General features: G+C 46.1%; 58 protein-coding genes, 3 tRNA genes and 2 pseudogenes (1 of these 63 cut by a window edge). 15 read left to right on the forward strand and 48 right to left on the reverse strand.

Translation table 11 applies throughout. From position 1 onward, the window contains the following. A protein-coding gene (locus PMI05_RS02540; protein ID WP_369751182.1) for an SDR family NAD(P)-dependent oxidoreductase crosses the window boundary here: on the reverse strand, nt 1–2,597 show its start. The gene continues 8,854 nt to the left of window position 1, outside the view; 2,597 of the gene's 11,451 nt are visible here — the first part of the coding sequence; the start codon lies at nt 2,595–2,597; its stop codon lies off the left edge, out of view. On the opposite strand from PMI05_RS02540, the pseudogene PMI05_RS31730 reads away from it, so the two are divergent. Next, nucleotides 2,544–2,726 (forward strand): annotated as a pseudogene (locus tag PMI05_RS31730) (hypothetical protein); the annotation flags it as partial. The gene PMI05_RS02540 and the pseudogene PMI05_RS31730 overlap by 54 nt on opposite strands. 332 nt (nt 2,727–3,058) lie before the next feature. On the opposite strand, the gene PMI05_RS02545 reads toward PMI05_RS31730, so the two are convergent. The 5 genes from PMI05_RS02545 to PMI05_RS02565 all read right to left on the reverse strand — a co-directional run bounded on the left by PMI05_RS02545 (nt 3,059) and on the right by PMI05_RS02565 (nt 17,226). Continuing rightward, nucleotides 3,059–11,314 (reverse strand): SDR family NAD(P)-dependent oxidoreductase, encoded by an 8,256-nt coding sequence (locus PMI05_RS02545; RefSeq protein WP_007716801.1) that lies wholly within the window; start codon nt 11,312–11,314, stop codon nt 3,059–3,061. A gap of 20 nt (nt 11,315–11,334) precedes the next feature. Next, nucleotides 11,335–12,150 carry a methyltransferase domain-containing protein gene (locus PMI05_RS02550; protein ID WP_007716802.1) on the reverse strand — a complete coding sequence of 272 codons (816 nt, stop codon included), beginning with the start codon at nt 12,148–12,150 and terminating at the stop codon, nt 11,335–11,337. A gap of 8 nt (nt 12,151–12,158) precedes the next feature. Then, nucleotides 12,159–12,953, reverse strand: a complete 795-nt coding sequence (locus PMI05_RS02555) for an alpha/beta hydrolase (RefSeq protein WP_007716803.1) — start codon at nt 12,951–12,953, stop codon at nt 12,159–12,161. Between the two features lie 38 nt (nt 12,954–12,991). Next, a complete protein-coding gene (fabD, locus tag PMI05_RS02560) occupies nt 12,992–16,294 on the reverse strand; it encodes an ACP S-malonyltransferase (RefSeq protein WP_007716804.1) in 3,303 nt (1,100 codons plus the stop codon). Between the two features lie 83 nt (nt 16,295–16,377). Then, nucleotides 16,378–17,226, reverse strand: a complete 849-nt coding sequence (locus PMI05_RS02565) for a 4'-phosphopantetheinyl transferase superfamily protein (protein ID WP_007716805.1) — start codon at nt 17,224–17,226, stop codon at nt 16,378–16,380. A 285-nt stretch (nt 17,227–17,511) separates the two neighbouring features. On the opposite strand from PMI05_RS02565, the gene loaP reads away from it, so the two are divergent. The 4 genes from loaP to PMI05_RS02585 all read left to right on the forward strand — a co-directional run bounded on the left by loaP (nt 17,512) and on the right by PMI05_RS02585 (nt 20,550). After that, a complete protein-coding gene (loaP, locus tag PMI05_RS02570; protein ID WP_007716807.1) occupies nt 17,512–18,045 on the forward strand; it encodes an antiterminator LoaP in 534 nt (177 codons plus the stop codon). Between the two features lie 234 nt (nt 18,046–18,279). Further along, a complete protein-coding gene (locus tag PMI05_RS02575) occupies nt 18,280–19,110 on the forward strand; it encodes a lipase family protein (RefSeq protein ID WP_007716815.1) in 831 nt (276 codons plus the stop codon). A gap of 38 nt (nt 19,111–19,148) precedes the next feature. Continuing rightward, on the forward strand, nt 19,149–19,967 hold the full coding sequence (locus PMI05_RS02580) for a lipase family protein (protein ID WP_007716817.1): 819 nt from the start codon (nt 19,149–19,151) through the stop codon (nt 19,965–19,967). A 172-nt stretch (nt 19,968–20,139) separates the two neighbouring features. Beyond that, nucleotides 20,140–20,550: a hypothetical protein gene (locus PMI05_RS02585; RefSeq protein WP_007716819.1), complete on the forward strand. Its 411-nt coding sequence runs from the start codon at nt 20,140–20,142 to the stop codon at nt 20,548–20,550. A gap of 326 nt (nt 20,551–20,876) precedes the next feature. Here PMI05_RS02585 and PMI05_RS29730 read toward each other — a convergent pair whose 3' ends face one another. From PMI05_RS29730 to PMI05_RS02750, 33 genes and pseudogenes are all read right to left on the reverse strand, one after another. Then, nucleotides 20,877–21,011 (reverse strand): cyclic lactone autoinducer peptide, encoded by a 135-nt coding sequence (locus PMI05_RS29730; protein WP_007716823.1) that lies wholly within the window; start codon nt 21,009–21,011, stop codon nt 20,877–20,879. Next, nucleotides 21,001–21,537, reverse strand: a complete 537-nt coding sequence (locus tag PMI05_RS02590; RefSeq protein ID WP_007716825.1) for an accessory gene regulator ArgB-like protein — start codon at nt 21,535–21,537, stop codon at nt 21,001–21,003. The genes PMI05_RS29730 and PMI05_RS02590 overlap by 11 nt, the downstream gene beginning before the upstream one ends. Continuing rightward, a complete protein-coding gene (locus tag PMI05_RS02595; RefSeq protein ID WP_007716832.1) occupies nt 21,530–22,186 on the reverse strand; it encodes a hypothetical protein in 657 nt (218 codons plus the stop codon). Before PMI05_RS02595 ends, PMI05_RS02590 begins: the two co-directional genes overlap by 8 nt. Nucleotides 22,187–22,519: 333 nt before the next feature. Beyond that, entirely contained in the window at nt 22,520–22,816 is a 297-nt protein-coding gene (locus tag PMI05_RS02600; RefSeq protein ID WP_157230831.1) for a hypothetical protein, read from the reverse strand. Between the two features lie 833 nt (nt 22,817–23,649). Continuing rightward, nucleotides 23,650–24,069, reverse strand: a pseudogene (locus tag PMI05_RS30945) (DUF4280 domain-containing protein); the annotation flags it as partial. A 561-nt stretch (nt 24,070–24,630) separates the two neighbouring features. After that, nucleotides 24,631–24,966, reverse strand: coding sequence for a hypothetical protein (locus tag PMI05_RS02610; protein WP_007716835.1), 336 nt, complete (start codon nt 24,964–24,966; stop codon nt 24,631–24,633). 295 nt (nt 24,967–25,261) lie between these two features. After that, complete coding sequence (locus PMI05_RS02615; protein ID WP_007716836.1) at nt 25,262–25,759, reverse strand: YfbM family protein; 498 nt, start codon at nt 25,757–25,759, stop codon at nt 25,262–25,264. Nucleotides 25,760–26,166: 407 nt separating this feature from the next. Continuing rightward, a complete protein-coding gene (locus tag PMI05_RS02625; RefSeq protein WP_157230833.1) occupies nt 26,167–26,394 on the reverse strand; it encodes a hypothetical protein in 228 nt (75 codons plus the stop codon). Nucleotides 26,395–26,752: 358 nt separating this feature from the next. After that, nucleotides 26,753–27,229 (reverse strand): hypothetical protein, encoded by a 477-nt coding sequence (locus PMI05_RS02630; RefSeq protein ID WP_007716840.1) that lies wholly within the window; start codon nt 27,227–27,229, stop codon nt 26,753–26,755. Nucleotides 27,230–28,021: 792 nt separating this feature from the next. Next, entirely contained in the window at nt 28,022–28,426 is a 405-nt protein-coding gene (locus tag PMI05_RS02640) for an ankyrin repeat domain-containing protein (RefSeq protein WP_007716842.1), read from the reverse strand. A 98-nt stretch (nt 28,427–28,524) separates the two neighbouring features. After that, on the reverse strand, nt 28,525–28,965 hold the full coding sequence (locus tag PMI05_RS29545; protein WP_007716844.1) for a hypothetical protein: 441 nt from the start codon (nt 28,963–28,965) through the stop codon (nt 28,525–28,527). A gap of 315 nt (nt 28,966–29,280) precedes the next feature. Then, nucleotides 29,281–29,356, reverse strand: a tRNA-OTHER gene (locus PMI05_RS30620). 144 nt (nt 29,357–29,500) lie between these two features. Beyond that, entirely contained in the window at nt 29,501–29,830 is a 330-nt protein-coding gene (locus tag PMI05_RS02650; protein ID WP_007716847.1) for a hypothetical protein, read from the reverse strand. A gap of 105 nt (nt 29,831–29,935) precedes the next feature. Continuing rightward, complete coding sequence (locus tag PMI05_RS02655) at nt 29,936–30,793, reverse strand: serine protease (RefSeq protein ID WP_007716848.1); 858 nt, start codon at nt 30,791–30,793, stop codon at nt 29,936–29,938. A gap of 67 nt (nt 30,794–30,860) precedes the next feature. Further along, nucleotides 30,861–31,148, reverse strand: coding sequence for a hypothetical protein (locus tag PMI05_RS02660; protein ID WP_007716851.1), 288 nt, complete (start codon nt 31,146–31,148; stop codon nt 30,861–30,863). A gap of 79 nt (nt 31,149–31,227) precedes the next feature. Further along, nucleotides 31,228–32,952, reverse strand: a complete 1,725-nt coding sequence (locus PMI05_RS02665; RefSeq protein ID WP_007716859.1) for a hypothetical protein — start codon at nt 32,950–32,952, stop codon at nt 31,228–31,230. Then, on the reverse strand, nt 32,942–33,292 hold the full coding sequence (locus tag PMI05_RS02670; protein WP_007716861.1) for a hypothetical protein: 351 nt from the start codon (nt 33,290–33,292) through the stop codon (nt 32,942–32,944). The genes PMI05_RS02665 and PMI05_RS02670 overlap by 11 nt, the downstream gene beginning before the upstream one ends. Before the next feature lies 1 nt (nt 33,293). Then, nucleotides 33,294–33,743 (reverse strand): phBC6A51 family helix-turn-helix protein, encoded by a 450-nt coding sequence (locus PMI05_RS02675; protein ID WP_007716863.1) that lies wholly within the window; start codon nt 33,741–33,743, stop codon nt 33,294–33,296. 11 nt (nt 33,744–33,754) lie between these two features. Beyond that, entirely contained in the window at nt 33,755–34,270 is a 516-nt protein-coding gene (locus PMI05_RS02680; protein ID WP_007716865.1) for a hypothetical protein, read from the reverse strand. A gap of 55 nt (nt 34,271–34,325) precedes the next feature. Beyond that, nucleotides 34,326–34,577, reverse strand: a complete 252-nt coding sequence (locus PMI05_RS02685) for a hypothetical protein (protein ID WP_007716866.1) — start codon at nt 34,575–34,577, stop codon at nt 34,326–34,328. 47 nt (nt 34,578–34,624) lie between these two features. Then, a complete protein-coding gene (locus tag PMI05_RS02690) occupies nt 34,625–35,086 on the reverse strand; it encodes a hypothetical protein (RefSeq protein WP_007716867.1) in 462 nt (153 codons plus the stop codon). A 15-nt stretch (nt 35,087–35,101) separates the two neighbouring features. After that, nucleotides 35,102–35,716: a hypothetical protein gene (locus PMI05_RS02695; protein WP_007716868.1), complete on the reverse strand. Its 615-nt coding sequence runs from the start codon at nt 35,714–35,716 to the stop codon at nt 35,102–35,104. Beyond that, entirely contained in the window at nt 35,703–36,137 is a 435-nt protein-coding gene (locus tag PMI05_RS02700; RefSeq protein ID WP_007716869.1) for a hypothetical protein, read from the reverse strand. The genes PMI05_RS02695 and PMI05_RS02700 overlap by 14 nt, the downstream gene beginning before the upstream one ends. Beyond that, entirely contained in the window at nt 36,134–36,475 is a 342-nt protein-coding gene (locus PMI05_RS29550; protein ID WP_007716871.1) for a cold-shock protein, read from the reverse strand. Before PMI05_RS29550 ends, PMI05_RS02700 begins: the two co-directional genes overlap by 4 nt. Beyond that, nucleotides 36,438–37,037, reverse strand: coding sequence for an HNH endonuclease (locus PMI05_RS31735; protein WP_007716874.1), 600 nt, complete (start codon nt 37,035–37,037; stop codon nt 36,438–36,440). Before PMI05_RS31735 ends, PMI05_RS29550 begins: the two co-directional genes overlap by 38 nt. Nucleotides 37,038–37,102: 65 nt before the next feature. Next, nucleotides 37,103–37,336: a helix-turn-helix transcriptional regulator gene (locus PMI05_RS02715; RefSeq protein WP_007716878.1), complete on the reverse strand. Its 234-nt coding sequence runs from the start codon at nt 37,334–37,336 to the stop codon at nt 37,103–37,105. 110 nt (nt 37,337–37,446) lie between these two features. Beyond that, nucleotides 37,447–37,989: a hypothetical protein gene (locus PMI05_RS02720; RefSeq protein ID WP_007716882.1), complete on the reverse strand. Its 543-nt coding sequence runs from the start codon at nt 37,987–37,989 to the stop codon at nt 37,447–37,449. A 19-nt stretch (nt 37,990–38,008) separates the two neighbouring features. After that, nucleotides 38,009–38,236 carry a DUF5659 domain-containing protein gene (locus PMI05_RS31740; protein WP_369751181.1) on the reverse strand — a complete coding sequence of 76 codons (228 nt, stop codon included), beginning with the start codon at nt 38,234–38,236 and terminating at the stop codon, nt 38,009–38,011. Beyond that, nucleotides 38,206–39,165 carry a hypothetical protein gene (locus PMI05_RS02730; RefSeq protein WP_007716887.1) on the reverse strand — a complete coding sequence of 320 codons (960 nt, stop codon included), beginning with the start codon at nt 39,163–39,165 and terminating at the stop codon, nt 38,206–38,208. Before PMI05_RS02730 ends, PMI05_RS31740 begins: the two co-directional genes overlap by 31 nt. Before the next feature lie 380 nt (nt 39,166–39,545). Then, nucleotides 39,546–40,805 carry a DUF3102 domain-containing protein gene (locus tag PMI05_RS29560; protein WP_007716889.1) on the reverse strand — a complete coding sequence of 420 codons (1,260 nt, stop codon included), beginning with the start codon at nt 40,803–40,805 and terminating at the stop codon, nt 39,546–39,548. Between the two features lie 909 nt (nt 40,806–41,714). Then, nucleotides 41,715–42,323, reverse strand: a complete 609-nt coding sequence (locus PMI05_RS02740) for a hypothetical protein (RefSeq protein ID WP_007716892.1) — start codon at nt 42,321–42,323, stop codon at nt 41,715–41,717. An 88-nt stretch (nt 42,324–42,411) separates the two neighbouring features. After that, complete coding sequence (locus PMI05_RS02745) at nt 42,412–42,711, reverse strand: hypothetical protein (protein ID WP_007716896.1); 300 nt, start codon at nt 42,709–42,711, stop codon at nt 42,412–42,414. 47 nt (nt 42,712–42,758) lie between these two features. After that, nucleotides 42,759–43,139 carry a hypothetical protein gene (locus PMI05_RS02750; protein WP_007716905.1) on the reverse strand — a complete coding sequence of 127 codons (381 nt, stop codon included), beginning with the start codon at nt 43,137–43,139 and terminating at the stop codon, nt 42,759–42,761. 352 nt (nt 43,140–43,491) lie between these two features. On the opposite strand from PMI05_RS02750, the gene PMI05_RS02755 reads away from it, so the two are divergent. Continuing rightward, nucleotides 43,492–43,704, forward strand: a complete 213-nt coding sequence (locus tag PMI05_RS02755) for a helix-turn-helix transcriptional regulator (RefSeq protein ID WP_007716906.1) — start codon at nt 43,492–43,494, stop codon at nt 43,702–43,704. Nucleotides 43,705–43,745: 41 nt separating this feature from the next. Here the strand turns inward: PMI05_RS02755 and PMI05_RS02760 are convergent, their stop codons facing one another. Then, the gene (locus tag PMI05_RS02760) at nt 43,746–44,339 is read right to left on the reverse strand and encodes a hypothetical protein (RefSeq protein ID WP_007716908.1); all 594 of its coding nucleotides are present in this window, start codon (nt 44,337–44,339) and stop codon (nt 43,746–43,748) included. 280 nt (nt 44,340–44,619) lie between these two features. Here PMI05_RS02760 and PMI05_RS30625 point away from each other — a divergent pair, with 280 nt between their 5' ends. After that, nucleotides 44,620–44,763: a hypothetical protein gene (locus PMI05_RS30625; protein WP_157230835.1), complete on the forward strand. Its 144-nt coding sequence runs from the start codon at nt 44,620–44,622 to the stop codon at nt 44,761–44,763. A gap of 160 nt (nt 44,764–44,923) precedes the next feature. Here PMI05_RS30625 and PMI05_RS02765 read toward each other — a convergent pair whose 3' ends face one another. From PMI05_RS02765 to PMI05_RS02780, 4 genes are all read right to left on the reverse strand, one after another. Continuing rightward, the gene (locus tag PMI05_RS02765) at nt 44,924–45,964 is read right to left on the reverse strand and encodes a tyrosine-type recombinase/integrase (RefSeq protein ID WP_007716910.1); all 1,041 of its coding nucleotides are present in this window, start codon (nt 45,962–45,964) and stop codon (nt 44,924–44,926) included. Nucleotides 45,965–46,143: 179 nt separating this feature from the next. After that, nucleotides 46,144–46,219 (reverse strand) — tRNA-Val (locus PMI05_RS02770). A 25-nt stretch (nt 46,220–46,244) separates the two neighbouring features. Next, nucleotides 46,245–46,321, reverse strand: a tRNA-Ile gene (locus tag PMI05_RS02775). Nucleotides 46,322–46,681: 360 nt separating this feature from the next. After that, nucleotides 46,682–47,275 carry a phosphatidylglycerophosphatase A gene (locus PMI05_RS02780; RefSeq protein WP_039960125.1) on the reverse strand — a complete coding sequence of 198 codons (594 nt, stop codon included), beginning with the start codon at nt 47,273–47,275 and terminating at the stop codon, nt 46,682–46,684. A gap of 176 nt (nt 47,276–47,451) precedes the next feature. On the opposite strand from PMI05_RS02780, the gene PMI05_RS02785 reads away from it, so the two are divergent. Then, nucleotides 47,452–48,156 carry an esterase family protein gene (locus tag PMI05_RS02785; RefSeq protein ID WP_007716915.1) on the forward strand — a complete coding sequence of 235 codons (705 nt, stop codon included), beginning with the start codon at nt 47,452–47,454 and terminating at the stop codon, nt 48,154–48,156. Between the two features lie 2 nt (nt 48,157–48,158). On the opposite strand, the gene PMI05_RS30950 is transcribed toward PMI05_RS02785, so the two are convergent. Continuing rightward, nucleotides 48,159–48,317, reverse strand: a complete 159-nt coding sequence (locus tag PMI05_RS30950) for a hypothetical protein (RefSeq protein WP_007716917.1) — start codon at nt 48,315–48,317, stop codon at nt 48,159–48,161. Between the two features lie 145 nt (nt 48,318–48,462). Here PMI05_RS30950 and PMI05_RS02790 point away from each other — a divergent pair, with 145 nt between their 5' ends. The 4 genes from PMI05_RS02790 to PMI05_RS02805 all read left to right on the forward strand — a co-directional run bounded on the left by PMI05_RS02790 (nt 48,463) and on the right by PMI05_RS02805 (nt 50,825). Then, nucleotides 48,463–48,972, forward strand: coding sequence for a YjcG family protein (locus PMI05_RS02790; protein ID WP_007716919.1), 510 nt, complete (start codon nt 48,463–48,465; stop codon nt 48,970–48,972). Between the two features lie 78 nt (nt 48,973–49,050). Then, nucleotides 49,051–49,506 carry a GNAT family N-acetyltransferase gene (locus PMI05_RS02795; RefSeq protein WP_007716920.1) on the forward strand — a complete coding sequence of 152 codons (456 nt, stop codon included), beginning with the start codon at nt 49,051–49,053 and terminating at the stop codon, nt 49,504–49,506. 271 nt (nt 49,507–49,777) lie between these two features. Beyond that, a complete protein-coding gene (locus PMI05_RS02800) occupies nt 49,778–50,293 on the forward strand; it encodes a TetR/AcrR family transcriptional regulator (protein ID WP_039960105.1) in 516 nt (171 codons plus the stop codon). A 109-nt stretch (nt 50,294–50,402) separates the two neighbouring features. After that, nucleotides 50,403–50,825, forward strand: coding sequence for a DUF3995 domain-containing protein (locus tag PMI05_RS02805; protein ID WP_007716922.1), 423 nt, complete (start codon nt 50,403–50,405; stop codon nt 50,823–50,825). Nucleotides 50,826–50,891: 66 nt separating this feature from the next. On the opposite strand, the gene PMI05_RS02810 is transcribed toward PMI05_RS02805, so the two are convergent. Continuing rightward, nucleotides 50,892–51,737 (reverse strand): PHP domain-containing protein, encoded by an 846-nt coding sequence (locus PMI05_RS02810; protein WP_007716923.1) that lies wholly within the window; start codon nt 51,735–51,737, stop codon nt 50,892–50,894. A 106-nt stretch (nt 51,738–51,843) separates the two neighbouring features. Between PMI05_RS02810 and PMI05_RS02815 the strand changes: the two genes are divergently transcribed. Continuing rightward, nucleotides 51,844–52,206 (forward strand): hypothetical protein, encoded by a 363-nt coding sequence (locus PMI05_RS02815; protein WP_007716925.1) that lies wholly within the window; start codon nt 51,844–51,846, stop codon nt 52,204–52,206. Here PMI05_RS02815 and PMI05_RS02820 read toward each other — a convergent pair. Next, nucleotides 52,176–53,105: an MBL fold metallo-hydrolase gene (locus PMI05_RS02820; protein ID WP_007716926.1), complete on the reverse strand. Its 930-nt coding sequence runs from the start codon at nt 53,103–53,105 to the stop codon at nt 52,176–52,178. The two genes, PMI05_RS02815 and PMI05_RS02820, sit on opposite strands and share 31 nt — an antisense overlap. Before the next feature lie 9 nt (nt 53,106–53,114). Then, nucleotides 53,115–53,837 carry a YitT family protein gene (locus tag PMI05_RS02825; protein ID WP_007716929.1) on the reverse strand — a complete coding sequence of 241 codons (723 nt, stop codon included), beginning with the start codon at nt 53,835–53,837 and terminating at the stop codon, nt 53,115–53,117. Between the two features lie 286 nt (nt 53,838–54,123). Here PMI05_RS02825 and PMI05_RS02830 point away from each other — a divergent pair, with 286 nt between their 5' ends. Then, nucleotides 54,124–55,488, forward strand: a complete 1,365-nt coding sequence (locus PMI05_RS02830) for a hemolysin family protein (protein WP_007716931.1) — start codon at nt 54,124–54,126, stop codon at nt 55,486–55,488. Nucleotides 55,489–55,556: 68 nt separating this feature from the next. Then, nucleotides 55,557–55,851: competence protein CoiA family protein (locus PMI05_RS02835; RefSeq protein WP_039960106.1), on the forward strand; the 295-nt coding region annotated here is incomplete at its 3' end.

Below are 55,851 nucleotides of genomic sequence, written 5' to 3' on the forward strand. Positions count from 1 at the left end.
GCCATGTCGGCTAAGCTCGCATCGGATAAGGAGTGATCTTGGATAAAGGCTAACAACTGCTGTGCTTTCTCATACAATCTCTCCGCATTCTTTGCTGACAAAACAAGAATAGCCGGGTTCTGAAGTGTGATCTTCCTACTGGATCGCTGTTGCTCTTCCTGAATATATTCTTCAATAATCACATGGGCATTGCTTCCCCCTGCACCAAACGAGGAAATCCCTGCAATTCGTGGATATTCATTGGTTGTGCCATTCATCTCAACGATCGGTCGTTTCCATTCCGCCAACTCTTGCTGAACCACAAACGGAGTCTTGGTGAAATCAATATTGGGATTGAGCGTGCGGGAATGTAAGGACGGCACTAATTGCGCGTGCTTCAGCTGCAATAATATTTTTGTTACGCCAGCAATCCCTGCCGCACTTTCACAATGTCCAATATTCGACTTCGCTGATCCCAATGCACAGAACTGCTTGTCCTGGGTGTCTTTTTCAAAGGCGCGAGTAAGTCCAGCAACCTCGATCGGGTCTCCCAGCTCCGTTCCTGTTCCGTGTGCTTCCAGATAACTGACCGTTCTTGCATGTACTTTGGCACGTTGTAAGGCATCTGCCACTAATTGCGCCTGCGCCTGCGGATTAGGGACGGTATAGCCATTCGTTTTCCCACCGGTATTCATCATGCTGCCTTTGATGACTCCGTAAATATGGTCACCATCGGCTATCGCCTTATCCAAAGGCTTCAAGACGATAGCGCCCACACCCTCTCCATCCACAAAGCCGTCCGCTTGATCGCCGAAGGACTTGCATTGATTCGAAGGAGAGAGCATCGTCAAAGCTGACAATTTCATATAGTGGACAGGATCGACAATGAGATTGACTCCCCCTGCGATTGCACACTCGCTAGTACCGTTGTACAAACTTTCCAAGGCGAAATGAATCGCTGTGAGAGAAGCGGAGCAAGCCGTATCCACCGCCACACTTGGACCTTGAAAGTTTAATAGATAAGAGAGTCGATTCGCGATCGACCAATAAGTGGCTCCCGTCGGATAATTGCCATTCATCACGCCGACAAAAACGCCTACTTTTCTGCTTTCACACAGAGTTGTAGGCGTATATCCAGCGTCCTCAATACTCGCATAGGCTTCTTGTAAAAATAACCGTTCTTGCGGGTCCATCTCCTCGGCTTCTTTTGGAGAGATTTGAAAAAATAAGGGATCGAATTTATCCATATCATCGATAAATCCGCCCCATTTTGTATACATAGATTCCTTTTTGCCTTTTTCTTCGTCAAAATAGTTCTTCCAATCCCAGCGATCCTTAGGGATTTCGGAAATGCAGTTTTTCCCCTCTTTTAAATGATTCCAGAATTCATCCACATTTTTCGCCTGCGGATAACGCCCGGAAAGACCGATGATCGCCACATCCCGCACCACAGATGAAGGCGAAATGGATTCCTTGCTCTCTTGTTCCCGAACGGATAAAAAGCGTCTCGTTTTTCTCACAGGAAGATTGGTGTACGCCGTTGAAGCAGAGACGGTTACTTCCTCATTCTCTATCTCGTTCTGGTATGTTTCGTCAATTGCTTCTTGTGCTTCTAATCCTATTACGTTGATCAACGCTTCCTTTTGCGTCTCTATGAGATACTCTACCAAGGCATCAATCGTTTGATACTCGAAAAATATCGTACTGCTCATATTCGCAAAATCTTTGCGAAGCGAATTGGTCAATTGCACAACCAGAATCGAATCAATCCCATATTGCTCTAATGGAGCTGATGATTTAATCTGTTGGGTTGGAATTCTAAGCGTTTCACCCATTAACTTTTTGATATAAGCTGTACTTTTTTCTCGAAGCAATTCCTCAGTGACTCTGCCTGACTTTTTTGCTGGTGTTGTGCGTACAGGCACTTGTTTTTTGAGTGGCTTCGCCTTCAGCTTTGAGGCTTGCTTTTTTGCAGGCGAATACGCAACTGTAACCGCCGACTGCCTCGGTTGACTGCTGCGACGAATAACCCCATCACTTTCTGCAACAATAATCTGTTGGCATAAATCCAATTGCTCTTCTGCTGGCAAGAAAACAGATCGGTATCCTACCTTCTTCAACACCTTTTGCCATGTTTGAACCGTTAACAAGGGGCAGCCGGGAATACGCCATTCTGGATCATCATAGCGCCACCAACCATCCAGCAAGCCAAACGTCAAGTGAGCAAACAAGGTATTGCTGGTCAACTCATTTAGAATCAGTAAGCCATTTTTCTGTAAAGTTGTTTTGGCGTGGTGTAAGGTTTGGCTAATATTTTTCGTAGCATGCAATACGTTTGTGGCAATCACCAGATCATAGGTGTCCGCAGCGATATCCTGTTCCTCCACAGGCTTTTCCACGTTAAAAATCCGATACGTGAGATATGGATTTTCGGCTCCGTACTCTTTTTCGGCGTGAAGTAAAAAGGCTTGCGAAAGATCGGTATAACAATATTCCTCGATATTCTCCTGAAAGGGTTTTAGCCTTGGCAGTACGATCGCACTAGTTCCACCTGTACCTGCCCCGATTTCCAAAATTCGAATCCGTGCAGAAGCATCTTGCTCCGTACGCTGCTTCATATAGGTAACAATTGTATTGGCGAGCACTTCGTTAAAGTAGTCTGCAACCTCGTTGTGTTTATAAATCCCTTCCACCAATTCCATCGAGGAATTAGGAAACATGATCTCTGTAGCGGGAATCTTTCCTAGTAAAATCTCTGGCAGTACACGCATGGTTGCCTCTACCAGAATCACCTGAGCTTTACTATTCGGGTCGTTGAGCCATGCTGTTTTTTCATTCTCCCATTTTTTCCATACTGTATCGAGATTGATAGGGGTGGCATCGTTTGCGATGAGTGACTCTCCATCGTAGGCAAGATATTGGTTTTGCACGAGAACGGCTATGCTTTCTTCCAGCCATTTGCCGTACTTGTCATGCAATTTGGCTTTGAGTTCTGCTATTGTCTGGTTTTTTACCGTGAACAACCCCATTGATTGTAATTGACCATAGAGTAGTTCACTGAGAAGCTTATCCATTGTATTCATTTATAAGCCTCCATTTCAGATCGTCTGCGTTGAGACGAAAACTCTAATTTGGGCATATCATTCTTTACACGTTCGATGTGCGATACCAGTTTTTCTGGATAGATGTGAATTGATTTATCCGGATTTATCGTAAGCATGGCCTGTGATTTCGTTGTCTTCACCAACGCGACCTGATTCATCGGTCCAGCAAGCAGGTTTTCCAAGGCCGCCATCGCTTCGCGAGGTTCAATGGAGCCTAATCCTGCCTGTGCCATCCTCTCTTGATAATCCTTGGTGGCAACAATGCCTACGTTCGCCCAGTATCCCCAATTCATCACCTTCACTGCACTGAGGCTATGCAACGAAATCTGGTGCGCGAATATATCTTTAAACGTACAACCTGACGCATAATTGCTTTGTCCAGGCGACTTAGTAAATGAGTTGATCGATGAGAAGAACATGACAAAATCCAATGGCTCCCGATCAAATACTTGAGCAATCCGCACGCTTACATCTACCTTTGCCGAAAGTCCGGCACGGAAGCGATCTTCGTCCATATTTGCAAGACTTTTATCTAGCAGGACAATCGCGGAATGAATGACTCCGTTTACTTGTTTATATCGCTTTTTGATCTCTTCATAGGCAAAATACAAGGACTTGCGATTCGTCGCATCCGCCGAAATATAGACAGGAGCAGGTCCGAGGGTAGCCAGTCGGTCCACTTTGGCTTGGATTTCTGCATTCTTTTCTCGGCGTCCAATCCAGATGATTTGCGCTTGATACGTGCTAATCATGTATTCGCTCCAGACTTCGCCAATACCGCCAGCACCTCCAATCACCACATAGACTCCACCCTGTCTGTAGGAAGCCTGTTCCCATTGTGGTTGACGCAATGGAATCAATTCCTGACGATACCATTTCCCTCCGCGGTAAACCGATGCATTCCCCTCAGCATCTGGCGGAAGTGTGAAAACCTCCTCCATTGGCCAAGCACGACCAGCTTCCAGATCAACAAGTCGGATACGCCAGTTTGTGTATTCTTTTGCCATCGAACCGACTAATCCGTAAAGGCTGGCATGAATAGGGTTGACCACATCGTTTTGATGAATCGGTTGGGTCTGGAAGGTTACGAGACTCCATCCTAGCTCCTTGGTATCGTAGCCCAATTTGAGCAGGGCTTTTAGCAAGCGAAACACATGAAATACACCGCGCTCCTGCTCGATGATAAGTGCCTCTTCTGCCAGGTATTTCAAATCAATCCATGGCGCAATCCAGATGATATGATCAATCAAACCAATCTGCTCCAGCTTCACCGCTATTTCATCCATACTATCTGCGGGCGTAATCTCCATAACAGCTGCACGAGGATAGCGTTGTTGAACAAGACTTCGGTTCTCGTCATCTGCACAAACAATCAGAATCTGATCGCTTGCAAGTGGCGTTTCCAAACCACGGTCCATCGCAACCTCTTCCCATACAGGACTGAGCAGCATGGTTCCAATCAGCGATTCGCTGGATGTCTCAACTGCCGCTTTTGTTGCTGTACGATCTGTTTGAATCTCTCTTTCCAGTACCCGAGATGTGAATCCCTTCATTCGTACACAAATCGTTCCAGTTTCATCACATAGATCCATATCGTATTTTTCTACCTTATCCCCTGCTTGGCTGCCGTCGCTGTAGCGCACATATGCCCACATCTCAGAGGTGCACGGGCTGATGATTTCAATCTCCTCCAGGGCAAAAGGCATCACGGGCTTGCGTTTTGCCATACTATCCGACGACATCACGCGACGGGAAGAAAGCGTCAACTCCACAGAGGCCTGCAAAGCGGAATCCATCAAGCTTGGATGCAAGACAAACTGATCCTCTGAGCCGGTGACCGATAACGGTAGAACCAGCTTTGCCAAGACTTGTCCAGGCCCGACATATACCTTGTCTATTCCTTTATGTCCGGGTCCATAATCAATGTGAATTGCTCTGAAGAACTCATAGAATTCCTCGGATGAAATCACCTGCTCGTTGCACTGCTCTTGCAAAACAGGCAAATCAAGCATTTGCAACTCCGAGTGCGGGGTAAGCACAGCATTTCCTTGACTGTGTACCACGATCTCGGCATCACTGCCCTCTGCCTCGCTATAGATTTGGTAGGATACCTCACCATCTTCTTCGAGAACGAGACCCGTATGTACCCGAACAGGCTGATCACCTACAACGATCGGACGAGCCCATACGACATTTTGTAGTTTAATTGCCGTATCCCCGTGGACGTTCTCTCCTACAGCGTGCTCCATAGCGGTTCTTGCCATCTCCAGATAGGCAACTCCCGGCAACACCCGCTGCCCTTTGACTACGTGATCCGCCAAGAAAAACTCTTCTCCCGTAAAGGTGGAGCTAAACCGTTGCTCGGAGAAAGTAGAAGTGTTCTGATGCAGCATGGGATGTATCACGGATGCTGTGGTGTTATTTGCCGTTCCCCTTACATTTGCTTTTGTTTCACTCTCCAGTACCCAATGGCGTTCCTTGGCAAAAGGATACGTGGGAAGTGAAATACGAGAATACTGATCGTTCGCAAACAGCTTGTCATAGTCTAATCCATATCCCTGCACAAACAATTCCGCGATCACAGACAACTGTTCCAAATATTCGCTCGCCTGACTCGTCACATGCAGATTCTCGATGCTTTGATTTCCGTAACGTTTCAATGCGGTTTGTTCCCGATGATCTTTTTCATGTAACTCGGAAACAAAAGTCTGGGATGCTTTTCCTGTTTCCAGCCACTTTTTCAAAAGCTGAACAAGCTCTGCTGTATGCTGAACAATGCAAGAGAAGCGGTGATGGAAATGCTTTCTGCCTACTAACAGCGTATAGCTGATATTTCCACAATCTGTCTCCGGTGCTTGTTCACAAAACGAAAGCAATTGGGCAACCTGCTGGCGTAGCTGTTCAAACGTGCGCGCCGTCAACACAATCAAATAGCCCGGCTTTTTCGCATGATTCCGCTCTATCAGAGGCGCCTCTTCGATTACCATGTGCGCATTTGTACCGCTGGCTCCAAAGGAACTGATCGCCGCACAACGTTTGGCTCGCGGCTCCACTGACCATTCCTTCAAGCTTGTATTGACATAAAAAGGGCTATCTGCAAACTTAATGTTGGCGTTCCCTGCTTCAAAATGTAGGGATGGCGCTATTTGTTTGTGTTTCAATGACAAAAGGATTTTGATGACCCCTGCAACGCCTGCTGCGATCTGGGTATGACCAATATTCGTCTTGATCGATCCAATCGCACAAAATTCTTTTTTATCCGTATAGGCCCGAAAAGCGCGAGTGAGCGCTTGATACTCAATCGGATCTCCCAACTTGGTCCCTGTTCCATGAGCCTCGACCATCGTAATTTGCTCAGGATTGATGTCGAATGTATCGTAGACATTGCGTTCCAAGCGCTCCTGAGATTTCGCACTCGGCGCTGTAATCCCATTTGTCGTCCCATCCTGATTGATTCCCGAGCCTCGAATGACACCATAAATATGGTCACCGCAAGCGATTGCTTCCGAGAGACGTTTCAGTACAACGACACCAGCGCCTTCCCCCGTCGCAAAGCCATCTGCACGCTCATCAAACGTATGGCAGCGTCCTGTCGGTGACAGCATACCTGCTCGCTTGGCAGACAAATAAAATCCTGGCGTAGATTGAATGAAGACACCACCTGCCAATGCCATGTCGACCTCACCTGTCCGCAAGGCTTGGCACGCCATATGAATCGCCACCAAGGAACTGGAGCAAGCCGTATCAATCGCGACGGCAGGTCCCTGTAAGTCCAGATGATAAGCAACCCGAGCAGGCACAATGGACTCCATATTTCCCCAGAAAGCTTGGGCAGGAGGATTCTCACCCACAAGACGATCGTAATCACCTTTGGCACACCCTGCGTAGACGCCGCATTGGATTCCTTGCACGCCTTGACCCGCATAGCCAGCATCCTCCAGCGCTTTCCAGGATTCCTCTAAAAAGAATCGTTGCTGCGGGTCCATATAATCAGCTTCCAGACCGGAGATGTTGAAAAAAAGCGGATCAAACAAGTCAATATTTTCTACAAGCCCGCCGTATTGATAACCCTCTGCCTCATCCAGGCCGTACGCTGATAAATCCCAGCGAGTCACTTTCGCAAGCAAATCCGAACCGTTCACCAAGTGATCCCACAAGTCATGAGCGTTGCCAGATGAGGCAAACGTACCGCTCATTCCAATAATCGCAATAGGTTCAGTCAGGAACGAAGCTTTTTCTGACACGCTCCCTTTTTCCTCTGAAAGCATAGGAGCTGTTTGAATGAATGGCTCGGTCTGAATAGTAGAGACGGAATCTTCCCTCTGCTCAGATAGACTGATCTTCTGCCCTAACGCTTGAGCAATGACCGCTTTGTACTCAGACAAAATATAGCTTGTAAGTTGATTTACTGTACTGTAATCAAAAAGAATCGTCGTCTCAATTTCAATCACCAGTGCTTGATTGATCTCTTGAACCAATCTAACGCCAAGAATGGAATCCAATCCATAATCTCTGAAAGGCTCGTCCACATCGATCGAATCGACATCGACTTCCAATGCAGTGACCAGCTTTTCAATAATCATATCCTTCACATAATCCGTCACCGTCTGCTCGGTCACCACAGACTGGCTTGGGATGTTTTGGGATGCTGGCTGCGAAGATACTTTCCCTTCTGCTTTTGCCTGCTGAACCGTCTCGCGTGCGATAGGCGAAACGCTCGCACCGACGCGAACATCAGGGTGAAGGACGCCATCGCTGTTTCCAAGGACAATCTGTTGTCCCAGATCATGCGCTTCCTGAGCTGGAAAAGAGATCGAGTGAAATCCTTCATTTTCCAGTACCGTTTGCCAGCATGTCGGTGTTAAGGCAGGAGAACCAGGAATACGTACATCCGTATCTTCAGACAGCCACCAGCCCTCCAAAAGACCAAAGGTCAGATGAAGGAACAAGGTATTACTGCTAATCTCATTTAAAAGAACCAAACCGTTTTCTCGCAAAACAGCTTTGGTATGGCGCAAGGTTTTGCGAATATCTTTGGTGGCATGCAACACATTAGCCGCAATCACCAGATCGTAATAGCCCTCTCGAATTCCTTGCTCAGCAAAAGACGCTTCCACATTAAAAATTTGATAGGTCAGATACGGAACGTGCGATCCATATTCCTTTTGTGCGAACATCAAAAATGCTTTGGAGATGTCGGTATAGCAATATTCTTCTATAAACTGCTGATAAGGCTTCAGCTTTTCAAAGACAAACGTGCTCGTTCCGCCCGTCCCCGCACCAATCTCTATGATGCGAATTTTTGCAGAAGGATCTTTTTTCAAGCGTTCTTCCACATAGCTTGCGACTGTTTCTGCGAGCACTTCATTGTAGTGATCTGCCACCGGATTATTTTTATAAATATGTTGCACCAATTCCATAGAAGAGCCTGGAAACATGACATCCGTAGCAAGTTTCTGACCTGTTACAATGTGCGGCAGAGATTTCATCGTAGCTTCCAGCAATCTTATCCGCACTTCCAGATTGGCATCCTCACGCCATGCCACCTTACGTCGATCCCATTCTTCCCATACAGCTTCTACCTCGATCAAAGTCGGATCAACCACCAGGCATTGCTCTCCATCATAGCCATCGAGATAGCCACGACGAGTTAACATCGCCATACTTTCTTCCATCCATTTTTCATAACGGTGCTGGAAACCTGTTTTCACCTTGAGGTCGGCGACATTCACACTCTTGTCAGTAAACCAACCGATGGACTGCATTTGCCCCCATAACAACTTGCAGAGAAGCTCATCCATCTCCTTCCACAATTCGGGGTGGGTATTGGGCAAGCGACCCTGTCTCTCGGTTTTGGGAAGCCAATAGCGTTCCCCTTTAAATGGATAGGCTGGCAGAGACACTCGGGTGTATCTGCCGTTTTTATATAAGGAACGCCAATCCAGCTTGTAACCTTTTACAAATAAATCAGCAAGCATGGACAGCTTCTCTTTCCTTGCGTGGGTGGATAGCGAACTGATCTCTGCTACTTCTTCCATTAATTTTTCTCCGAACTCTTTCATGCTCTTTTCTAGCCGCACGGAATCGATTTCATACTGGACAAAATAATCAGCAGATGTTCCCGTTTCTTTAACTTCCGCAATTTTTTGCCGCAATTCATTTACGTCTTTGGCAATAAACATGCAACGGTGCGAAAAATGACTTCTTCCTGTGAACAAGGTATAGGAAATATCTTGTTCGTGAAAACGTCCCGCTTCTTTTGCTAACCATTGGGACATTTCATCCAGTTTTTGCGTGAGAGCTGACTCGCTCTTGGCTGAAAACGGGAACAAGTAATACGCTCCTACTTGCTTACTGCTTGATTGCGGTTGTACTGTCGGCGCTTCTTCCATAATCAGATGACAATTGGTTCCGTTCGATCCTAAAGCGCTCACACCCGCTCTTCGCGGAGTCTCCTCACTGGTATTCCATTCTATGAGCTCGGTATTGATGAAAAAGGGACTTCCGTTCAATTTGATATGCTTATTGACTTCCTTGACGCTGATCGTCGGCGCGATCTTCTTATGTTTCATCGCCATGATAACTTTAAACAAACTTGCCAATCCCGATGTCATCGTGGTGTGACCGATGTTGGGCTTATGTGACCCAATCGCGCAAAATTGTGCTTTATCCGTGAACGAACGAAATGCTTCAATCAATGCCTTCACTTCAATAGGGTCACCCAGTTGCGTTCCTGTCCCATGTGTTTCGATATAACTGATCGTCTCCGGATCAACCCCTGCATTTTCATAGGCATCCACAATCAATTCTTTTTGGGCAAGCATGCTCGGTGCTGTAATCCCGTTTGACTTTCCTGTCTGATTCACAGTCGAGCCCTTGATGACAGCATAAATATGGTCGCCATCTGCCATTGCTTGCGCAACTGGCTTCAGTACGACTGCTCCAACTCCTTCTCCAAACACCATGCCATTTGCATCATTATCAAAGGTGTTGCATGTCCCGTCGGGTGAGACCACTCCCATTTTGGAGGACATCACAAAAAATTCAGGGGAGCTGTGAATCGCCACTCCACCTGCAAGAGCCATTTCGGTTTCTCCCCTGCGAAGACTGTCGCAGGCTAAATGAATGGCTACCAAAGCAGAGGAACAAGCTGTATCTACTGCAAGACTTGGTCCTTTGAGATTTAAAAAGTAGGAGAGTCTTGCCCCTAGCATCGACATTTCATTGCCTAGCATCGTTTGTGAAGAGACGCCTTCGGCCAACATGGATTTCTCTTTATAGTCTGAATGGCGCCCCCCGACAAACACACCTACTTTTCTCCCTGATAACAGTTCACCAGAGTATCCGCTATCTTCAAAAGCTTTATAGGATTCTTGCAGGAACAACCGTTGTTGAGGGTCCATACTTTTTGCTTCATCAGAGGAAATATTGAAAAAGGATGCATCAAATTGATCAATGTCCTTGAGAAGCCCGCCGTAATATTGATCTGCTGCCCAACCACTGCGCGATATTTCCTCGATGCAACTGTCGCCAGAAGCAAGATGCTCCCAGAACTCTTCCACTGAATCCGAGCCAGCAAATCTGCCCGCTATTCCGATGATCGCGATATCGGAGTGGCGAATTTCGTTTCTTGTATGATTCGAATGATTCCGTTCGTTTTCGAAAACAATAGGCAGGATTTGGCTGTCTTCTACTGCCATCTCTGTTGCAAATTGCAGAGAGATATATGCAGCCAGCTCGTCCACCTCTGTATAATCAAAAATCACTTCTACGCCAAGATGAATCCCCAAGTCAGCATTGATTGCTTCTATTAATTCGACCGCCAACACAGAATTAATGCCCAGCTCGATGAAACTTTTATCGAAATTCAAGGTTTCCACAGGTGTATCCAATAGCTGAGCAATGATTTTACCTATCTTGCTCGCAATCGTTGATGAACCGTTATCGGCCTGGGTACGATCTGTTGTTGGAGCGATTTCCTGATATTTTTCGATAATATGCGTGGCTAGTTGCTTGGTATTCTCATGATCAAAAACGACCTCAATCCCCAAGTCAATGCCTAGTTTTTCATTAATCATCTCTACCATTTCTACAGACAAAACCGAGCTGATACCTAGTTCCACAAAGCTTTTATCGAAATCCAAGGGATTCGTCGTATCTTTTAATAAGTCGGTCATTACTTCTTTCACTATGGTTTCTATATCATGAAATGAATGAAAAAGTACCTTCATACTCGACTCCCCCCTTTCTTTTACACCGATTTCTCACCAGCAGCCATGTATAGCTGTCTGAGAATAGAATGACCTTCCGTATTCAGCATGTTTCGCCATGCCACAGATAGCTTACCCAGTGCCTTGCTGGATAAATAACCGTCACGCACCAACTGCACAGGAATGCCTACACCCTCCGACTTTAGAAACATTTCGTACCCGAGAAGCTCACTGTGAGCGCAAATGACTTCGAAATCTATTTTTCCAAGTCCGCCTTGCTTGAGGACCGTTGGCAGTTCACGACCGATTTTCGGGTTGCCGCCTTCCGCATAGCGTGCCGCACAGTAGGCATCATACAGCTCTCGCAGTTCTGGTACATGCGGGGTGGTCATGATGTGCATCTCGAAATCATTGTCGATGAATACCGCTTTGCCACCTGGTTTTAACAACCTCGCAACTTCACGAACTGCACCGACTGGGTCGGGTAAATGTTCCAATACGAGTCGCGTAATGGCAAAATCATAGGAATCGCTAGGTAAGCCCGTTTCCATAATCGATCCCGCGACAATCTCAAATCGATCAGATTGCTTTTGTGTCAAATAGTTTCTGGAATAATCAACGAGAAGAGGATCAAGCTCCAATCCCGTCATTCTACCATTTGGAAACTCCTGCATGACCTTTTCCATCACGAATCCAGGCCCCGAGCCTAGCTCTATGACCGACATCCCATCTGTCAGACCAAACTCGATATAATGCTTCAGCTCTTTATCCCAAAACAACTCCACCTGAGATTTCAAACGTTCTATTTCTACCTCAACATTCGTTGCAATGTTTGCGATTTGATAAGAACCTTCCATGTTATTCCCTACCTCCGCAATTCAGATATAGATTCGTTCAAAAAAGTCAAAATGTGACCAGCAACGGCTTCCCATTCAGGATCAAGCATCATATCATGACTGATATTTTGGAACAGAACGGGCTCGATTCCGTATGTTATGCCAATTCGGCGCGTTGTTTTCTCAGAAATCATCCGATCCTGCTTGGAGCCGAGAACTAGCATCGGAGCTTTTCCGCTGATCGTTTTTGGAATAATTTTCCCATTCATCTCGGTTCTTGCTTTCAGTGATTCAGGCTGCAGGAGCTTCACCCACTCGTCCTTTTTTTCAATCGGTAGCTCCTTGGAAAAAAAGACATTGGCAAGCAATGAGGCATCTCTTTTTTCGTTATATGTAAACAGTTGCATAGCTTCTTTAAAATTTCTGAACATCAATCGGAATAAATCGCGCATTCCGCCATGCGGAGGAATCGAGGCAACGAGAACGATACCCGAGATTATATCTGGATGCTGGTGCAAAATCTTTTGTACAATTCCTCCGCCCATGGAGTGTCCGATCAGCACTGGCTTGTTTTTTAGACGCCCGATCACTTCAAGAACATCATCCGCGTAATCTTGTAGTGTGTAGGAATGAAGGTTTTCAAAGCCGTCACTTTCACCGTGTCCTCGAAGGCTCAGTGCATAGGAAGAAAAGCCTTTGTCAGCAAAATAAGGAAGGAAGTTTTTTTCCCAACACCATGCTCCATGACATGCTCCATGCACAAAAAGAAGAGGCGCTTCGCTTGAAACGCCTTCAGGGTGGTATTCTACTAGTTCCAAATTCATTTTCGCCGTTCCTTTCTTATTTGAGAGTCATTGCTTCTTTACTTGCTTAAACCTGTTAAGGCGTAGATACGCTGATTCAAAAGGCTGGCTGTCTCCTTGATCATCATTTCACCGATTTGATCAACATGACGGTCTCTCCAGTTTTCAATAGCCGTTCCCTTCACCCATTGATTAAAAGAACCTAGCGCAGGACCGCAGTAAATCTGATAATCCACTTTATAGCTCTCGGCTCCATCCAAAGCCCAGTCAAAACAACGGTTAAAATACCATTTGAAAAGTAACGCCATCTTGTATTTAGGTGTTCGTTCCGCTCTTTTCAGTTCCTGAGGCGGGCAAGTAGTTTTCATCTGTTCATACACTTCTTCAAAGCTGCGTTTAAAATACTTTTCCTGGAGCTGTTTCTTGGTTTTCTCATCGATTTCATCAAGCGAGTTGTATTGACGATAGAGGTCGTGCAATTTGTTCGCTCTCGCTGGAAAGAATAAGCCTTTTTTCAACACCTGAATTTTGGCTCCCATTTCAAACATTTCACCGGCTGGAGCATACTCTGTGTCTTGAACATTGGCCAACTGCAACGAATCCTTCACCGACTCGCTGGTCGCCGCCTCCACTGTGCACTGGTTAATCGAACCTGTAACAATATAATCCGCCCCAAGCATGAAAGCGACCGCAGCAGCTTCAGGAGTTCCGATCCCTCCCGCAGCCCCGATTCTGATCGGTTTACGGTATCCATACTTGTGCATCATGTTATCTCGTAGCCTGATCATCGCTGGCATCAAAGCAGACGCTACACCGTGATCGGTATTTCCTCCAGAATCGGCCTCCACCGTTAACTCATCCGCCATCGGAACTTCTCGTAACAGACTCGCTTCTTCCCTTGTAAGCTTTTGTTCCTGCACCAATTTTTCTATCAGGTACTCAGGTGCCGGACTTAAAAAGGCTTCCGCTACCTCAGGCTGTGATACCTTGGCAAAAATTTTGTTTGCCGCCTCCACTTGCCCGTTCATCCCCCGCTTTAATCCCTTGGCTCGATAAATAATCAACGCAGGGGTAATCGCCATAAACGCAGATGCTTCAATCACCCTCACTTGATAAGCAAGATACAGCTCGACGGTTTTCTCTTCCATCGACGGGTCGCTTGGATGATGCAACAAATTCATACCATACGGCTCTCCTTGCTGTAGTTCACGTTGAATCTGTTGGATGGCACGCTCGATTCTATCCAGCTGTAAGCCACCGCTTCCGAAAAAGCCCATCATCCCGGCTTTCCCCATTTTTATGACCAGCTTTTCCGATGCAATTCCCTTGTACATCGCTCCTGCCAGATAGGGATATTTCAGTTTGTAGTCCTGTTTAAATTGCTGATTTCCTAGCGAAGAAGCGGTAATTCCTTTTGGCTGCTCCATACTATTCGATATCTCTTCTGCCTGTACGGTGATAGCAACCGGCTTTGCCTCTTGCTCCATGTTTTCTTTCTCTTCTTCCACTTCTATGATCAGCGGCTCTGCTTCATTTCGGATCGTAGTAACTAATTTGGTCAACACAGTACCAGGGCCGACTTCTTCTATTTCGTTTTCCCCCAAGGCCAGGAGATATCGAATGGTGTCATTCCATTTCACTGGGTGTGTAATTTGTTCAACTAAATTTCGTTTCACATCGCTCTGTTTATAAGGTCTTGCGTGAACATTGGAAATCACAGGGATGGTCATACTGGAAAACGAAAACTGATTCAAATAGTCCTCAAAGCGTTGCTTCGCATCGCTCATGTAACGAGAATGGAATGCTCCGCTGACCTTTAGCGGTATGTATACTTTTACGCCCGCTTCCTGAAAAACTGGGTTGGCACGCTCTATATCTTCTTTCCGACCTGCAATCACAAATTGAGCAGGAGAATTGTGATTGGCAATATCGATACTGGTCAAGTTATTTTCATGTAATACCCGTTCCACTTGCTCCAAAGTAAACCCGATCACAGCCGCCATCCCTCCACCGACGGCCAGACTCATCAACTCGCCTCTTTTTTTCACCAAATGCAGCCCTGTCTCAAAGTCAAACACCCCTGATGCAAAAAGCGCGTTGTACTCACCCAAGCTGTGCCCTGCTACATAATCAGGTTTTTTTCTGGTTTCCTTTACTTTTTTTAGATAGCTAAGCGCATTTACCACATACAGAGCAGGCTGGGTAAATTGCGTTTTACTTAATTGTTTGTCTGGATCATGCAGACATAGTTCTTTGATGGAATAACCTAATATCTGATCAGCTTTGGCCGTTATTTCTGGAAACTCATCAAAAAGAGAGCCCCCCATTCCTTTAATTTGGGAGCCCTGCCCTGGAAAAACATATGTGGTCATTTTTCTGCCTTCCTTTCTGTTGGTATTCAAACTTTTATTTGAGAATAGCTGCTTGATGCGCTCTACATTTTCGCCATCCTTTTTAAAAGGAGTGATGATCGAGTAGCATTCTGACTGTGAATCTTGCCGCAGATTTCGCTTTGTAAAATTACTCAAGTTTCCTGCTGGTCCCAGATCCAAATAGATGTAGCTTTGCTGTTTCTCCAGCTCTTGGACAGCTTTTGGAAGCTGCATTGGTTTTCTTACCACTTGCCAAAAATAATCAACTGGCAGCTCCTGCATGATTTCGCCATGAACGCACGATACAAAGGGAATCTGGGGAATTCCAAACGATTTATGTTTCAATACCTCCCGATAATGTGGTTCAACCGGATCGATGTAAGCGGAGTGAAAAGCATATGATACGGGTAGGCGTTGACAAATAATCCCCTTGCCTTTCACATAATCCTCCATGCGTTGGAGCTGATGACTGCTCCCGGCAATGACAAAATGCGAATGAAAATTCACCGCTACCAACTCACTATTTCGATGCAAAAGCGGCTCTTGATAATAAATATCGGGATTGTGGAGAATCGCAAGCATACTCCCTTTCTGACAATACGTTTCGTAAAGGGTGGCTTGTTCAACCACGAGTTGCAGCAATTCTTCCACGGGCATGATCCCGGACACAGCCGCCGCCGCAAACTCCCCCAAACTGCTGCCCAGACAATAGTCGGGCTTAATTCCGCTTTCCATGAGAACCTGGGCCAGAGCGTATTCCACCATAAAAATGGCGGGATGCGTATAAAGGGTGCGATCAAATATGTCGTCTCGACGCTTCGTGTCATCATATAGCTGGGTAAGGACAGACTCCCCGATTAGGGAATGTACCTTTTCATCTAACCTCAGCATCCATTTGCGAAATACCGGATTCTGATCAAAAAGGTCTTTCCCCATCTGATAGTACTGAGACCCTTGTCCAGAAAACATAAACACAACAGGCTTTTCCATGTATGATGCACCCCTTGTTTTCATATAAGGTTTTTATAAAGAAAACTCCCCACAGCCTGGTCAATTGACCGCTTGTGGGGAATTCAAAATCGATTTGTCATAGATGGTTCTATCTCCTGAAATACATCCTTTACTACAGCAACACTCCACTCTGTCTTTTTCGGGTACGTGATTGAACACACATAGTCACCAAGGATAAAGGATGCAGTACGGTATTGTGGAAAGTTTTCAAATAGACTATAAACAACCCCATCCCTTGCCTCCACTTGGCTTATTTCATAGACATGAAAAGAGGTTGTTAAGCCTGTTTTCAGAACTTTGGATAGCGCTTCCTTAACTGTCCAGAAAAGAGTGAGATTCGTTTCATAGGAATAAGGCATGCATGACAACAACCTGCTCTCTTTCAAAGTCATTTGCGTCTCCAGAACTTTATTTCTATCAACGCTAATTCTCTCCATATCAATCCCCAGCGGTAGTTCTTCCGTAAAAGCAATGGCGGCCGCAAGATCGTCACAGTGGGTGATACTCACTTGGACATTGGTTGTATTCGGTAAGTTCACGACAGGGTGATGAAAAATGCCCTGTTCAATACATATTCGATCTAAGCTGTCTTCTCCAGTCAAAACCGAAACGGCTTTTTTGGCGACATATCTCCCTGTCAGGTAGCTCTTTACTCTCCGCTCATACTCCAGATGAAAATAGTACTCGAATTCTTTTGGGTGCAGGAATTTTACTATTTTTAAAAAATCTACGGGAACAGAAAAGTAGCCCATGCACAAACTGACACGAAACTCTCTATCTGTACCTTTGATAACGAATTCATTCGTAAAGGTCTGTGGAAATACATGCAATCCAATCTCCGCCTTCTCTCGTTCTACGACTATGCCAAAGGGCAGAGCTTCCCCGGTTCGTGGGTAAATAGTTCTACACACTACCGTTTCTCCGTATGACCTCCCTCGTTCCTTTAACGTGCCGAAACATCGATTAAATTTCCTGAGAGATTTTACTTTCGATAAGAAGCTGTTGTAGCTAACTCTTTCTATTTATACAAAATCTTACAACAACCGCATTTATTGCATAACACGAAAGAATTGGATATATTTAGTATAATACCATAATTTTTGTGAATTTATCCACTCAATCATTCCTATTTTTGGAAAGGTAGTAAGCACTCCAGATACTTACGAATCCACTTCATAATGAAAGGATTGCTCATCTTGAAATGGTATGCCATCTTTGTAGAATCCGGTAAAGAAGAAGTCGTTCAAAAGTACCTCAGACTCTATTTTAATGAGAAATCTTTAATGTCCGTTGTGCCGAAGAGATTGGTTCCTGAGAAAAAGTCAGGCATTGTGTATAATGTTATGAAGAATATTTTTCCTGGATATGTACTTATTAAGACGGAAATGACTAACGATATGTTCCATAAAATCAAAAAAATTCCTAGAAGCTTGCGTTTGGTCAATAACGGTAGTTACTATTCGCAAGATGAGGGCGCTTATTATTCGAGCATTGACGAAAAAGAAATCACCCCGATACTCCAACTCATGGGGAACAGTGAGGTTGTCGATTATTCAAAAGTCTATCTGGAGAATTCAAAGGTAATCGTAGAATCTGGTCCCCTAAAAGGACTGGAAGGCATTATCAAAAAAGTGGACAAGCACAAAAACAGGGCTAAAATATTTCTTACCTTCATGGGAGTAGAGAAAACAATTGATGTGGGAATTGAAATCCTCTCAAAACCTTTGTAAATGGGGAGCGTTGCGTACGCGCCCCTTTTTCTTTTTATTCCACGTCGCTATATTGTTCCTCATTGCAACCTCCCCTCCTGTCCGATAAACAGTATTTTTCTTCATACAAGCACGCATTCCATCGTAAAAACATAGGCTCATGGTAAGTATCATTCGAATAGGATTGCCCTGCATTCATTTTGGAGAAGCAGACAAGAGTTCGATCTATTCTTGTTCGGAAAGGAATTTGTCTACATGGTTTTCTCGGACGAAGACAACATGTTTACTAGTCAGGCTACCATTTTCCTTGCAGCCATGAGCTATCAGACTTATCTCCTATTTTTTGAGGGGGAGCTTATCTTACCCAAAGGTTTTCAGCTTCGATTTACTATTCGGGCTTTTGCTGACGTAGAGAATCCAACTGAACATATGTATGGTTTTGTGGCAGAGTCAAAAGATGAAATCATCATTGCCTTCAGAGGGTACGCAGCATATCCAGCAGACCTTTTGGCAGCCTATGACATCCTACAAGTCCCCTATCCTTTTGTTACAGATGCAGGGAAAACCTCACGTGGATTTACATGCCTGTATCAATCAACACGGGATCGGTTAATCAGAAAAATAAATCAGTTTTCAGCATCTAAAAAGCTGTATATTACTGGCCACAACTATGGCGGCGCGCTAGCTGTGCTGGCAGCTTTAGATATTGCGGTAAACACGCATTTTAGGCAACCCATCGTTTATACCTATGGCAGTCCGCGTATTGGTGACCCCCACTTCGCTTCACGCTTCAATAAAGTCGTCGCAAATAGTCTACGCATTGTAAATGTTCACGATTCTTTTCCTACATTCCCCGATCAAAAGTATCCGCCTCCTTTTACCCAGGAAGGTATCTATTATCAACATGTAAAAAATATGTTTCCTCTCTCGTTTCAACTGAATAATACGCCTCGCAACGATAGTATCGCCTGCTATTTTCATAGCCTCACTCAGCTTGACCCTGATTATGTCCAAACGCTCTGTGTGGAAAATCCGGGCTTTTGTCCCGATACCTCTACGTGTATTCCGTTTCAAGGCAAATGCTAGCTTTTACCGCCTGGAAACTCAGAAAGGGAGACACATGAATGATCGATCGTATATATAACAGCGAAGATGCGATTTTACTTGCGGCCATGATCTATCAGGCCTATCAACTTTTTGAAACAGATTCACTTGTCTTGCCAAAAGGGTTTTGTCAGCGATCGACTATTCGAGCATTGGCTGGTGTTGAGACTCCGGAGCAGGAGATATTTGGTTTTGTAGCCGAGTCACCCGACAGTATCGTTGTTGCTTTTCGGGGAACACGCACGTTTAACGACAATGAGTCTGATCAAGATTTGTTTCAAGTCCCCTATCGTTTTGTCAGAAAGGCAGGAAAGACCCATCGCGGGTTTACTTGTATTTATCAATCCGCGAGAGATGAATTGATTCGGGAGTTGAGCAAGCTCTCAAGATCGAAAAGACTATTAGTTGCGGGGCACAGTTTAGGGGGAGGTTTGGCCGCACTTGCTGGTTTGGATATTGCGGTGAATACGAAGTTTACGCGACCTTTTGTGTATACGTATGGGAGTCCTCGTGTCGGAAATCTTGTCTTTGCTTCGCGGTTTAATGAGACTGTAAAGAACAGTATTCGGATCGTGAATGTTCATGATATTATTCCGACTTTGCCGTCCAAGGTGTATCCGCCTCCGTTTACGAAGAAAGGATTGTACTATCAGCATGTGGATCGGAAATATTTGTTGGATTTTCAGTTGAATAGTTTAGCTGTAAGGAATCATGAAATTGTTTGTTATTTTAAGTTTCTGGCGCAGGAGGAGCCTGGGTTTACGGAGAGGTTGTGTGCGGAGAATGAGGGGTTTTGTCCGGATACGGGGATGTGTGTGCCGTTTTTAGGGGGAAGTTGATTCAATTGAATCACTCTCTTTTTTTATGCCCTGTTTATCACGCCGTACGAGGTATTCTAACAAATCTAACAAAAAAACTTATTGATAACCATTTTCAACGAGATTATAATGGTTGTAATTTCCAAATATTTACTTTCGCTCATGGATGAGCAAAAAAGGAGGAGCCACATTGATGAAAAAAACCATTTTAGCAGGGGCATTAGGAATTGCACTACTTTCGGGTGTATATTTGCCAGGATTGGAAGTCTCAAAAGCTAGCGCAGCAACAACGGCTTTAGACATTCAAGAGGTTACAAAATACTATTCTCTGAGTTCATACGAAGTGACGCAAAAAGAATCTTTTTCGCTTAAAAAGGGCGAAGAGCTTACGATATTTGTAAACAATTCAGGATTCCCGATTTCTTATACAGTCTTTGATGCGGATAATCAAGTAATTGGTACATACCAAGCTAATTCACCATACGGCCGCGTCTTCCAAGCAGAAAAAGACGGCAATATTTCTGTACAATTTCAAGCCGGAGCGAATTCTTCCTATATGAAAAAAATGAATTTTACAGCTAAATTCGCTCTTTCCAAGTTTTAATAAGCGTTAAGCGTATGTAAAACAAGGGGACTGTCTCAAAAGCCGATTTCTCGCCAAAGAGACAGTCCGCTTGGATTCATTAGCAATTCGAAAATCAACGTTGTTGACGCCAATGCACTAGGCGAAAAAAAGAACCCCTCTTGTCTAGCAAGGGGTTGAGGTTGTTAGTAACGATGTGAAAGAAGCCGTCGATAAGTACAATACATTCATAAATGGATGTTCTGTTTATAAAGTTATGATTTACAAACAAAAGCGCAATGGGGCAACCAGTTTTCCCCGTTCGATGTTAAGTCGAATGAGAACTGGTCTGTGTCGTTTATTGCTCCTCATTTCTTTAATTCCTCTGGAATCTCAGGTTTCCCCACGAAACCAAAGGATGCTGTAGTTACCGCCAGTACCGCAACAAATGAAGCAATTGCAGAAACATGCTTCGCTACGAACATCATCGCTTTATTTTTCATCTTTTCCACCTCCTTTCAGTGGAATTAGCGTAAGTGATTGCACAAAGAAGGTCTTAACCAGTGTCTCGCTTTCTATGAAAAATAATAAACTGACGATGATAATTGAGAGGGTCTTGAGGAGCAAAGTCTGATTTTGTTTGAATAGTCGTGATTGCATTTCCATTTCTTGCGGTGCAAAAAGTGCTACTAGGACTAATGTGATGATAATAATCGGGGTGACAAAATCATTAGGAAGGGGAACTAGAGGGATTAATACAGCTCCCACTATACTTGTCATGGTGCAGTAGACGGACGATGAGTAGTGAAATCCTCCTGAAAATTGGCGTAGTACCAGAAATCCGCCCAATGTGATTACTGTTCCTTGAAATGTTCCTATCATGAGTGAAATGGTAAGGCTAATCGTAATGATGAGCAGCATGTTGATGATAAGGATTAACCCAAACTTCATTGTAGGGACTGACTTCGTTTCATGCGGATTGATCGACTTTAGTTGTATGGCTATTCTTTCAGCGAGAGTTTCAATCATATTCCCCATCCCTTTTTATAGCCAGCCATGCCAGTATAGTGATTCCGATTGCCATTCCAAAGAAAATCCACACTAAGGAAGCAATTCCATATGTACTTGCTAATTTAAACAAGACCGTTATCAATACACCTGTTACAATGATCAGTGACAAAATAACCATGTTGATTCTATGGTGAATAAAGAAAGGCGCTCCGTCTCTGACAAATGTAAATTGCAGTCTACATTTCCTAAGTCCATAGCATAATGCAAAGGTAAGGAATGCGGAGATTGTCTGGAATATGAACCCTGTGTTGATGCTTCGATCCCCTAACGATTCAATTGTCTCTAGAATTCCTATAACGGTCAGGAAGAACACTTCCATCATCTGAATCCCCAAGTATATTCCTGATGTGATAATAGTCATTAAGGCAGCATGTCCCCAATTAACGTTCCATACTAAGATTAATGCCCCAAAGATTATGACGACTTGGGCTATGGTTGCATAGTCTTCATATGGCGTAAATTGTCGTAGCCCAAACGAGAAAAGCATTAATACCAAACTCACAAAGAGAATCCGGTTGATATGCACCAAAAAACCAAACCTAAATAGTGTAGTCATAAGAGCAAATATTGCGAGGTATTCTAATGTTGAAAATAGGACAAACAGCATGGAACTTTTTCACCTCAATTACTTATTGAGGGTTATATTCTACTAAAAACGACAGATTCCTGCTTTAATTTACCAGATTTGACATTTTAGAGCGTTCAAGCACATTGAGTACAGAAGAATGAGTTTTGAAGTAAAAAAGAGCTTGGGGTACAAGTTATCAAGATAATAGCCTTGGCGTTTGTACGACGTTAGGGAGACCATAATCCCCCGGAATCTGAACTGAACGTACAAACGACTCTGAAAGGCCATAGACGTTCCGAAAATACGTTTCCAAGACCACAAAAAAAGAAACCATGATGGCACGAAGCCAATCAAGGTTTCTTCGGGTAAGTTTTAAGGAATTACCTTTTTGAAATTTGGAATGTGTGAAGTAAGTTCTGAAGGTGCACCAAAAGGTATTACCTTTGCTTGCTTAGGAATATCAATCCTTGAAATGTGCAATCCTTCTAAACAATCATCGCACCAGATTAAAAAATATCCCTCTCTCTTCTGATTATCTCCAATAAATTCATGCTTAATATTATGACCACTACAGTTAGGGCAAATTAACAGTGGACTGTCAGGAACTGCTTCTTTGACCGCTTCTGCAAGGTGAAGCCATTTTTTGAAATGAGGATTTACCATCTTCATCTTCCCTTTCTATTAAAGTAATCCCAAAATGTATTTTCTATCCCGTAAGCTCCTTCCTCGAATTTATCTAACATTGGAATATCCTTTGCTTCTCCGTAAATTCTAACTTGAAAAATATGTGTCCGTTCATGAGCTAGGGTTTTGACTAATTGTTCTTCATTTATAAACGCGTTAGGATATAGTTGAATTTCTTTGCCGTTAGGATTAGCCCAGCCTGCATGTGGTAAACGAATCATTTCAGGATCTCTAATTATTTTTACTTTCACACCATCTAATCCAATTCCTCCTTGTTCTGCTAAACGCTTAACTTCTTTTAATTGCATAGGTACTTCCAGATGACTAAACTCACCAACGTTGGCTGTTCGACGGTATAGTTCTATACCTTCACCCGGCATCTTCTTCCCTTTCCTTGCCGTATCCACTAAATTTTTTGCGTTTTTACTTCTCCCTAGTGTAAGTACACCTAAGGCAATCCCACCGATTGCAATTCCATCCGCGAGATCGATTTTTTCATCCCTCAACGTCTCCAAGTCTTCTTGCATTGGCTCGATATAGCCTTCCCTCACAAACACTCCAACACCCTTGGGCAAATCCTCTGCCGCCTTTTGTAAACCTTTCGGCAAATCATTAGCAGCTTTCTCCAAAGCCCCTGGCAGCTCACTTGCCGCTTTTTGCATCGCAGCAGGAACGTCTCCCAGCATTGAGATTCCTTTGACGAAATTATCCCACATGCTAGGCTTTTCCTGCGGCTTTTCGCAAGCTGGTCCTTGTCCAAAACCAGCAGCAGACGGCCCGCTGTTTGTTGACGACTGATTTCCTATCTTCACGCCACCCAAATCCTGCCCGTCATCTTCAATCTTGATCTGCCCACAATAGAAACACATATTTGTTGATTTATTTAGCACTGCTGGATGGCCACCGACCATTTTGTCCGCTTTCCCATCTATCCATGGCATTGTTGTCAGAGGTATGCACGGCATTGGCGTAAGTACACCGTTGTTAGCTGCCGTGGCTGAAGCGACTGTGGGATTTTGTAAGCTGCTGCACTTTCCAAAGGGCATGATATTTACATTTGGAACAAAATCCATGATGTTCATTTGCGGTTTCCCTTTTACAAAAACACCATGGCTGAACGGCATTTTCAGCCGACTCTGTTTACTTCCGCTGCTGCAAGATAAAATAGCACCCACAACCACGTAGCTCTTGCGTTCCGCACTTGATTGTTGGATGTTGATACCTTCAATATTGGGCATTCAGTCTCCTCCTCTCTGTAAAGGATTCAATACAGATGGAAGACTCATGGTGATCGATACGCTAGATATCCAATTTATATATAAAAAGGAAATAATGCCCACATTTTGAGGTATCGGATGTAGAGTTATTACGAGCAATAGGTATAAAGTTACAAATACGCCTTTATGTACATATCGGTTTTGAGTCTGCCCTGCTCGATATACCTGCAACATGGATTAAAGTAAACGAATATTGCCATGTGGTGCCAAAAATGCAAAAAGAAGCTGCTGACAACTTCGAGAGAAAGCTGAAACTAAGACGTTCAGGATGCACTTGTTGAATCAAGGTGAAAAATAATCAAGCGGCAACCTCTTGGGGTTATGTAATCAGGGAGGATGGTTGAGGGCATAAAAAACCTTGATTTCTCAAGGTTTTTTACAAATGTTTTTATAAGTGGATACTCGAAAACATTCCGGTTCCTTACGTCTCAAGCAACAAAATAAAAAATAGACCGTGATCGGCCTATTTTCTCTTCACCAGACAAAAGCTGTCGGTTAAAGCTTTTGATGGAAACACTCTGCTTATTTGACAATTATTTTGATGGTTTTGAGAAAAACTCCGTACTGATCATATTGATACAGATAATCCGTTCCCCTAGACAATCCTGCCACCAATTTATACTGAAAGGTGCCTTTATCATAATCGAGGTAGACATGCTTTCCCTCCTTTAATGCATACGAGTAGCCCGGGTACGTTTCCAAGTAAATCACTTGGGCCATGCCGATTTCGATGAGCTCGATCTCCTGCTGTTCTACCATAGCTTCACCATTCTTTTCCTGTGCCAAGCTGACTCCCTGCAAGCTAAATAGTGCAGAAGTTATGAGAGCTGCATGTAATATAGTTGTGAATCGTTTCATTAATCAATACCCCCCTTTTTGTGGTATTTATTGTAAATTAAGTAAAATTATAATTCATCGATTATGTATTTTCAATTCCGACTATTCGGTAGGCCTTTCTGAAAATGCAAAAATACCGCCCGTAGGCGGCTGGTGATTAACTTTCTATGCTATTACTATACACCGGGAAAAGCGTCTCATTACACCGATCTACTGTTTTCGGGATGACTCGAATGATTTTTAAAAGGCATTGACAAGGAACATGAGCGAAACAATAGCTTTTCTGGAGCCATGCACCGATGAATGAGAAGCGGTTTTAATAAATGCTGATCAATATGTCATGCCCCTGGGCAAGGCTTTGTTCATAAAAATGAGTTAACTGGTTGAGTTCCGTTATAAGTTCTGCGAAACGTTCCTCAGCATCATCGTCCACCCAAATATCTGGATAAATCTTTTTCGCTCTAAAATCCGCTGGCTTGTATTGTTGCTGCAAGACGGTCCTATCCATAGAATGAAGAGCTTCTAAAATGCGAGAAAGCTCATCAGAGCCAATGACGCTTACGAATTCTTCAGTATCCAGTATGTGGACTCCGACAATAGCCTCGCTTAATGGGTTGTCCTCAATCGGCTGTGAGGCAGAGATCCCCGTTAGCAGATAATGCAATCCGTCCCATAATTTATCCATCTCATACACGGAACAGCGTTGTTTTTCCATAAGCTCCTCGATCTTCCCAACGATATGGGAATTGTCTAACTGGGCAACTTCATCCGCTAAAGCATCGTTTAATGATAAGTAACAGGCCATGATTCCCATCGTGTTTTTTCCCCTTTATTTTCTATCATTTTATTCATATACGGATACGGCAAACTTCTTCCATGTTGTAGGCAGTTGGTTCGCCCCATGCTTATATTGACGGATGTACTCCTCCAATTTCGCGGTTTCCTAGTCGATCATAATATTCTTAACATCGTAATTTGATCCCATTGATCGTCGCGTATTTCGTATCGTCTTCTCATAAGAGAAGACTACCATGTTTCAGGAAAATTTGATAGTTTTCAAGGTACACATACGGTAGAACAAGCTGCAACCATTGCCACTCCTTTCGACAATTGGTTGTTAAGCCTTGATACATAAGGGTTTGTAACTCTGACTGTACTCTAATTAGAGTACGGTCGTTTTGAGCAAAAGAAAAAGCACCGGGTGGGTGCTTTACTATCAATCTACCATTTTCCTTCACCGAGATCTTCATAAGCATCTTCCAATGCCATTATACGATCTTCTTTGTATCGCATCTCGGCCATACTCTCGAGCTGATATTCATAATATTCTTTAGCGGTCATTTCAAACCTAGAGCCTCTAATCTTTTCCTCCAAATCTTCAATGAGAGCTTGGAGAAATTGGACGTTTTCTTCGTAGCATGCTTTTAATCGTCGTATCAAGGTCTCCAATTCGGCATCATCCAAAGTAATTCCATAGTGCATATAAACTCTTTTGGATAAGGTGGCACTAAGCCACCATTATCTCCTTGTTATTGAAAGTTTCGTCTATTGTATGCAATTAATTATTAACCTGGCACATAAACACATGTTCGATATGACCACTTTAAAATTCTCCATTGAACATGTGCGGGACAAACCTTCTCATGAATTGTCATCTGATAGTTAGTTTTTAGGCACTGGAGCAGAGTTCGCTTTAATCGAAAAAAGACAACCTAAAAAAGAAGAGGTCGCCCTCAAATAGAAAATATACTTTTTGGGGCAGCCTCCCTCTTTCTCATTTTTTTCTTGTTCAATTGTCGATGAGAATCTACCAAACTACATTAAACTTACCGCTTTGACTGTAATTCATATTATACACTGAAATATAATGATACCCATAACATTCAAATTCTACGGTGCTATCGTTAAATGCACTAACGGATCTATAAGCTACATGAGTACCGGGGTCATTTACATCATATAACTCAACAATAATCCAGTTTGTGTTATCTTTTGGCCCGTCATTTGTTCCCGGAAAAACCTCTATCTTTAATTTGCCGGGAGAGTAAATATGATCAGAGCTACCAAAATTATATGTTTTATAGCTCATAGGAGAAATAACTGACTTTTCCTTTTTTGTTGCGAAGTCTTTGACGCTTAGATATTGCCCATTGTTCTCAACAGTATTCTTTTGAACTTTAGACACACTTTTTTCTGTTAAATTATCTGCTTGTGCCAGTGCAGGAGTAACGGTAATTGTTGCCATCATTAATACAGGTAAAGATAGTGCTACAAACTTTTTCATTTTATCGCCCTCTTTTCTTGAGAATTTTAGGAATACCCATATTATAGGTTAAATGGATAAAAATTACAAATCATCTGAATTTTTATATGAACTCCTCGAATAACTGGATCACTTCTATTCAGTTCAATATGAACCTTTCATTTGTTCTTTTGTTTAGCTTGGCTATTATTTCACTCAGTTGATGTAACCTTTTTCAAATAGCCAACTCTCTTCTGCTCCCTTAAGTCTAATCCGCTCTTCTTCCTTCTCCTATAGGTAAATATAATACTTCCCATCACACTGACACCATTTTCCATCCTCATATGACTTAGCGCTCTCATACCAATACAGCAGCTTCTTATCAATCATTCCTTTAACAATTGCTGTTCTATCATCACAATCAAGTATGCTACCCCACTGCTTTTTGTTTCTGTAAAACGGATAAGTATACTCACCAGATTTATCTTTGAGATTATATCTCCTTACAACAAGTATTTCATACAATTCAAAAGGGTCATTTGTCCACACAATAATCTCAAATGGAAAGGATTCACTTGATAAAGCTGAACGCTGGCAAGTGGTATCAAAAGATGTAGTTGATCTAGTTGATAGACCAAAAAGCTGTTAAAGATGAAATGCAATTGTGGGACAACGAACAGTCATTAACGTTTCTAGAAGTAAGCAAAAACCGCTAGACTCTATATTGCCTTTTTTGTTGGCTCTTATAACTGGAGCGTCAGATATGTCAAGCGTTCGTCCTTTAACCTTACAAGCTTGCTTTCAAATAGAAAAAGCACCCATATGGGTGCCTGTTTATTCTTTAGCCCCATTACGTTGGAGCAGCTCAATCAGTTTATTATCCTTTATTTCCATTGCAGTTTTGAGTGGTGATTGTTCGTAGTTATCTTTCTTGTTCGGGTCAGCCTTATTAAGAAGTAAGTAATCTACGACTTCATATTGTTTTTCAATAACAGCACCTAAGAGGGCAGTCCTTCCGTCACTATTAGTTACATTGGGATCGATATTTTTCTCAATGTGGAACTTGACTTTGTTCAGATCGCCGCTTCTTGCAGACTTAATTAACTCCTGAGGATTAAAAGACTCATCATAAACGCTGTTGAAATTAGGTACATCTTTAGCAGTACCACTAGTTAACTGATAGAAAAAAACTCCAAAGATAACCAGAAATACACTTAAGAATATATAGCGTTTTTTCATTAACTGGCACCTCGATGCTATTTTTTCATACATAAACTATTTGACAAGTTATTTAGAAAACCTGTTACATTGTAGCAACAGGTTTCCGAATCAAACAATTATTTATACCAATTTCCATCGTACACTTTTCTATAGTCAGAGGATTGCACTTTACTTTCAGCCAAAATCAAGATTGGCTTTGCTTGTTTAAATGCAGCATCTTGATCATCCATATAGGAATAGTATCTGCCATAATAATTATTGTTCCAATCCATTACATTCGAATCATCAACAACACTCTTAAAATCACTATACGAAGAGAGCTTGTTTCTTTTCATTTTTGGTATACGATTTAAGGTATCCGCAAATGCGGGCGCCAAGGCTTCTACTCCAACAAAGCCTAAATCGATATAATGATTTAATCTTTCATCATAATAGTCAAGTGCATCCTTACGAAGGAGCAATCCCCATTCATGATTTGTTGTCGCTATGCGAGTCTGCACTTGTCCTAGGCGACTATCATTAGAACCAAGATAATCACAGAAAATGTCTGTAGGCATCTCTTAACATTGCGTCACTTTTGTAGTTATATCTGCACGTTTAGGCCACGCGAGTATTTCTACAACAATGGATATATATGAATATATACGGACATGTCCTACAGTCTGCTGACCATTCCGCAGATAAACAGTTCGATAACATTTTACTGCCAAAACAGAATAATAGTAGTCAACGAGACTGTATGACCCCCATTTTCCCCCGATGTAAGTAATCCGTCCCCAATCCGTCCCCAGTATCGGTAGTAATCAAGAAAATGAAAGGGAAGTAAAATAAAAAAAACCTCTTGGTTACCAAGGGTTTCAACATTCGATATATGGTGATCCGGACTGGGTTCGAACCAGCGACCCCCACCCTGTCAATTGACCGGAGTGGTTCCGTAGCCTTACGGACAGTCTTACGTTAGTCCATTACGTCAGTCCATGCGCTATGTATCAACGTTTGTCGAGGCGTAATTATAATCGTTCTCGTTTCGTTATTCATGAGTATAGCGCGTAGCACCCGCAAACTGCAAGTCCTCACACCCACAATCCGCAATCACTTCATCACCGCCACGAGGTCCTCAACGTTAATCCACCGCGAATCCCAATCGCATACGAGTTTAAATCGTTTGCTCACCGCATCGATTTCGCGAACCACGCCCCACTCTCCGAATTTATCAATAGGGATTCCGTTCCCTCCGAAAATCTTCCGGACCTGCGCGTACAAATGCGGAGGCAAATCCGGAAATAGCACGGTAATCTCGCCGGTCGGCAACGATTTAAGTACGTACGGCGCGCCTATTTCGATGAGTTGACGCTGGATCGCGTACGTATCACGCCAGGGAACGGTAAAGTAGAATGACGGGTTGAAATCGCGGTGGTTCACGGGCAGGCACGCTCCTTAACGTAATATAGCCCGAGTATACTCCGTATGATTGGGACAAAAAAATAACGCCCCAATAACGGATTCTCTCCGCTACCAGGGCGCAAATTAATTGGTTTCAGTTAACTGCCGTTGTTTTAAAATTTCCTCGAAATCAAGTAACTTACTCGCTTTAATCACAAGTCCTAAATTATTTGGAATTCTTGAGAACACAACCGGCTCCTGACGAGAGGGAATATTCACTACCTTTATCTCCCCTGTAGCAGTAAACTGCGGGCCTGCGTAAAGGACACCAAGGAGCGCTATCCTACCGCCTTCAGCGTAACGAACTTCCCCGCTTTTAGTCGTAAAAGTCCCTTGGTTAAATAAAAACACCGGAGACCCACTCGACCCTGGAAAACATGCCGCATCGATCATGAACTCATTTTTCCCGCAGTAGTCGACTTTCGGGTCTGTTGCAGTAATGCCTTTTCGGAAAATAGGCAAGTTGTTTACGTAATCCCAAATACCGTTTGGATATCCGATCATCAAGACTTCCTCAAGAGACGTAAACTCATTCATTATTTCAGGGGTTGCAACTAACTCTTTATGAAGGCCAAGGTATGCGATAGGCTGTTGAATGTCTTGAAAATAACGAATTACTGGACCAATAGGGAAAATACATAAGTCTACATCTGGGTCAGGATGGTCAATCCACAGAGACCTAAAATCATTAAAGTCATAGTTAATGAACTTCCCGATTTTCGGTTGACCGTCTTCGCCTTGGAGCGTAAAAGGTATCCTTCCTCGACAAGCTCCCTCCACAACATGCTTATTTGTCACAATAGCTGGAACATGGCTGTTATCTACATTAAGATAATTGAAATAAAACCCTGTTCCAGTGGCTGAACTGCCATCTTCAAAAATACTTTCTATTCTCACAGTTGTGAACATCAATTTTTCGGATAGAGCGCGTTCTACAGACATGACTTTCCTCCTATTCAATAGCTTCTGTAGAACTACTTCTTCCAATTTTCAACAAATCCTGCCAAATCTAGATATTTGGTTTACGAAGCACAAGGTCGTGATAATCGATACCATCCTTTGTTTGAATCACCGGATTCCTTTGAGATATTTTATGATCACGTTTTTCTCGCGCAGCATCGACGCTTGCTTCTGCAAACATGTACACTACACACGATCCAATCGCTCCGACCAGCGCAACCACCTTCGTTATCGTGTCCGCATCCGTTCCGAACAGAACGAGAGCACTCATCGCAACACTGGCAGCGAACGCCCAAAACTTACGTGATCCAAGTTTCGTTTTCAGATTGTCATTCATACTATCGATCCCCTCCATTTATTTTCATTAAGCCCGCGGAATGCCCGCTATATATCGCTTCCAATGGGCTTTCGTCATTCTACGCAAGTGCTACGATCTGACGCGCCAGGCTATGCGCAATACGCTCAATGTCCGCCTCTTCGCGTATAGTGACGCCGTTCATCGAGATGTTCACGACTGGTGCGCCACCACCGGAACCGCCGCCAGAATATGCACTATTTTCCTGCGCAGTTAAAACTCGTTCGCCTTTATGAAGCTTCGTAACGAGATTGTCACGTGCTACGTAGTCAATGCCATGGTACGCCTCTTCGTCAATCTTCGGGGCCTTAACGGGAGCAGGCGGTCCGATAATCATCGGCTTCGTTTCTTCCGGCGCGAGCCACTTCGATACCTCATCGTATAAGTCCTTCGTTCCGGAGACAGACTTGAGCGCTGGCAGCCCGTACATGAGCGTTTGCCCTAACGTGCTGTTTTTCATCTCGTCTAGGTATCCGGATGTCATCGATATCGCGATCCTGCTACCGATTTTTAGCGCTGACTTTCCGATTTCTGGCGCGGCGAGTTCCAGTCCGTCCATAATGGTCTTCGTCATTCGTCCGGTCGCTAATTCGAGCTGCGCACTCCCCGTCTGATCATACCAGTCCGTAAATGATTTCGTCAGGTCGTTGATTATGAACGAAACCTTTGCGGAAATGTCCGGCAGGTTGGCGAATGCAGGATTCGATAGGAACCGGGAATCAACGTAGTTCCATGCGCTCCGAGCCCCTGCGATCAATCCGTCAAACAGTCCGGACATTGCGGTTCCGGCCGTATTGACGAACGCATCGAATCGCGGAGAGGCTAGGAAATTATTGATATCGACGAGGGCGGGCTTGAGCTTTGTCAGCGTATCCTCACCGATTAGTCGCATTCCTTTACGGACGAGCTCTTGCGTACGATCCCACTGTTTGATGGCTGTCTGCCCGGTCTTTTCTAGGAACTTCTGATTAAAACCGATCGAGTCAAGGTAGTCGTTCATGGCTTTCGCTTGCTTTTCAATCGGCAAGTCCTTCCACTGGTTCACAAGTTTTCGCGGAAGCTCAAACCGTTCCACAAGACTTTGTGAGTCCCCGCCTGCTAACTCGCGAATAGCTAGTACGGCACCTTCGAGTCCCTGCATCGGATCCATGGCATTCAGCTTCTCCGTTACTTTCCATACCGACTCTAGCGTTTTCTGATCCTTAGTCAGCGCCAGGAACGACTTGCTGTTGTCGTATACCTGCTGCTCGTTCAGAATTGGAGACATAGCCGACAATTCCGCCATACGATCCATATACTCTTTTGCCTTCTTGTCATCGTTAAACATGGCGCTAATTTGTACCGTAGCCAACTCGTAATTTGCCGCGCCGCCAATTGACGACTCAAGGAAGGACTCGGCTCCGCGGAACATTCCGTAACCTACTGCGAGTCCGCCGAAAGCTGCGGTAAGTCCGAGAACTGAGCTTTTCGCTCTTGAAGCGCCGCTAGCGATCCCATCGAACGAATTACCCACGTTCCTATTCGATGACGCGAATCTGCCGAGCTCATTGCGTAGTCTGCCGGAGGAATCCCGATATGTCGCCATCGTCCTTGTTGCGCTGTCCGCTGCGCCCATAAGTTCTCGGGTCGACCGGCTCGCTCTACCCGTAGCCCGCTCGTACATGTCCGCCGAGTTCGCTGTACGTCGGAACATATCGTTCGTACGTGTCATGTTTGCGAGAACGCGCGTTAACGGTGAGCTTAATCGGTCGTCTAATCGGAGGCGCGCGACTAGATCATACGCCATACAATTCGCCTGCCTTTCGGTAGACATTCATCTCTATGCGCTCATGCAACCGTTCCAACGTTTCCGCCGCCTTCATCGCTGCGTCGAGTGTCTTTCGCACCGGGCGCGCGTGTAGCGGGTAGCGTTTGCGGAGCTCCGCGAACTTTTCGACCTGTCGATACCACTCGTATAGTTTTCGTCCATAAAGCGCGAGAGTCTCGTCATCCTGGCGCTTCAAAGTAGCCGCCAATCCGCGTAGCTTTTTGTAATCGGCCGGATTGAACGCGATTTCGCCGCCTATCACCGAAACAAGCCCGTCCATTTCCGCGCATCCTTCTTCGATTAGCTTAACATCATGCATCCTATTCCTCCCCGTTCACCATTCGACTGAATTTTAGAATCTCTGCTTGAATTTCATCAGGAGACTTCGGTGTGAACGAAGATGTATTGTCTACGTGCTCCACGCGATCTGTAAGAAGGCCGAAACGACGGAGATATAAATCAAGTGCCTTTACACTTGGAACCTTGTTTCCGACGCGACCTAATGCTAAATCAAGCAACGCCTTGTAAATCTGTTCGCGGTGTGTTTCGAGGAGGTCGTCGGACAGGTAATTCTTATAGCCGATAAAATTTGGGATCTTCTTGAATTCATATAGTGTTGTCCTAGATATCCCGCACATATCGGCGATTTTTTCCATTGGGAGTTTTTTACCATCCTCGGAAAGTAGCCCGAACTCGTTGTCAATCAACAATTCCGCTGCCCTCTGTTGCTGTGGAGTCAGTTTTGCCTTGTAGTAATCCCTTTTTGACATTCTCACCACTCCTAGTACAAATGTTTTATGGTTTCGTAATGCTCGCGCGCTGAAAGAAGCGCGCGATCGAGCGCCACGCGATCATCTTTGAGTTGTTTAGCACTGTCACGACACGACTCATCTTCGAGGTCTTTCCTGTGGTAGCTTCTAAGTCGGAGGTTTAATACGCGGATTGCCAACGATAAATCGTCGCAGTTGCCCATATTTAGCTGCTCCATCGTTGTAATAATGTGAAGGGTACTGTATCCTATCGAACTTAAGCTGCGCGACTTGGAGCCACGGAGTAAGCCCGCAACCTCCGCATACTGTTCGAACTTAGACGTATCAACCGGAACCATGCCGCCACTGACAAGAACGGCCGCATACTGAGCCGTGATCTTATAAAATTTCTCCAACTCATCCAAAAGGACATACGATAAAGGCAGGTCAATAAACGGCTCTGGCGGATCATCCGGCAGTCCCCGTTCCCTCCGTGCATTTCTCGTACGCTCCCGTAGTTGCTCTAATCGTGCCTTAAGGTCGTCCATTTCTCTCCTCCTGTATAAGAATTAAAAACGCCATCCGTTAGGACAGCGCTCTGCGTCATTCGTATCTATTTCCGAGTTCATCGCGATTGCGACAATGGTCGAGGTAGCGTTGCTTCATCTTTACGTACCTTGCCGCGTCTTCTGGTTTCTTTGTCTTCAATGCTTTATCGTATATTGCTGATAGGTTAGCTAACTGCAGCCTCTCATTGCTAACAGAAACGGTCGCAAGATCAACTCCGGCGGCTAAATCTACTACGACTGTGTCGTTATCAATCACGGTTTTCTGATCAACTGTCATCACTCTCATTCTTTCTCCTCCTTAATTAACGAAATGACGCCGAATTTCTACAACGACTACTCGCTTTCTTGTTGGTGCTCGAATGTGCGCTTGACCGTGCTATAGAGGACCATGTTATCGATCGAGCTGTTTTTCCTCGAAAGAGTGTTTGCCGCACGAACGTCCGCAGCCGTCAACTTTTCGCCATTGGCGAGCTTTCCGCGGAGATCATGGCTAGTCAAACGGATGTCCCGCATTTCCTGGCCGGAAGCAGAGTAGTCAACCATCTCCCTACGTTCTTTAATGATTTCGTATCTCAGGACGGAATCGGATTCCCCAGATAATGCCTCTTCCTCAAGACGTTGGACGTAATCAGCAGCAGGACTCCCTACGTTTGGGTAAGTTTCGCCATCAAACAAACGCTGACACATCTGATCGTACTCATGTTTTGCTACTTTATACTCTGCCATCTTCTTTGGATTCCCGCGGGATTGCAGCTTCATTTCCTCAAGTTTTCGGGCGCTGATTGCTAATGTCATATAGATTACCTCCGTTTACTGTAGTTCTTCATCTCGTACATTCTGAAAGCTACTTGGTATCTCACCGTGCCGCAGAGCTGCCTCATCGTATCTGGTGATAAAGTATTTCTCCCTCTCGTCAGTTCGTTGAAAGGCGATGTCGTTCAACTTGTACTGAACGCCGTCACCTGCTATTGCGACAACACGATATCTTTCCGCTTCAAATTCCTTCATTAGCTTCCTGTATGCAACCGAGGCGTCAATAACTGCTTTTTTCGCGCGCAACATCTCTTTCAATACAGGTTCAAGTTGTTCCTTGCGTATATCCGGCACAAACACCTCGTTCCACTCTCGGACAATGTCGTCAGCGCTAATCGTGCCGGGCTGCTGATTAGTGCTGTACACCTGGCGTTCTTGCTGTCGGCGTTTCAGTGCTTTCTCGGCTTCTTCAACCTTGACTCCAAGCGCATCTATCTCGTCAGTGATTCCCTTTCCAGCACTCACACTGGCAACCATCGCTTGCTCATACTGATGTTTCAGCGCGACAAGCTCCTCCCGCGCCTTTTGTTCTTGTTCAGCCATTGCCATAACCTTTTGCTGCTTACTATCACGTTGTTCCTTTTGCTTGTCTGCCAGTTCAAATTTCATCATATTTTCCATCTCCTCTTAGTTTGTTGAGTATTTTTTCGATCAATCCAATAAAAAAGAGCCTCCATCTCGGGGGCTTCGGCTTCGGAATCTTCGGTTTGATCTCGTAAATTTCCGCGAGAATATCCCGACTATGTTCGATAGCCTCACGCGTACCAGCCGTATCCGATCGGTGCTTGAACGTTACAGCGATCCCTACTGTACGCAGCGCGGCTACATACAGCGCGAGTTCGGACGTCCAGCACTCGACCGTTTCAAAACGATACCTCCGCATAATCTCCGCGATAAGTTCGCACGCGGCGTCCGGTCCTTCGTATGGTAGCGTGATTTCATCGAGCAAATAACCGTCCTCACCGTGAAGGAGCGCAACAAGGAACGGTTGCCTTTCGACATGTTCAACGTTTGCGATGACGAGCGGCCTCATCCGATCACTCGCACATTCGTAGCATGCTGTCCTTTAGGGCCGTCCGCTACGTCGAAACAGATACGTGAGCCTACCCGAAGCTCTCCGCTGACTACGTTGCGGGCATGAACGAAAATTCCACATTCCGAAAATCCAAATCCCTTTGTATCTGAATACCACTTTACTCCTCCACAGCGTTGCCCACCCGCTGGCTGCGGCTTTGGTTCGTAGCGCGGTGACTTGAATCCGGTTGACGCGATCCACGGGAACGGGTCCGTCTGCTCCCAGGTCGATACTCGAATCTTTTTGCCTGCTCGATCATTAAATGATGGCGCGCGCTCTACTACTTGCTGTTTCATGCGTTTTTGACCCCCCATTTCTTTTTTTGCGTTGCTCCTTCGACCACATCTCGCCCGCGTGGTATCCTTCGATCAACCAGCGCATTTCCTCCGTTGTGCATCCGTTATGCTGCGCCATGTGCGCGATCAATGCGTCGAACCTCTCTCGTGTGAACGCGGGTGATTTTTCGTAGAACTCGATCACTGTCCGCGCCCCCTTGCGACTGTTACACGAGCTACAGGCGGTCACTACGTTCCATCGCGAATTAGGCCCGGAGTGTTGGAGTGGTCGAACATGCTCCACGCATAACTTTTCGCGGCTTCCGCAATAGGCGCACTCCCTATCGGGCTCCGTACGGATCGCGGTGAACTCTGTGCACGTTAGGTACGTGCCTGTACCGTAATAAGCGGCGCGCCTTCTGTGCCATTTGAATACGTGATAGTTCGAATCGTACTGGGCTCGGTTGCGCTTCGTTTCGCATGGCTTGCAAACGGTGCCTCTTCCACTTTTCCTGCGCGAATTACGTACCATGTCAATTAGCGGCTTGGCTTCGCCGCATTTGCGACAAGTCTTCGTCTCCATTTCGTCTTCCTCGATTCGGTCTATTTGTTTTACTACGGGGTTAAAGGCTCCCGCCACCCGTTTGTTTAGAAATCCGCGACCGCTGATAGACGGCGGATTCGCTCCTGTAAATCGGGATCGCCTGTGTCGACCTTCCGCGTCAACTTACCGACGAAATATGGTGACACTTTACGTCTACCGTTTTCGAGGTCCGACAGAAAACTTTGTGAAATGCCGACATGTTCCGCAAACTGCTTCTGGTTCATCTCGGATGCCAAACGGATAGCAATGACATCGCCGCTTGTCAGATTCACAACCACACTCGCTCATCTCCTTTTCTCGTTTTTTATCGCTAATTTTTCCAACACAAAAAGGACCAAGCGTGACTGCTGGTCCCTCTCACCTATACTTTTTTGTCGCCATTTAAAACTCACCTTCCGCGCAGCTTTTGAATTGTCCTTTTGTTGAAATCGCGAGCTGCGTCATCATCTTCTTTTCCTGGATCGTGGGTCTTTCTCTTTCGATTTCCCTTGCCGTACAACTGCTGTTTGCCTCGGATGTATGACAGCCCCTCCTCGTCCATCGATTTTTCGTACTTCCAGGAATTTTTCAACATTTCGTACTCATTGATCCAAAACGGATATTCTAACCACCAAATGTAGTATTCATCGCGCTTTGTTCGCTTCTTCGTCTTTCCTGTCAATAATGCTTTGTCGGCTCGTTGCTGTCGCCTTTGGAGTGTTTTGATGCCCGTTTTACACTCATCGCTACACGTCCGTTTAGTATTCCGTTTGCTGCCGTCTCTCCACGGATAGCCGCAATAGTCGCACCGCTTGACGCGTTTATCATCGGACGGTTCCTTGAGTAAACGGTGAATGATAGGTAACGCCTCTTCGCGAGGTAGGTCAACGATATACTGGCGGGCGTACTCGATTGCGCCCTCTCCGGGCCAGCCGTATACAGTGGTTTGCATTGGGATAATCGCTCCATTCTTATTGGGATCGACTACTGCTATACTCGGTGACTGCGCGCTCTAGTTCGTCCGAAACTCGGAATAGGAAAACGTTGCGGCCGTTCCCTCTACGGTCGGGCTCCGTTCTTACGAGGACGAAACCGCGCGCCATCAGGTATCCGGCGAGTTTCTGCGAATGGATAATTTTGTACGGCTTGTCCATTCTCCTAAACCTCCCTAATTGAACTCTACAGCAATAGCACGACATGCCATTAGCCCTTCAAAGTCTCCCGCAAACACGACGCGCGGGTTGACTAGAATACGTCTCTTACGGCTGTCTTCCACGTCCTCCACGAAGGCAAACACAGGCTGGCTCCCGATATTGATAGCGCGGAGAGCTCTCTTGAATTTCCCAGTGTCTTGGTACCCGAGCATCAATGCGAGCTTGTCCAACGTAATCGGCCGTATTTGGTCATCGTTCTTTTCGAGCGGATTGAAGCAAATGATATTCAAATTACGATGCATGAACGGAATCACGGAGTACACAATCCCCAACTGCCGGACCGACCGCCCTTTCCCGTACTTGTCGTAGAGCCCCCGAACTGCATCGCGATAGATTCGGATACGGTCGATATATTCGCCCTTCGGAATCTCCCCACGCTGGAAAACGTCTGGACTCATTTGTATGGCCCCGTCCTCCGCTTCCCTAATGATGGATGCCGCGATTAACTTACCGTAGAACTCATCGAATTTCGTCCGGTGTATTCCGACCAATTCACGCAAGGAATCCTTCGATATCATTCGCCCGTTCGGATGGCACAGTACGCCTTCGTAATTTGTGTACGTACCGATGAACATGAGGCGAGCGAAATCCGATTGCGTAAGCCCTGCGTCTGCCCAATGCATTTCCATCGTTGCGCACGACTTGAACAGCCCCCACACGTAACCACCGTTCTCTTCCGCAAAAAGTCCCATCTCCGACCGATTCCGGAAATACCACCTTACCCGCGGAATTACCGTTGGCTTAACTTCGAACCGATGCGACATATCTACGCCGTCTGGCGAGATTACGCGACCATTCCGAATAGTGCCGCCATCTAGTGTTGCGCTGGCTCTGCGGCCTTGACGCCTTGCCAAACGGTCAATAATCGCCTGGTCAATACGTCGGCGCCGACGCTTCTGTTGGTCTGTAGCCATTTTCCATCTCTCCCTTTCAAAACAGGTTGCCTTTCGGGTCAAAAACACCGGAAATAGGTTGCCTTTCGGGTCAAACAAAAAAGTGGTGTCGGCCCAATATTGACGCGGTTTATAGCCGTTTTTGATGCAGTCTTGTACTTCTTATCTGTTTTCTTCTTCCTTCAACCCTGCGCGACATAAGATAGTGGTGGACATCAGGCACAAGCGTCGGGGAAGATCGCCCCTAGCTGCCGTCTCTACCGTTCCGGCCCCCTCACCTTTATTCGCGAATAAGTTACATGTAAATACCGGCGCGATAAGATGATGACTGCGATTGACTGAGCGGAACGCGAAGGAAAGCGCTCGACAAGGAGGAGCCGCAGTCGATGCCTGTCGTTGGATTATGCTGTCCTAGTAGCCTGGGAGCGCTCCTCTTCACATATTGCTTCGTAAGCTGCTTTGACCGCTTGAAAAAGGTAGGAACTTCCGCCTTTGTCCGGGTGTAGAACCTTCATTAATTCTCGGTATTTCACCTTCACTTCTTCTATGGGTGCTTCTTGGGCAATCCCTAGTACATGTCGTGGGCCCTCGGACTTTGGTGCTTGTGTCGTCGGTCTGCTGAACCCTCCTGACCGACTCTTACTTCCCGCGTTGAATTTTTCATACTCACGGCCGATCTCACTTCGTATCCTGCCTAACTCATCAAAACAACTCCTAAACTGCTCACGCAAATCTTCTTCTTCAATGTGAAGACTTTCCTCTTCTATAAGCCGCCCAAATCTAGTGATAAGTTCTTGTATTTCCACTCCTCTCAAAAGGGACCCCATTCCTAGAAATAACCCTCTGACAGTCTCAACTTCTTCCCTAAACCTCACAGTTTCCGAAACCACCCATGTTGGCAGGTCATTCTCTGTGCAAAACACAACAATATCAAGGATGACCTCTACTAACGAAGCACCTTTCCCAAGAAACGGCTTCACGGTTAATTGAGCCGCGGGAGACAGTTGACCAACCTTCACCGCAATATCCAGTGACAGCGCATTGTGTCTCACTAACTCTTTGATATCAGGTATTAGATTCTTCAAGGCCCTAACCACTTCATTTAGTGGGTCATCTTCGCCGATATCAGCGAGCTCTACTTTAAGCGGAACAGCCAACTCCCTATCTACATCTAAGTGCTTGGGAGTTTTCTCCTTCACCAGACCCGCCGCTCGCCGCTCCTCCCTCACTACCTCGCGAATCTCCCGCGTACTCATCTCCTCTACCGTCTTCTCCTCGCCAGTTGACGGAACTCGGTGTTTCTTCTCGATGAACTCGGCGCGATCCACTTCGGGAGGTAACGTCAGCATTTCGATAATCTTGCCGGACTCCAAATGCGTCGACGCCGACGTGTCACCGAACTGCTCATACGCCTGCATGAACCGTTGAGCTTGGCGCGCCTCTATCTGTAGGCTCGCAAGCCAATCTAGCCACCTTCCGTGTGTGAGGTCGTACTCCTTAACGTGCCTCAACCGCTTGCCTATTTCGACGATGGACGATGTGACGCGCTGTTTGTACGACTGAATTTCTTCGCTAATGACGCGGATATCGCGGGAAAGCTCGTCCATTTTTGGCCCTTGCTTGAACGCATTAGGATTCAATTTCACTTTTACGTCTCTCATCTCATCCACCCTCTACAATTTTTTTAACCTACCTGCTTGACGTTTCTTGATTTCGATGATAGAATGGTATCAAGTTAAGGTAAGATTGGGCATACTATGAGCACATAGATCGCCCCGTACTCTTCATTATCGGATATCCCACGACTGATTCACATAGGTCTTTGGGACTATTTTTCGTTTCTTTTGAATAAAACAACGAGCCTCTAACGGAAACTCCGTTCGGAGGCTTTTCTAATATCACCGTACGCGATCGCCTATTTCGCGCACCCTCTACATAGTAATTCGTAAAATTTCCAAATTTGCACAAAAACAGCTTGAACCAAACGCACGTTCTCGTTTATAATCGAAGAGAGCAAGACGAAGAACCTCCCGCATGGCGTTCCGCTAACGATTCGTTGGCGCGACCGATAACGGTACGAGAGGCTTCGTAAGGTCTGGTACAACGTGAACCAGAGTTACTGCATCCGGACTACCAACGTTTGCCGCCGCGTAGTCCGTTAACCGTCAAATGTTGGCGCAAGTGACGGACAGGTCTGGTACAACGTGTACTAGAGTTATCACATCCGGTGAACCCTTGGCGTAGTCCACTCGGTCAGAGTCGTTTGGCGTTGGCGCGCCGAAGGTGATCTCTGCCGGTCGGATGCGTTAGACCCTCCGCAAAATTTTGGGTAGGGTTCCGCGCTGCCTAACCGATCCCTAACGTTTGCAGCAGGCAAAGGAACGGGGCGCGGTTCCATCTTGAAACTGCGATTCAGGAACGTTAGCCTTCCCCGATCCGAAGTGTTCCCGCACCTCGGACGCGGATCATCGGGCGAATTTAGAGGCTCAAAATGATCTCCTAAACGTTGGCGTACGTTTCAAGCGTTCCCGCGCAAGGAACTCGATTTCATCGGACGTCTGGCGGATCGATTAGCGAGCAAGTTTAGAATGGACAGGCAAGGATCGGACGACATGTTTGAACTCCCGTGTCATCTGCTCGATCCGGTCCGTAGGCAGTCGTAGGGCTTTTGCAATCCTCAGTTTCAGCGTAGCTTTACGGAGTTCCAGGCGAGTCAGCCACTCAATTCTTCGATACAGTTTGAGACTTGCGATACTGGCCGGATAAACCGTAGTTATCACTTGTTCACGCATATCCATTCCGATAATCATGCCGTCAATGGCATACGTGCGACCGAAGTTGCCCTTGTCATCCTGCGTAACAGCTATAAAGGCGGCGCGGTTCAGTTGGTCGGCTAACCACTCAGCCGCGTCCTTCTTCGGTATACGGAAGCGCTCGTTCGCACGTTCGATTGCGTGCATGCTGACGTAAATGTCGCCGACTTTGACGCGGTGCTTCCGAAAACGCGTGATTGTTCCGGCTTTGATCGTTAGTTGCCAGCAGTCGAACGCATAGCCGCATTTTGACGTACGAATGGCCTGGCGGAAGATTCCGTGAACGAAATCGATAGTGGTAGCCTCATCGTAACCTGTTATCGCGATTGCTTGTGATAATGCGACAGGCGAGATATTAACGTTCATTTCGATACCTCCCCGCGCTTGTCCACCGTAGTGACTAGAGTGAGCAAGTGGCGCAGACGGATATGGAGTGAGCAGCGACGTCCTAGCCTCATGCGATCACGTCCTCTCTTGCAACTAGGAAGCCAAGTTCCTCCACCCTAGACGCCGACATGTAAACAACTCCCGATATCGCGTCGTCTCCGGCTTCCGGTATCAAGTCGAAAAAGCACTGTGGTGACATGTTGATTACTTTTTCATCGCTACTTCCGATAAGACGCAGATTCATCCACCCCGTTATGGTTTTCTTCCAACCCACTTCGAACGTAAACGTCTCCCTCACGTACACACCTTTTAAGCTCTCAGCATCGTACAGATGTTCGTCCGAAAAATCGTGCGCGATAAATGCCATTGGTTCCATCCCCCTTTTTAATCAGAATGTTCCGTTAACTATACGGACTACTCTCCCCTGTTTAAAGGTTCATCGAGTTCCATTTCGGGTGTAGGATCAACAATCTTCATTTCTACAATATTAAGCTCAAAGTGTTGGCTACTGCGAACCATAAACCTAGTGACCAACTCGTACGCAGACATACTCCTCAAGCGGTCAACTACATGGTCGATATCCGACTCATTCTCCGAAGGCCCAAGCGCTACCATTCCGCTGTAATCTAGGTATACTCCGGGCTCGTCCGTTTTCACAACGCCGATAATTTTCATGACTCCGTACTCGTCTATCTCGATCGCGTTATCCTCATCGATCAGATACGCGTCAAAACGGTCGTCTCCGAACTCATCGCTTATGATTCGGTACTTAATTGCGGGGAATCGCGTTGCCATAGGCTCGTCCTCCTTCGTAAAAAACGTCAAATACCTCCGCTCGACAATGCGCTACGGGCGTAACGCTGACGCTGGATCGCGGAAGGGGTCCGCTGTAGATGCGTCAAAAATCGGGGGAGGTTGATACGGGGGATAGTATGTAGTTGGATCAGAACGGACGGGGATGTCCGTTGAAAGAACCGAACGGCGCGCGGATGGGGGATGCACCGTAGAATAATTGAAAAAGTGGGGAAAATGCGGTATAATAACTGTACTTGTCAGGTAGTTGACCGCTTAACTCGTTGACCTAATGATATAATACACTTAGTAGACCTGTCAACTAGTTGACCAACAATTTTTTGGAGGTTTTTTCATGGCGATTCGTTTCCGCTTGGGAGAGATAATGGAGCAACGCGGCTTAGACCAAAAAGACATCATAGAAATCACAGGTCTTTCTCGTAACACTGTAAAGGTGCTAGCTTTGGGAGCAATCGCGAGAGTTGATTTCGAGTCACTTAATAAATTGTGTATGGCACTCTCGGTAACACCGGGAGAATTGATTGAATACGCGCCAGACGATAAATAAGTGCCCCCTTTTATCGGGAAGCACTTTTTCTTTTGCCTATGTTATTTGAACCTACTCTCCGTAACAAGCTTCACGTATGCGACATTCTCCGGATTTCCTTCGACGTCCTTTACTACGCGGACGTTATAGAACCCGTCCACCTGTCCGTAATCGAGATACAGCGGATTCTCTCGTTCCGGCTCCAATGCGTCCTCTACCGCCAGCCCAGCCGCACGCATCGCCTTTATCGCGTCATCCGGATACTTGAACGCCTCAGACGGGCGTATCTCGATCCTGGCCGCGACTCCTTCGATGAACATAACGCTTATCTCGCAAGTATCCGATTTGTACGTATGACGAACGAAGGGCGTCTTCTCCTCCGTTGATAGCGACGTCCACTCTCCGTTTTCTGTCGCGATAGGCTTGCCGAGTAGCGCGTTTACGTCTGCTTCCGGTTTGCCTGCGATTTCACTTATCGTGATTGAGGGCAAATCAGATTCCGGCGTAGACGATTCGGAATTCACAGCGGACGTATTGTGCTCTTGCTCTACAGATGCCTTTAATTCATCCGGCATAGTCCCATTTGTATCTTTGAATTCCGGACCACATCCCGTCAGTATAGCGACTACAGTGAGTGTGTACAATGAACGTTTCATTGCATCGACCCTCCGATTTTTACCCAAATTATACCATAATAACACTGGTTCACGGTGAACCACCGTCTCTTCACGGACCCCGAGATGAAATTTGATTCGCGCGAGGTGTAACGGTCTGACCGCGGGGTTTCGGCATACCCCCTTGGGGGTCAAACCGTAACCGTTCCGTTATGCAATTGATATCCATTCCCAGTTTACGGAAGATCTCTCCTCGGACTCAGCTCGTTTTCACAAACGTGATAATGGCGCGGTTTCTACGCGTTGTGGATAATTATCATTTATGCACCGTTTATACAAACCGCATAACGGCGCGGGCTTGCGCGATTCGACCGTTTTTATTTCCCATCCGTTTATGCAGCCGTTATGCAGCGTGACCCCTGAGATTTCGGAGGGCGTTCGCGCCGGGAACGTGCAGCGGATGTAATCGCGTATTTTGTACGGAAATGTTCGGTCGTGCGCGTTCGCTTTATTACGTTAAATCGTGATAGTGGTGCAGGTTATCGCGGTCGGAAAGGCTAGCGTATGCATACGCACTTTTCCGGACTAAAGCGTTGGTGCAAAAAGAAAACGCCAGCCGGAAAGGGCTAGCGTAATGTTTTACGGTCTCTTTCCAACTTACCTACTACCTCGTTTAACGGAGAATAGCGGTCATGTTGAATTTGAAGGGACGCTTTCGAAAGATGGGTATAGCGCATGACCATCCGAAGGTCTCGATGCCCTAGCATCATTTGCAGATGACGAACGTCCATCCCCGCCTCAAGCGCCATAGTGGCCGCTGTATGCCGGAACAAGTGCGGATGAACTCTCCGCTTTATCCCTGCATTTATCGCATGGTCCCGCAATCTATGCCGAAATTGTGTTGCCGTCAATTGCTCCCCATAGTTCGCCAAGAATACATATTCAGAATCAAAATCCTCGTTTTCTTTAATAAGTTCTTCCAGGAGTGCTATGGTACGTTTTTGTAGCGGAATGGTTCGTGATCGCCTTGTTTTAGTCTCTTCCGCGCGCATTGTCACCATACACTGATCAAAATCTATGTCCGCGCGTCTTAGTGAAAGAGCTTCGTTTATTCTAAAGAACCCGTCCAGCAAAAAATTCATAAGGACCGCATCGCGAAAACCCGTGTAACGCCTTTGATTTGGAGCCTTTAATAAGGCTTTTAGTTGTTCTACCGTCAGAATGATAATCTCATTATCATCCTCAGTTACCTTCTTGATAGATTTAAACGGAGACTCCTCGATAATCCCTTCTTCGTACAAAAACTTGAACATTGTTTTAATGCTCTTGATTCGGATATTAGCGCTTGCTGCTGAAATACCAACCGGCTGCTCCGCTTTAGGCCCGTACTTACTTCCTTCAAATCTCACTTTTTCATTCAACATCCATACTATATAGTCGCGGATAAGATCGCTAGTCACATTTCGCACATCTCGCCCAATCCCACGACTGTCAAGATAGTCCGTAAGAAACTTATAGTTCTCGCGATAGCTTTCTAGTGTTCGTTCCTTCCGCCCCTCCGCTACTTTCGAGTGATAGAATTTCTCGAACAACAAGTCAAGTGAGAAATCGGATTTGACCGAAAACCTCTCGACTTTAGTCGTACGACCCTTACGTTTCTCAGACATAACAAAAACGCCCTCCATTCGCGAATTAACGAAACGAGGACGTTCATCTATTACGGCCATCTACGATTTAGACCCGCACCCTGCGGATTTAAGAACCCACACCTTGCGTTACAGTTTCCGGTGAGTCCATCGGTCAGTCGATCGGGTTAAAACGTTGATATAGCGCGGTTTCTAACGTATGGTGATCCGGACTGGGTTCGAACCAGCGACCCCCACCCTGTCAAGATGGTGCTCTCCCAACTGAGCTACCGGATCATGGGATATGTGTGTGATCGTTTAATGGTGGGCCCTGTAGGACTCGAACCTACGACCAATCGGTTATGAGCCGACCGCTCTGACCAACTGAGCTAAGGGCCCGAATCGTATCGGACGTCGATCACATTTATTACTATACAGTATCGTAAACTGGATTTCAAGAGGAAACGAATAATTTCTTGTAAAAATTTTCACTCGTACCAAAAGAACACTAAAAAACCCAGTGAAATCAGGCTTGTTTTTTCCTTGTAAAAAGCCATTCCCCACCGCTGCTGCCCACATCCCCTACAAAGCTTGGGAATTACCTACAAGATGGCATCACATCATACATGACGTATCAAGCATATGAGCTACATCGGTGAAGAATTGGCTCCTGCTAAGCTGAAAACTATTCAATAGAGATGAAAACAAACAAGATAATTAGGTAACGATCGAAACAAACTCCATCATCCCAAACCTAACTTACCCCGCCTGCTCCGTCCCTTTCCCTTTCTCCTCGACACGCAGCTCGGCTTCCTGAAGCTTAGCCGCCTCACTTCGTGCCAACTCCGCCTCCTGCTCATCTCTCATCCGATGCGCCATGCGGCTAGATGCATTGGCTGCCACACTCGCCACGAGGTCGTCCAAAAATGTGTGAACACGTCCCTCTGCCGACTTGGTATCCAGCCTTTTAATCACCCCGACCTTGTGTTTATCCAAATGTCCAAAGGTGGTCACCGCAATACTTCCATATCCAAATACGGAGCCTAGCGCCAATGTTTCGTCGCATCCGAACAGTCCTTCATCTGACGCGATGATGGATTGGAGCGGTTCGGACAAGAGGCCCTTCTCTGCTAACGTATCCAACTCAACGCCAACTAGGATGGCGTGCTGCATTTCCCTTTTTTCCAAGACCGCTTTCACGCTCTCCATGCACTGCGCCATCGTGAGATCTGGATGGTAGGGCGATTGCATGAGATAGACGATCTCTGCGATATCATCCAACGTCACTCCGCGTTCTGCCAAACGTGCGAGAGCAGCGTTTCTGACTTCGATGCTGTGTACTTGCTTCTTCATATAAGAGACAACCCCTTCCACAAATCGAGTGAAGTCGTTTCCTACCATAGTATCACACGCTGACCAAATTGCGACAATCTTTCGCCCAATGCCTGACCCTGCACCCAAACTCTTGGGCATGCCCGCTCCCTCCTGTATAATAATGAACAGAATATCCCAATAAGGAGGACACCGCAGTGGCCCTTGAGGAAATCGTCTTGAAAAGCCGGCATTTGGGGACGCCGGAAAAGCTGGTTGTCTACACACCCCAACGCTACTCGCCACTCTACTCGTATCCCGTCCTTTACGTACAGGATGGAGAAGATTACTTGGCAATGGGCCGGATGGCTACTTTGTTGGATCAATTGAATCAGGACAAAGAACTGCCTGATATCATCGCTGTCTTTCTCCCTGTCGAGAAAAGCAAACGGAACGACCGTTATCATCCGGATGGCAAGGAGCACATGGCCTACCGACGCTTCCTCGCCGAAGAAGTCGTGAGCTACGTCGATACACATTACTCCACACATCCTTTGGGGAACGCCCGAACACTTCTTGGCGAATCTTTGGGCGGGGTTGTCTCTCTGTTCACTGCTCTTAACTATCCACATACGTTTGGACAAGTTGCCTGCCAGTCGATTGCCATGGACGCAAAGCTAAATCGTTTAGTAGCTGACACTGACTTTTCCGTACCGCAGACCATTTATTTGGAAATTGGGACGGAGGAAACGACAGTAAGCACTGGGCGCGGCACATTGAATCTTCTAGCGGCGAATGAAGAACTGCGCGAGATTTTGGACACGAAAAAAGCCACCCTCATTTATGAAACGTTTGAGGGTGACCATACGTGGGGCTACTGGCAGCGCAATCTACCGCGTATGCTCAAGACGCTTTACGGGTAAACTTACCGTGGCTGTTCTTCTTGTGGACCTTCATCCTTGATAGTCGGTACGAGTGCCTCTTCGAATTCTCCTTTTCGTATCGCAGTCAAGATGGTGAAGGTCAGCACAGACAGTAGAAGCAGAACGAGAAAAATGAATGTGATCATCATAGCCGTATACATGCAGTGCGGCACCTCCTTGCACTACACAGTCTTTCCTTTGGCGCAAGGAATATACGGACCCACGCTTAACATTACACAAATGAAGAATTTTCTGTTAAAATAATATCTTGTAGAGCACGATAGATAGTAAGGAGGAGTGGTTCTGATGATGTACAGTATCGTAATATTCCCATCTAGCAAGGTGCAAGAAGTTGCCAACTCTTACCGGAAACGTTATGACCCGGGCTATGCTTTGGTTCCTCCGTATATCCGTTTGAAGGAAGCCTTTGAGCTGGACGAAGCCAAGTTGTCTGAGCTGGTGAGCCATCTGGAGCAAGTTGCCTCCTCTACCGACAGCTTTTCGGCTCATTTCCATCGAGTATCTTCTTTCCACCCTACCACCAACGTCATCTATTTAGCTGTGCAAAACAAAGAACCATTTAACGAGCTGCATCAAAAGATTGCCAATCAGTGTGTGAATGAAAAAGAAACCTATGCATACGTACCGCATCTGACCATCGGGCGCGACCTGTCCGACGATGAGCTGCGAGATGTAACCGGCCAACTAAGCATGGCAAAAATTGACCTGAACAGTGAGATTGATCGCTTCCACTTGGTTTATCAGCTCGAGGATGGCATCTGGAGCGTTTACCAGACTTTCCTTCTCAAAAAATAAACACCCTTTCTCCAATCACCAACCCTCCCTGCGTATCCATCGTAGGGAGGGGTATTTTCTAACAAAGGACGAATATCGATGAACCTGCAAACCTACCAGATCCAAAGAGTCACCAATGAACAAGAATTGGCGGATGCCCTGTCCGTACGCCGAGTCGTTTTCATCGAGGAACAGGAAGTACCGGAAGAGTTGGAAATAGATGAGAATGACACACTGGATGGCGGGACGATTCATTTTGTGGCCTACCGCGATGGAAAGCCAGTAGGCGCAAGCCGTATCCGTACGTACGCACCTGGGGTGGGAAAAATTGAACGGGTGGCGGTTGCTAAAACAGAACGCGGTACCGGTCTGGGCCGCCAAATCATGCTCGCGATGGAAGAGCTGGCCAAACAACACGGGTATGACAGCTTGAAGCTGAACGCACAGACGCAAGCCCAACGGTTTTACGAAAAGCTCGGCTATGAACCTTTTGGCGACTTATTTGACGATGCGGGTATCGAGCATATTGCCATGGTCAAATCCATTCGCGAATAACAAAAGTTGCATGCAGCTCAATCCCCTCAGTCGGAAAACAACCTTGTTTTCGCTATGATCATCATGCGAAGCGAGGTTGTTTTTCATTGGCACCCGATAAAGGTATGAAATCACCTGCGGTTTCCGGATTCCTCAATCACTCGTTCAAAAGAGTCATCGCCGTAGCCCTCTGCTACTTTCTCAATACAAAATTCAATGCTTCTTGACACTTCACACCCAGTGGAATAACATGGAACCAGAAACATACGATACCGTATCTTTGGGGTGAACCATGCAATACGTACGCGAAGATTGGATTCGAGCAGGGCTCGATATGTTGGCTGATGCAGGCATTGACGCTGTCCGTGTGGAACCTCTCGCCAGAAAACTAAAGATCAGCAAGGGGAGCTTTTATCATCACTTTTCAGATCGTCAAGCGTTACTGGACTCCATGATCGATTATTGGGAGGAACATGCGACCGAGCGGATTATTCGAGCGCCACACTCGGACAACATGTCGTTGGAACAGCTGTTGTCGAGAGTTTTTAGCAGCGAGCGAAAAATCGAAGCGGCAATCTACAACTGGGCGAAACAGCATCCTGCCCTTTCCAAGCGTCTTGTGGAAATCGAGAAGCGCAGGATCGGCTTCGTTGCCTCTTTGTATGAGAAAAAAGGGCTGGCTCCCACTGATGCAAAGGCACGCGCTCAGCTCGCGTACCTCCTCTATATTGGTTGGCTCGTGCGCAGAGAGTTGGAAGCGCCTTTTGATATGTCCGCACCCTTGCATCATTTTATGTCTTGGATTTGATTACCCCCTTCCTGCCTGACAGATTGTCTTGCACAGGGATTTTTTCACCCAAAACATACGGATTCGTATCTTCTGCAAAAACCTTACGAATCAATAGGAGGCATATCCCATGACGCATGTTTTCCCTATCTCATCTGCTATCTTCTTAGTCATCGTGTCCTTGCTGCATTTTTATTGGGCCTTCGGAGGAAAATGGGGGACAGATTCCGTCATTCCCACAACAGCCGATCATTCACGCCGGACTTTTTCTCCTGGGAAAGGCGGAACGATCATCGTTGCCTGCTTGCTCGCTTCTGCCGCTTACATTTTGCTCGCCCAGAGCGGTTATCTATTTCCCGTAATTGCCCCTTCTTTGATTCAATGGGGATGCATTGCCTGTGCCGCTGTATTTGTCCTACGGGCTGTGGGAGACTTTAACTATATTGGCTTTTTTAAAAAAGTAAAAAATACGAAGTTTGCCCGTCAAGATACGGCATTGTATACCCCTCTATGCTTGTGGTTAGGGATATCTTTTCTGCTCGCATTGTTTTAAGTTAACCAAAAACCCTCTTCCCATAAAAGCGAAGAGGGTCGTTTCCGTTACGTATGGATGAATGAATTATACCTTCCGCTTCGCCGCAATCGCACGTAGCTGTTCAACAGCATCCATCGCTACGGTATGGGAGCCGAGCATAGCATGAAACGGCTCCTCTCCACGCCAGCCATGGAAATCAGAACCGCCCGTTACAACAAGTCCGTATTGTGCTGCCCACTTGCTGTAGCGCATTTTTTGTACCTCATCGTTGTCCGGGTGGTTGACTTCAATCCCGTCCAATCCGAATACAATCAGCTCATGGACCAACTCATCATCGTCATACAGACCCGGATGAGCCAGCACCGCCACTCCCCCAGCCTCTTTGATCAGCGTGATTGCTTCCTGCGGGGTAATGCGTGGAGGATTGACATAAGCCGCTCCCCCTTTGCCTAAGTACTTATCGAAGGCCTCCGCAATCGTAGAAACGACGCCCAGCTCTATCAGTTCTTCGGCAATATGCGGCCGCCCGATGTTTTTGTCCGTGCCCTGCTTGCGGCAGTATACCTTTTCCAATGAAATGTCGATACCGAGCTCCTGCAACCGTGCTATTAACAGTTGGTTACGCTCATGCCTTGTCTCTCGCAAACGAAAGAGACGCTCTTCAAAAGCTGGATCTTCATACGGGACAAAATAGCCGAGAACGTGAATATCCTGCCCCTTCCCTACGGAGCTCACTTCAACTCCCGGAATGATTTCCACGTCAAGTGCGCGGGCAGCCTCCATTGCTTCTGGAATCCCTGCTACCGTGTCGTGATCCGTGATCGCCAGTGCAGCAAGTCCCGCCTCCTTCGCCAAACGTACGTTTTCCGCTGGCTCGCAGGTACCGTCTGACGCTTTTGTATGAGTATGCAAATCTGCTATAAATTCCATCCTCGTCCACTCCTTCTTTTCTTTTTCTACAAGTCTGAATTGGTATTGCCGTACATAGTATGGGAGTAAGCTTGATTTCTCAATGGTTGAACCGAGGAGGATGTCCATGCGGTTAAAAAACAAGACCCTTACCGGTGTCGTTCAGCCACTCTCTTATGTTGACAAAATGCTGCGGCAACAAGGTTTTCATCGATCAGGCGGGGACAGTATGCTCACGTACGATGTCGTCATGTACGATTCCGCCAGCAGCAGCGCGTATTTTTTGCGCATCCCTACGAACTACACCAACACAACGACCGGAAAAGGGGAACTGAATGTCAAACTGGGTCATCCGTATTTAGAAGCAAAGTTCTATATGAACGCCACATCCGAAGAAGTTTTTTTCATTCCCAAGGCCGTCCGCGAAGCTGCAGAGCATAAGCTAGCAGAAATCGCCGATTACCTGTCTGCTCCCTCCGCTCCATCCTGAACGGTTATCCACAACCACCGATTATGTTCAAACCGGTATGCCACCCTCTTTGTTTTCTGAAGCCCGACCAAGTAACCCATAAACGCCGTCCGAAACAGGACGTAGCTCGAAGCATTCTCTATGGAAATGTGTAAACGCTCACACAGGAGAGTTAACGCTTCTTCTGGTGTTCTCTCCTCTACTAAAATGTCGCAGATCACCGAGAAAATCCGCTCATGCCAAGCAATATTTTTGTTCACGGCATCTTGAGAGGTGGTGGTATATGCTCCGTGCCCAGGCAAGTATCCCTTGTAATTCGTTGCAAGCAGCTTATGTAGACTAAGTAGGGTCTCATGCGCATCCACAAGAAACGGCAGCTTGTGCTTTTCCAAAACCTCTTCGCCTAAATAACTGTCGGCAGCGAAGCAAATCTCGTCACAGACGACGCCAACCTGTTGCCAGCTATGCCCCGGCAGAGAAAGGATATAGAAAGGTACGCCAGCAATTTCGATCCCTTCATCCAGTGGAAGGAGGTGGTCCACCCGAGAAGGTTGCGCCAACAAAAACTTGTTTTTGAGATCCTCAAGTGGTGCTGCACCCATGTTCAAGTAAATGGGCTCAAGTATCGGATTCCGAATGATCGCCTCTTCCAGCGGTGGCGCATAGACCCTTGCTTCGGGCCAGCATCCGAGCAAGTAGGCGTTGCCACCGAAATGGTCGGCATGAGAGTGTGTTTGAATGATTGCACACAAGGGCTGGGCGATAGCGTCCAGTCCTTTCTTGATTTTCTTTGCGTTCTGGGTATCCAGACCTGAATCAATCAAGATAGCTCCATGCTCACCAATAACAAGGCCTATGTTAACATGACCGGGAAAATATCCAACACGCTCCGTTATCATTTGAAATGCTTGTCCAGACAAAACAGTCCCTCATTTCATCCTTTTCCTATTTATTTTCTCCAAAATATCGCCTTCCCCTTCCCTGTTCCTATATCTCGTGTACGTGTTTACATAGAGCCCCGACGAGCGACCATCCATTTTACGCGAAAAAAGCGGGCCAATGATCGTATACGGTGGCAAAGGTCGTCCGAGCCCACTGAACATATGCGTAGTCGCCGCAACGGCAACGATTGTCAGCAAAGAGAAAATCATTCTCTCCATCCCGATCGTTTGAATCGAGCAAAGTACGATCAACCCATCAATTAGAAAAATTAGCAAAGCAACGCGCAGCTTGTATCGCCTGGCAAGAAATTGCGCGAGCAGGTCTGTCCCACCCGTATTCGTCTCGTAGGCAAGCATCAAGCCGATACCCATTCCGATTAACACGCCGCCAGTTACAGCGGAAAAGGATGTTGACCATAAATTCCAACCACGCATATCCGAGAGAATGTCTATAAAGAAAGCAGAAATCAGCATTCCGTGAAAGCTGTGAAAAAACAATCGGCGATCATAAAAAAAGACGATAACATACACAGGGATACTTACCAAAATCATCACGAGACCCGGCGACATCTGCATGTAATACGTCGCCAACAAACCGATCCCGATCATGCCCCCGTCCATCAGGCGATGTGGAACCAAAAACAGATTGACTCCTACCCCTAGAAGCACGCTTCCTGTGAGAATCGCTACACTTTTTTGCAGCCAGTACACGTCGCTCTCCCCCCTTGGACCGTGCTCGTTTATGTTTATGATCGGAAAGAAGCAGGTATGTCCAAGCATTGCCTAAGAATGCGCTCGTTCAAATCGGAACGTTTTGACTGTTCGGTTGACCTATTGGTATACTTACGAGTAACAAGTAAACCTGTAGCATGGCTCATGAAAAGCATATCCATTGCAGGTTTTAGAACGAATATTTATCCATTTTTGGTCGTACATGTAAAATACCATTATCGTATCGGAGGTGAATTCTCCACCTTTCGCACTGCGGGAGGCGGAGGTGTGCTTGGAGAGTCCGATAGGGGAGATTACGCTGAATCTGCTGCTCGTGGTATTTTTGGTTCTTTTGAACGGCTTCTTCGTCGCAGCAGAATTCTCGTTGGTAAAAGTTCGCCAAACTCGTCTGACCCAGCTCGTCAGTGAAGGCAATAACAAAAGTGCCCGCTACGCGCAAAAAGTCACACGAGAGCTCGACGCCTATCTGTCCGCCTGCCAGCTCGGAATTACGCTGGCTTCGCTGGGATTAGGCTGGGTCGGTGAACCTGCCGTCGCCCATTACGTCGCGCCAGTCATGGTATTTTTTCACTTCCCATCTTACTTGGTCGGTCCGACCTCACTTGTGATCGCCTTTGCTATCATCACATTTTTACATATCGTCTTCGGAGAGCTTGCGCCTAAGTCTTTGGCGATTCAAAAAGCGGAGGCCACTTCCCTATGGACTGCCGCACCGCTCATGTTTTTTTACAAGCTGAGCTACCCGCTCATCTGGTTTTTAAACGGAGCAGCCAATTTACTGATCAGACGCCTTGGAGTCGAGCCTGCCACCGAAAACGAATCTGCTCATACAGAAGAAGAAATCCGCCTGCTCATGAACCAGAGTCATAAAAGTGGTCACATTGACCAGACCGAGATGGCTCTCGTCGACAATGTCTTCGTGTTTTCCGAACGTCTTGCCCGGGAAATTATGATCCCACGGATTGAAATGATTTGCCTCTATGACGACAACACGTTTGACGAAAACCTCGAAATTATGAGAGAGTCTCGCCATTCACGATTTCCCGTTGCTCATGAGGATAAGGACAGGCTGATTGGCTTTGTGCACACTTCTGATTTTTACCTTTCTGCACTAACGACAGGGAAAGCAGAGCTAACTGATTTTCTCCGTCCATTATTGACGGTGCCGGAGTCCATGGAAATTAGCCACGTCTTGGGCTTAATGCAAAAGCGCCGTTCTCAACTCGCCATCGTGATTGATGAATATGGCGGTACAGCAGGGTTGTTAACAATGGAGGACATTTTGGAGGAAATCGTCGGAGATATTCAGGATGAGTTCGATGAAAATGAGCGCCCTGAAATTGAAGAAAGCTCCAGCAATACGCTCTCGGTTTCCGGCAAAACTCTCTTGACAGAACTGAATGATTACATATCGATTGAAGTCGTTTCCGACGAAGTCGACACCATTGCCGGATGGCTCTACAGCCAGTTAAATGAAGAGGTCGCGAAAGGCAAAACCGTTACATTCCAAGGCTATCTTTTTGCGATCAGTGAACTGGAAAACCATCGCATTACACGGGTGAACATCACGTATTTGGGAGCAGAAGATTCGTCCGTTCTTCCTAAGGATATCGTGTCGATGCATTCCTAATCAAAAAGAACAACCAAAATGGCAAGTGTCCCCTGCCGACAGGGGGCACTTCTTGTTTCCGAGGTGTCATGATGAACTACGCTTTACTAGACAACAAACCCATCCTGTTGCTACCAGAGAACTACAACCGCATACCGTTTTGGCGCATGGCTGCCCGGCAGGACAAGGTACGCTGTCCAGCCTGTGCATCGGCGCTTCGTCTTCATGCTGGTATCAGCTTTGAGCCGCATTTCTTCCATCCTGAAGGAGCAGAGTGCCCGCTTCTGACGGAAAATGGTCCTGCTCCTCTCGATTCGTTACAAGCGATTAATGAGACGGCTGCCACTGCCTTTCAGGCTGTCTTGGCTGCTACGGTCGAAAAGG

It is taken from the genome of Brevibacillus sp. BC25, assembly GCF_000282075.1.
Classification (GTDB): Bacteria; Bacillota; Bacilli; order Brevibacillales; family Brevibacillaceae; genus Brevibacillus.

Excerpts from the sequence above, each read along its gene's own strand:
- PMI05_RS02745 (WP_007716896.1), bottom strand. The coding sequence starts at position 42,711 with ATGGCATTTATCGCGCACGATTTTTCGGACGAACATCTGTACGATGCT.
- PMI05_RS02665 (WP_007716859.1), bottom strand. The coding sequence starts at position 32,952 with ATGGCGTATGATCTAGTCGCGCGCCTCCGATTAGACGACCGATTAAGC.
- PMI05_RS02805 (WP_007716922.1), top strand. The coding sequence starts at position 50,403 with ATGACGCATGTTTTCCCTATCTCATCTGCTATCTTCTTAGTCATCGTG.
- PMI05_RS29545 (WP_007716844.1), bottom strand. The coding sequence starts at position 28,965 with ATGCCTACAGACATTTTCTGTGATTATCTTGGTTCTAATGATAGTCGC.
- PMI05_RS02755 (WP_007716906.1), top strand. The coding sequence starts at position 43,492 with ATGGCGATTCGTTTCCGCTTGGGAGAGATAATGGAGCAACGCGGCTTA.
- PMI05_RS02585 (WP_007716819.1), top strand. The coding sequence starts at position 20,140 with ATGAAAAAAACCATTTTAGCAGGGGCATTAGGAATTGCACTACTTTCG.
- PMI05_RS02740 (WP_007716892.1), bottom strand. The coding sequence starts at position 42,323 with ATGAACGTTAATATCTCGCCTGTCGCATTATCACAAGCAATCGCGATA.
- PMI05_RS02580 (WP_007716817.1), top strand. The coding sequence starts at position 19,149 with ATGATCGATCGTATATATAACAGCGAAGATGCGATTTTACTTGCGGCC.
- PMI05_RS29550 (WP_007716871.1), bottom strand. The coding sequence starts at position 36,475 with ATGAAACAGCAAGTAGTAGAGCGCGCGCCATCATTTAATGATCGAGCA.
- PMI05_RS02815 (WP_007716925.1), top strand. The coding sequence starts at position 51,844 with ATGCGGTTAAAAAACAAGACCCTTACCGGTGTCGTTCAGCCACTCTCT.
- PMI05_RS02630 (WP_007716840.1), bottom strand. The coding sequence starts at position 27,229 with ATGAAAAAGTTTGTAGCACTATCTTTACCTGTATTAATGATGGCAACA.
- PMI05_RS02700 (WP_007716869.1), bottom strand. The coding sequence starts at position 36,137 with ATGAGGCCGCTCGTCATCGCAAACGTTGAACATGTCGAAAGGCAACCG.
- PMI05_RS02550 (WP_007716802.1), bottom strand. The coding sequence starts at position 12,150 with ATGGAAGGTTCTTATCAAATCGCAAACATTGCAACGAATGTTGAGGTA.
- PMI05_RS02600 (WP_157230831.1), bottom strand. The coding sequence starts at position 22,816 with ATGAAGATGGTAAATCCTCATTTCAAAAAATGGCTTCACCTTGCAGAA.
- PMI05_RS02800 (WP_039960105.1), top strand. The coding sequence starts at position 49,778 with ATGCAATACGTACGCGAAGATTGGATTCGAGCAGGGCTCGATATGTTG.
- PMI05_RS02685 (WP_007716866.1), bottom strand. The coding sequence starts at position 34,577 with ATGAGAGTGATGACAGTTGATCAGAAAACCGTGATTGATAACGACACA.
- PMI05_RS02590 (WP_007716825.1), bottom strand. The coding sequence starts at position 21,537 with ATGATTGAAACTCTCGCTGAAAGAATAGCCATACAACTAAAGTCGATC.
- PMI05_RS31735 (WP_007716874.1), bottom strand. The coding sequence starts at position 37,037 with ATGGAGACGAAGACTTGTCGCAAATGCGGCGAAGCCAAGCCGCTAATT.
- PMI05_RS31740 (WP_369751181.1), bottom strand. The coding sequence starts at position 38,236 with ATGTCGTGCTATTGCTGTAGAGTTCAATTAGGGAGGTTTAGGAGAATG.
- PMI05_RS02640 (WP_007716842.1), bottom strand. The coding sequence starts at position 28,426 with ATGAAAAAACGCTATATATTCTTAAGTGTATTTCTGGTTATCTTTGGA.
- PMI05_RS02765 (WP_007716910.1), bottom strand. The coding sequence starts at position 45,964 with ATGTCTGAGAAACGTAAGGGTCGTACGACTAAAGTCGAGAGGTTTTCG.
- PMI05_RS30625 (WP_157230835.1), top strand. The coding sequence starts at position 44,620 with ATGCACCGTTTATACAAACCGCATAACGGCGCGGGCTTGCGCGATTCG.
- PMI05_RS02690 (WP_007716867.1), bottom strand. The coding sequence starts at position 35,086 with ATGACATTAGCAATCAGCGCCCGAAAACTTGAGGAAATGAAGCTGCAA.
- PMI05_RS02680 (WP_007716865.1), bottom strand. The coding sequence starts at position 34,270 with ATGGACGACCTTAAGGCACGATTAGAGCAACTACGGGAGCGTACGAGA.
- PMI05_RS02695 (WP_007716868.1), bottom strand. The coding sequence starts at position 35,716 with ATGATGAAATTTGAACTGGCAGACAAGCAAAAGGAACAACGTGATAGT.
- PMI05_RS02670 (WP_007716861.1), bottom strand. The coding sequence starts at position 33,292 with ATGCATGATGTTAAGCTAATCGAAGAAGGATGCGCGGAAATGGACGGG.
- PMI05_RS02675 (WP_007716863.1), bottom strand. The coding sequence starts at position 33,743 with ATGTCAAAAAGGGATTACTACAAGGCAAAACTGACTCCACAGCAACAG.
- PMI05_RS02760 (WP_007716908.1), bottom strand. The coding sequence starts at position 44,339 with ATGAAACGTTCATTGTACACACTCACTGTAGTCGCTATACTGACGGGA.
- PMI05_RS02575 (WP_007716815.1), top strand. The coding sequence starts at position 18,280 with ATGGTTTTCTCGGACGAAGACAACATGTTTACTAGTCAGGCTACCATT.
- PMI05_RS02545 (WP_007716801.1), bottom strand. The coding sequence starts at position 11,314 with ATGAAGGTACTTTTTCATTCATTTCATGATATAGAAACCATAGTGAAA.
- PMI05_RS02780 (WP_039960125.1), bottom strand. The coding sequence starts at position 47,275 with ATGAAGAAGCAAGTACACAGCATCGAAGTCAGAAACGCTGCTCTCGCA.
- PMI05_RS29730 (WP_007716823.1), bottom strand. The coding sequence starts at position 21,011 with ATGAAAAATAAAGCGATGATGTTCGTAGCGAAGCATGTTTCTGCAATT.
- PMI05_RS02655 (WP_007716848.1), bottom strand. The coding sequence starts at position 30,793 with ATGTCTGTAGAACGCGCTCTATCCGAAAAATTGATGTTCACAACTGTG.
- PMI05_RS02730 (WP_007716887.1), bottom strand. The coding sequence starts at position 39,165 with ATGGCTACAGACCAACAGAAGCGTCGGCGCCGACGTATTGACCAGGCG.
- PMI05_RS30950 (WP_007716917.1), bottom strand. The coding sequence starts at position 48,317 with ATGTATACGGCTATGATGATCACATTCATTTTTCTCGTTCTGCTTCTA.
- PMI05_RS02595 (WP_007716832.1), bottom strand. The coding sequence starts at position 22,186 with ATGCTGTTTGTCCTATTTTCAACATTAGAATACCTCGCAATATTTGCT.
- PMI05_RS02795 (WP_007716920.1), top strand. The coding sequence starts at position 49,051 with ATGAACCTGCAAACCTACCAGATCCAAAGAGTCACCAATGAACAAGAA.
- fabD (WP_007716804.1), bottom strand. The coding sequence starts at position 16,294 with ATGGAAAAGCCTGTTGTGTTTATGTTTTCTGGACAAGGGTCTCAGTAC.
- PMI05_RS02720 (WP_007716882.1), bottom strand. The coding sequence starts at position 37,989 with ATGCAAACCACTGTATACGGCTGGCCCGGAGAGGGCGCAATCGAGTAC.
- PMI05_RS02750 (WP_007716905.1), bottom strand. The coding sequence starts at position 43,139 with ATGGCAACGCGATTCCCCGCAATTAAGTACCGAATCATAAGCGATGAG.
- PMI05_RS02555 (WP_007716803.1), bottom strand. The coding sequence starts at position 12,953 with ATGAATTTGGAACTAGTAGAATACCACCCTGAAGGCGTTTCAAGCGAA.
- PMI05_RS02660 (WP_007716851.1), bottom strand. The coding sequence starts at position 31,148 with ATGAATGACAATCTGAAAACGAAACTTGGATCACGTAAGTTTTGGGCG.
- PMI05_RS02615 (WP_007716836.1), bottom strand. The coding sequence starts at position 25,759 with ATGGGAATCATGGCCTGTTACTTATCATTAAACGATGCTTTAGCGGAT.
- PMI05_RS02810 (WP_007716923.1), bottom strand. The coding sequence starts at position 51,737 with ATGGAATTTATAGCAGATTTGCATACTCATACAAAAGCGTCAGACGGT.
- PMI05_RS02790 (WP_007716919.1), top strand. The coding sequence starts at position 48,463 with ATGATGTACAGTATCGTAATATTCCCATCTAGCAAGGTGCAAGAAGTT.
- PMI05_RS29560 (WP_007716889.1), bottom strand. The coding sequence starts at position 40,805 with ATGAGAGACGTAAAAGTGAAATTGAATCCTAATGCGTTCAAGCAAGGG.
- PMI05_RS02610 (WP_007716835.1), bottom strand. The coding sequence starts at position 24,966 with ATGAAACGATTCACAACTATATTACATGCAGCTCTCATAACTTCTGCA.